The sequence below is a fragment of the Escherichia sp. 93.1518 genome (assembly GCF_013368915.2).
Lineage (GTDB): Bacteria > Pseudomonadota > Gammaproteobacteria > Enterobacterales > Enterobacteriaceae > Escherichia > Escherichia ruysiae.
In genome coordinates this window covers 1-57,671 of record NZ_JABWMT020000021.1, presented here as the reverse complement: position 1 = coordinate 57,671, position 57,671 = coordinate 1, and the positions used below count along the sequence as shown (strand labels likewise).

55 protein-coding genes, 1 tRNA gene and 6 pseudogenes (1 of these 62 running past the window's edge) are annotated in these 57,671 nt (G+C 50.4%); 45 read left to right on the top strand and 17 right to left on the bottom strand.

All coding sequences use genetic code 11. From position 1 onward, the window contains the following. From tssH to HEN21_RS15695, 20 genes and pseudogenes are all read left to right on the top strand, one after another. Positions 1-351 carry the 3' portion of a type VI secretion system ATPase TssH gene (tssH, locus tag HEN21_RS15785; protein WP_176252566.1) on the top strand. The gene continues 2,283 nt to the left of window position 1, outside the view, so the window shows 351 of its 2,634 coding nt (coding positions 2,284-2,634); the start codon falls outside the window, past its left edge; its stop codon occupies positions 349-351. A gap of 218 nt (positions 352-569) precedes the next feature. Continuing rightward, entirely contained in the window at positions 570-860 is a 291-nt protein-coding gene (locus tag HEN21_RS15780) for a hypothetical protein (protein WP_176241723.1), read from the top strand. A 60-nt stretch (positions 861-920) separates the two neighbouring features. Then, a complete protein-coding gene (tssB, locus tag HEN21_RS15775; protein ID WP_000996814.1) occupies positions 921-1,466 on the top strand; it encodes a type VI secretion system contractile sheath small subunit in 546 nt (181 codons plus the stop codon). A 24-nt stretch (positions 1,467-1,490) separates the two neighbouring features. Next, the gene (tssC, locus tag HEN21_RS15770; protein WP_021550244.1) at positions 1,491-3,005 is read left to right on the top strand and encodes a type VI secretion system contractile sheath large subunit; all 1,515 of its coding nucleotides are present in this window, start codon (positions 1,491-1,493) and stop codon (positions 3,003-3,005) included. A gap of 50 nt (positions 3,006-3,055) precedes the next feature. After that, positions 3,056-3,463, top strand: coding sequence for a BPSL0067 family protein (locus tag HEN21_RS15765; protein WP_000332237.1), 408 nt, complete (start codon positions 3,056-3,058; stop codon positions 3,461-3,463). 12 nt (positions 3,464-3,475) lie between these two features. Then, a complete protein-coding gene (locus HEN21_RS23310) occupies positions 3,476-3,928 on the top strand; it encodes an STY0301 family protein (RefSeq protein WP_309245439.1) in 453 nt (150 codons plus the stop codon). A 179-nt stretch (positions 3,929-4,107) separates the two neighbouring features. Then, positions 4,108-4,593, top strand: coding sequence for an Hcp family type VI secretion system effector (locus HEN21_RS15760; protein WP_000312804.1), 486 nt, complete (start codon positions 4,108-4,110; stop codon positions 4,591-4,593). 67 nt (positions 4,594-4,660) lie between these two features. Continuing rightward, on the top strand, positions 4,661-5,194 hold the full coding sequence (gene tssJ / locus HEN21_RS15755) for a type VI secretion system lipoprotein TssJ (protein WP_001045932.1): 534 nt from the start codon (positions 4,661-4,663) through the stop codon (positions 5,192-5,194). 3 nt (positions 5,195-5,197) lie between these two features. Beyond that, entirely contained in the window at positions 5,198-6,541 is a 1,344-nt protein-coding gene (gene tssK / locus HEN21_RS15750) for a type VI secretion system baseplate subunit TssK (RefSeq protein WP_016231583.1), read from the top strand. Beyond that, entirely contained in the window at positions 6,538-7,854 is a 1,317-nt protein-coding gene (gene tssL, locus HEN21_RS15745; RefSeq protein WP_176252567.1) for a type VI secretion system protein TssL, long form, read from the top strand. Before tssK ends, tssL begins: the two co-directional genes overlap by 4 nt. A gap of 7 nt (positions 7,855-7,861) precedes the next feature. Beyond that, positions 7,862-8,548: a hypothetical protein gene (locus HEN21_RS15740; RefSeq protein WP_176252568.1), complete on the top strand. Its 687-nt coding sequence runs from the start codon at positions 7,862-7,864 to the stop codon at positions 8,546-8,548. Continuing rightward, positions 8,545-8,832 (top strand): hypothetical protein, encoded by a 288-nt coding sequence (locus HEN21_RS15735; protein ID WP_000720310.1) that lies wholly within the window; start codon positions 8,545-8,547, stop codon positions 8,830-8,832. The genes HEN21_RS15740 and HEN21_RS15735 overlap by 4 nt, the downstream gene beginning before the upstream one ends. After that, positions 8,832-12,698, top strand: a pseudogene (gene tssM, locus HEN21_RS15730) (type VI secretion system membrane subunit TssM). Before HEN21_RS15735 ends, tssM begins: the two are co-directional and overlap by 1 nt. Beyond that, a complete protein-coding gene (locus HEN21_RS15725; protein ID WP_176252569.1) occupies positions 12,698-13,468 on the top strand; it encodes a TagF domain-containing protein in 771 nt (256 codons plus the stop codon). Before tssM ends, HEN21_RS15725 begins: the two are co-directional and overlap by 1 nt. 68 nt (positions 13,469-13,536) lie before the next feature. Further along, positions 13,537-14,238: a hypothetical protein gene (locus tag HEN21_RS15720; RefSeq protein WP_000163824.1), complete on the top strand. Its 702-nt coding sequence runs from the start codon at positions 13,537-13,539 to the stop codon at positions 14,236-14,238. Further along, positions 14,235-14,621 carry a hypothetical protein gene (locus HEN21_RS15715; RefSeq protein WP_010349160.1) on the top strand — a complete coding sequence of 129 codons (387 nt, stop codon included), beginning with the start codon at positions 14,235-14,237 and terminating at the stop codon, positions 14,619-14,621. Before HEN21_RS15720 ends, HEN21_RS15715 begins: the two co-directional genes overlap by 4 nt. Before the next feature lie 24 nt (positions 14,622-14,645). Beyond that, positions 14,646-16,859, top strand: a complete 2,214-nt coding sequence (locus HEN21_RS15710; RefSeq protein ID WP_176252570.1) for a type VI secretion system Vgr family protein — start codon at positions 14,646-14,648, stop codon at positions 16,857-16,859. Positions 16,860-16,883: 24 nt separating this feature from the next. Next, positions 16,884-17,327, top strand: coding sequence for a DcrB-related protein (locus HEN21_RS15705; RefSeq protein WP_176252571.1), 444 nt, complete (start codon positions 16,884-16,886; stop codon positions 17,325-17,327). A 20-nt stretch (positions 17,328-17,347) separates the two neighbouring features. Next, the gene (locus HEN21_RS15700) at positions 17,348-21,535 is read left to right on the top strand and encodes an RHS repeat-associated core domain-containing protein (protein ID WP_286192479.1); all 4,188 of its coding nucleotides are present in this window, start codon (positions 17,348-17,350) and stop codon (positions 21,533-21,535) included. Beyond that, a complete protein-coding gene (locus tag HEN21_RS15695) occupies positions 21,499-22,377 on the top strand; it encodes a hypothetical protein (protein WP_176252572.1) in 879 nt (292 codons plus the stop codon). Before HEN21_RS15700 ends, HEN21_RS15695 begins: the two co-directional genes overlap by 37 nt. A gap of 94 nt (positions 22,378-22,471) precedes the next feature. Here HEN21_RS15695 and HEN21_RS15690 read toward each other — a convergent pair whose 3' ends face one another. Continuing rightward, positions 22,472-22,936 carry a hypothetical protein gene (locus HEN21_RS15690; protein WP_176252573.1) on the bottom strand — a complete coding sequence of 155 codons (465 nt, stop codon included), beginning with the start codon at positions 22,934-22,936 and terminating at the stop codon, positions 22,472-22,474. 392 nt (positions 22,937-23,328) lie between these two features. Here HEN21_RS15690 and HEN21_RS23460 point away from each other — a divergent pair. The 3 genes and pseudogenes from HEN21_RS23460 to HEN21_RS15675 form a co-directional block, all read left to right on the top strand. After that, positions 23,329-23,472: pseudogene (locus HEN21_RS23460) on the top strand (hypothetical protein); the annotation flags it as partial. 221 nt (positions 23,473-23,693) lie between these two features. After that, on the top strand, positions 23,694-23,930 hold the full coding sequence (locus HEN21_RS23100; RefSeq protein ID WP_286192478.1) for a hypothetical protein: 237 nt from the start codon (positions 23,694-23,696) through the stop codon (positions 23,928-23,930). Between the two features lie 6 nt (positions 23,931-23,936). Continuing rightward, positions 23,937-24,281: a hypothetical protein gene (locus HEN21_RS15675; protein ID WP_183082919.1), complete on the top strand. Its 345-nt coding sequence runs from the start codon at positions 23,937-23,939 to the stop codon at positions 24,279-24,281. A gap of 67 nt (positions 24,282-24,348) precedes the next feature. On the opposite strand, the pseudogene HEN21_RS15670 reads toward HEN21_RS15675, so the two are convergent. Further along, positions 24,349-24,679: pseudogene (locus HEN21_RS15670) on the bottom strand (SymE family type I addiction module toxin). A 199-nt stretch (positions 24,680-24,878) separates the two neighbouring features. On the opposite strand from HEN21_RS15670, the pseudogene HEN21_RS15665 reads away from it, so the two are divergent. Then, positions 24,879-25,127, top strand: a pseudogene (locus tag HEN21_RS15665) (transposase family protein); the annotation flags it as partial. A 46-nt stretch (positions 25,128-25,173) separates the two neighbouring features. Here the strand turns inward: HEN21_RS15665 and HEN21_RS15660 are convergent. Beyond that, complete coding sequence (locus tag HEN21_RS15660; RefSeq protein WP_176252044.1) at positions 25,174-25,944, bottom strand: amidohydrolase; 771 nt, start codon at positions 25,942-25,944, stop codon at positions 25,174-25,176. Positions 25,945-26,124: 180 nt separating this feature from the next. Between HEN21_RS15660 and ivy the strand changes: the two genes are divergently transcribed. Continuing rightward, complete coding sequence (gene ivy / locus HEN21_RS15655) at positions 26,125-26,571, top strand: Ivy family C-type lysozyme inhibitor (RefSeq protein ID WP_016159303.1); 447 nt, start codon at positions 26,125-26,127, stop codon at positions 26,569-26,571. A gap of 42 nt (positions 26,572-26,613) precedes the next feature. Here ivy and fadE read toward each other — a convergent pair whose 3' ends face one another. Continuing rightward, on the bottom strand, positions 26,614-29,058 hold the full coding sequence (fadE, locus tag HEN21_RS15650; protein WP_176241947.1) for an acyl-CoA dehydrogenase FadE: 2,445 nt from the start codon (positions 29,056-29,058) through the stop codon (positions 26,614-26,616). A gap of 239 nt (positions 29,059-29,297) precedes the next feature. Here fadE and lpcA point away from each other — a divergent pair, with 239 nt between their 5' ends. Beyond that, on the top strand, positions 29,298-29,876 hold the full coding sequence (lpcA, locus tag HEN21_RS15645; protein ID WP_016159301.1) for a D-sedoheptulose 7-phosphate isomerase: 579 nt from the start codon (positions 29,298-29,300) through the stop codon (positions 29,874-29,876). 119 nt (positions 29,877-29,995) lie between these two features. Then, positions 29,996-30,763 carry a class II glutamine amidotransferase gene (locus HEN21_RS15640; protein ID WP_010346050.1) on the top strand — a complete coding sequence of 256 codons (768 nt, stop codon included), beginning with the start codon at positions 29,996-29,998 and terminating at the stop codon, positions 30,761-30,763. On the opposite strand, the gene dpaA is transcribed toward HEN21_RS15640, so the two are convergent. The 3 genes from dpaA to dinJ all read right to left on the bottom strand — a co-directional run bounded on the left by dpaA (position 30,734) and on the right by dinJ (position 32,171). Beyond that, on the bottom strand, positions 30,734-31,474 hold the full coding sequence (gene dpaA, locus HEN21_RS15635) for a peptidoglycan meso-diaminopimelic acid protein amidase (RefSeq protein WP_001225687.1): 741 nt from the start codon (positions 31,472-31,474) through the stop codon (positions 30,734-30,736). The genes HEN21_RS15640 and dpaA overlap by 30 nt on opposite strands. A 155-nt stretch (positions 31,475-31,629) precedes the next feature. Beyond that, on the bottom strand, positions 31,630-31,908 hold the full coding sequence (gene yafQ / locus HEN21_RS15630) for a type II toxin-antitoxin system mRNA interferase toxin YafQ (RefSeq protein WP_000615979.1): 279 nt from the start codon (positions 31,906-31,908) through the stop codon (positions 31,630-31,632). Between the two features lie 2 nt (positions 31,909-31,910). Continuing rightward, a complete protein-coding gene (dinJ, locus tag HEN21_RS15625; protein WP_000729710.1) occupies positions 31,911-32,171 on the bottom strand; it encodes a type II toxin-antitoxin system antitoxin DinJ in 261 nt (86 codons plus the stop codon). A gap of 209 nt (positions 32,172-32,380) precedes the next feature. Between dinJ and HEN21_RS15620 the strand changes: the two genes are divergently transcribed. After that, positions 32,381-33,130, top strand: coding sequence for a C40 family peptidase (locus HEN21_RS15620; protein ID WP_309487109.1), 750 nt, complete (start codon positions 32,381-32,383; stop codon positions 33,128-33,130). 56 nt (positions 33,131-33,186) lie between these two features. Here the strand turns inward: HEN21_RS15620 and HEN21_RS15615 are convergent, their stop codons facing one another. Both HEN21_RS15615 and HEN21_RS15610 read right to left on the bottom strand, forming a co-directional pair. Next, on the bottom strand, positions 33,187-33,543 hold the full coding sequence (locus HEN21_RS15615; RefSeq protein ID WP_024192207.1) for a type II toxin-antitoxin system HicB family antitoxin: 357 nt from the start codon (positions 33,541-33,543) through the stop codon (positions 33,187-33,189). 78 nt (positions 33,544-33,621) lie between these two features. Continuing rightward, a pseudogene (locus tag HEN21_RS15610) lies at positions 33,622-35,340 on the bottom strand (flagellar biosynthesis protein FlhA); the annotation flags it as partial. Here HEN21_RS15610 and lafU point away from each other — a divergent pair. From lafU to HEN21_RS15580, 6 genes are all read left to right on the top strand, one after another. After that, positions 35,306-36,073, top strand: coding sequence for a putative lateral flagellar export/assembly protein LafU (gene lafU, locus HEN21_RS15605; protein WP_000207592.1), 768 nt, complete (start codon positions 35,306-35,308; stop codon positions 36,071-36,073). The pseudogene HEN21_RS15610 and the gene lafU overlap by 35 nt on opposite strands. 128 nt (positions 36,074-36,201) lie before the next feature. Further along, entirely contained in the window at positions 36,202-37,257 is a 1,056-nt protein-coding gene (gene dinB, locus HEN21_RS15600) for a DNA polymerase IV (protein WP_021550271.1), read from the top strand. After that, positions 37,254-37,706, top strand: coding sequence for a GNAT family N-acetyltransferase (locus tag HEN21_RS15595; RefSeq protein WP_105285962.1), 453 nt, complete (start codon positions 37,254-37,256; stop codon positions 37,704-37,706). The genes dinB and HEN21_RS15595 overlap by 4 nt, the downstream gene beginning before the upstream one ends. Positions 37,707-37,899: 193 nt before the next feature. Further along, positions 37,900-39,039, top strand: a complete 1,140-nt coding sequence (locus HEN21_RS15590) for an RNA ligase RtcB family protein (RefSeq protein ID WP_183082918.1) — start codon at positions 37,900-37,902, stop codon at positions 39,037-39,039. After that, on the top strand, positions 39,036-39,650 hold the full coding sequence (gene prfH, locus HEN21_RS15585; protein ID WP_176252040.1) for a peptide chain release factor H: 615 nt from the start codon (positions 39,036-39,038) through the stop codon (positions 39,648-39,650). Before HEN21_RS15590 ends, prfH begins: the two co-directional genes overlap by 4 nt. Positions 39,651-39,712: 62 nt before the next feature. Then, entirely contained in the window at positions 39,713-40,222 is a 510-nt protein-coding gene (locus HEN21_RS15580) for a metal-dependent hydrolase (RefSeq protein ID WP_000469795.1), read from the top strand. Positions 40,223-40,238: 16 nt separating this feature from the next. Here the strand turns inward: HEN21_RS15580 and HEN21_RS23305 are convergent, their stop codons facing one another. Further along, a complete protein-coding gene (locus HEN21_RS23305) occupies positions 40,239-40,481 on the bottom strand; it encodes a hypothetical protein (RefSeq protein WP_032147818.1) in 243 nt (80 codons plus the stop codon). A gap of 47 nt (positions 40,482-40,528) precedes the next feature. Further along, a complete protein-coding gene (gene pepD / locus HEN21_RS15575) occupies positions 40,529-41,986 on the bottom strand; it encodes a cytosol nonspecific dipeptidase (RefSeq protein ID WP_001292989.1) in 1,458 nt (485 codons plus the stop codon). A gap of 260 nt (positions 41,987-42,246) precedes the next feature. On the opposite strand from pepD, the gene gpt reads away from it, so the two are divergent. From gpt to crl, 3 genes are all read left to right on the top strand, one after another. After that, positions 42,247-42,705: a xanthine phosphoribosyltransferase gene (gpt, locus tag HEN21_RS15570; RefSeq protein WP_001291989.1), complete on the top strand. Its 459-nt coding sequence runs from the start codon at positions 42,247-42,249 to the stop codon at positions 42,703-42,705. Positions 42,706-42,797: 92 nt separating this feature from the next. Next, on the top strand, positions 42,798-44,042 hold the full coding sequence (gene frsA / locus HEN21_RS15565) for an esterase FrsA (protein WP_000189561.1): 1,245 nt from the start codon (positions 42,798-42,800) through the stop codon (positions 44,040-44,042). 57 nt (positions 44,043-44,099) lie between these two features. Continuing rightward, positions 44,100-44,501 (top strand): sigma factor-binding protein Crl, encoded by a 402-nt coding sequence (crl, locus tag HEN21_RS15560; RefSeq protein WP_000174679.1) that lies wholly within the window; start codon positions 44,100-44,102, stop codon positions 44,499-44,501. Positions 44,502-44,600: 99 nt separating this feature from the next. Here the strand turns inward: crl and phoE are convergent, their stop codons facing one another. After that, positions 44,601-45,656, bottom strand: a complete 1,056-nt coding sequence (gene phoE, locus HEN21_RS15555) for a phosphoporin PhoE (protein ID WP_032358935.1) — start codon at positions 45,654-45,656, stop codon at positions 44,601-44,603. A 287-nt stretch (positions 45,657-45,943) separates the two neighbouring features. Between phoE and proB the strand changes: the two genes are divergently transcribed. The 3 genes from proB (at position 45,944) to HEN21_RS15540 (ending at position 48,502) form a co-directional block, all read left to right on the top strand. Further along, a complete protein-coding gene (gene proB, locus HEN21_RS15550; RefSeq protein ID WP_001285269.1) occupies positions 45,944-47,047 on the top strand; it encodes a glutamate 5-kinase in 1,104 nt (367 codons plus the stop codon). Positions 47,048-47,058: 11 nt separating this feature from the next. Then, on the top strand, positions 47,059-48,312 hold the full coding sequence (proA, locus tag HEN21_RS15545; protein WP_000893311.1) for a glutamate-5-semialdehyde dehydrogenase: 1,254 nt from the start codon (positions 47,059-47,061) through the stop codon (positions 48,310-48,312). A gap of 114 nt (positions 48,313-48,426) precedes the next feature. After that, positions 48,427-48,502: transfer RNA gene (locus HEN21_RS15540), tRNA-Thr, on the top strand. A gap of 362 nt (positions 48,503-48,864) precedes the next feature. Here HEN21_RS15540 and HEN21_RS15535 read toward each other — a convergent pair. After that, complete coding sequence (locus tag HEN21_RS15535; RefSeq protein ID WP_000687186.1) at positions 48,865-49,764, bottom strand: LysR family transcriptional regulator; 900 nt, start codon at positions 49,762-49,764, stop codon at positions 48,865-48,867. Between the two features lie 98 nt (positions 49,765-49,862). On the opposite strand from HEN21_RS15535, the pseudogene HEN21_RS15530 reads away from it, so the two are divergent. Further along, positions 49,863-50,585 (top strand): annotated as a pseudogene (locus HEN21_RS15530) (SDR family oxidoreductase). A gap of 193 nt (positions 50,586-50,778) precedes the next feature. Beyond that, positions 50,779-51,036, top strand: coding sequence for a hypothetical protein (locus HEN21_RS15525; RefSeq protein WP_105285938.1), 258 nt, complete (start codon positions 50,779-50,781; stop codon positions 51,034-51,036). A 417-nt stretch (positions 51,037-51,453) separates the two neighbouring features. Here HEN21_RS15525 and ykgR read toward each other — a convergent pair whose 3' ends face one another. Further along, entirely contained in the window at positions 51,454-51,555 is a 102-nt protein-coding gene (gene ykgR, locus HEN21_RS15520) for a small membrane protein YkgR (RefSeq protein ID WP_000662260.1), read from the bottom strand. Positions 51,556-51,868: 313 nt separating this feature from the next. On the opposite strand from ykgR, the gene HEN21_RS15515 reads away from it, so the two are divergent. Continuing rightward, positions 51,869-52,762, top strand: coding sequence for a LysR family transcriptional regulator (locus tag HEN21_RS15515; protein WP_010344526.1), 894 nt, complete (start codon positions 51,869-51,871; stop codon positions 52,760-52,762). Positions 52,763-52,796: 34 nt separating this feature from the next. Here HEN21_RS15515 and HEN21_RS15510 read toward each other — a convergent pair whose 3' ends face one another. Beyond that, positions 52,797-53,786, bottom strand: coding sequence for an aldo/keto reductase (locus tag HEN21_RS15510; protein ID WP_176252039.1), 990 nt, complete (start codon positions 53,784-53,786; stop codon positions 52,797-52,799). A gap of 26 nt (positions 53,787-53,812) precedes the next feature. Continuing rightward, the gene (locus HEN21_RS15505) at positions 53,813-54,664 is read right to left on the bottom strand and encodes an aldo/keto reductase (protein ID WP_176252038.1); all 852 of its coding nucleotides are present in this window, start codon (positions 54,662-54,664) and stop codon (positions 53,813-53,815) included. 249 nt (positions 54,665-54,913) lie between these two features. Here HEN21_RS15505 and HEN21_RS15500 point away from each other — a divergent pair, with 249 nt between their 5' ends. Together HEN21_RS15500 and HEN21_RS15495 are read left to right on the top strand one after the other, a co-directional pair. Continuing rightward, complete coding sequence (locus tag HEN21_RS15500) at positions 54,914-55,783, top strand: aldo/keto reductase (RefSeq protein ID WP_176252045.1); 870 nt, start codon at positions 54,914-54,916, stop codon at positions 55,781-55,783. Positions 55,784-55,945: 162 nt separating this feature from the next. Then, the gene (locus HEN21_RS15495; RefSeq protein WP_176252037.1) at positions 55,946-56,995 is read left to right on the top strand and encodes an NAD(P)-dependent alcohol dehydrogenase; all 1,050 of its coding nucleotides are present in this window, start codon (positions 55,946-55,948) and stop codon (positions 56,993-56,995) included. 174 nt (positions 56,996-57,169) lie between these two features. Here HEN21_RS15495 and HEN21_RS15490 read toward each other — a convergent pair whose 3' ends face one another. Then, positions 57,170-57,643 (bottom strand): LysR substrate-binding domain-containing protein, encoded by a 474-nt coding sequence (locus tag HEN21_RS15490; protein WP_404864663.1) that lies wholly within the window; start codon positions 57,641-57,643, stop codon positions 57,170-57,172. Positions 57,644-57,671 lie beyond the last annotated feature (28 nt).

The window sequence follows — 57,671 nt, the reverse complement described above, 5'->3', positions numbered from 1 at the left end:
CGCAAACATTTCCCAGCGGCTTTCCTGGGGCGGGTGACGGTTATCCCTTATTTGCCGTTGGATGAGAAGGCGCGTGGTGTTATTGCCCGTCTACATCTTGGCAGACTGATGGATCGTATGGCAGAGCAGCATAGCGTTTCACTCATCTATGGCGACGAACTCATTACGCACATTGTGGCGCACTGCCCGATGCACGAAACAGGGGCACGCTTGCTGATTGGTTATATCGAGCAGCATATTCTGCCGCAACTGTCCCGTTACTGGTTGCAGGCGATGGCAGAGAAAACAGCTATCACGCAAATCTGCATCCGTGTTGATGAGGATGAACAGATTATTTTTGAAACGGATTAATGGAACATCCTTATTGCAAAAGAATTAAGTGGTGCGTTGTGGGTTAGCCGCTTTCCTGGAGGTTCTTCCACCAATGATTTGCAGGGGGCTTTTTGTGCATCGGTAGATAAATTTTTGCGCACGCCTGGTAATGCGCGTGCAAAGGGCTGTATTTCTGCAACATATCGCCCTCCCGCCAGAGCATATCTCATGCGCTGGTCAATTGACGGACATTAAGTATGACATTTCGTTATCCGATGTTGTTGACATTCCTGTTAATGATGTTCGCTTTCTGTGTTCAGGGGGAACCGCCTTTACCACAGGATGTGCAGCATTTTCTGAGTAATGCGGAAATGTGCCAGCATCTTGCTGGTGAATGGGACAGTTCTTTACCAGAGAAGGATAAAAGAGACATCGAAAAAGGGGTTGATACCTGGTGTCCTCCGGCGAAGAAATCACTCCCTGTGTTGCGGAAAAAATACAAAGAAAACAAAGAGATTATAAAAATACTCTCTGCGTATGATTTTTAAACTGTACCGTCGGACCACTCCCCTGGTGTCGTCGGCTGACTGATAAGGAAATGAAGGATTATGGCTATCAACAATAGCGCGCAGAAGTTTATTGCCCGCAACCGCGCGCCCCGTGTACAGATTGAGTATGACGTTGAGATTTACGGCTCCGAGAAAAAAATCGAACTGCCGTTTGTCATGGCGGTACTGGCCGATCTGGCCGGTAAACCACGCGAAGAACTGCCACCGGTCACCGATCGTAAATTCCTTGATATTGATATCGATAACTTCAACGAGCGGATGAAAGCCATTGCGCCGCGCGTGGCATTTGCTGTCCCCAATACGCTGACGGGCGAAGGGCAGTTAATGGTCGATATCACGTTAGAGAATATGGACGATTTTTCGCCTGCGCAGATTGCCCGTAAGGTGGATGCCCTGAACCAGTTGCTGGAAGCACGTACTCAGCTTGCCAACCTGCAAACCTATATGGATGGTAAAGCGGGAGCAGAAAATCTGATCAACAAACTATTACAAGACCCAACGTTACTGAAAGCTCTGGCCAGCGCGCCAAAACCTGTCGCTCAACAGGAAAGTGTCTTATCAGGTGAAACGGGAACAGCAGACTAACTGCGATTTTATTAAGGAACTTTCATGGTAAACGATACTCTTCTGGCGACTGGCGACCTCTCTACTGCGCAAACCACTGCCTATCAGGAAACGGAGTTTGATTCGCTGCTGGATAAAGCCTTCCGTCCCAAGACACCTCAAGCAGCAAAGGCTGTTGAGGCTGCAGTTCAGACACTGGCCCAACAGGCGCTGGCAAACTCTGTCACCGTCAGTGACGATGCTTATAAAAGTATTGCTACGATTATTGAGCAGATCGATTTCAAATTAACGGAACAGATCAAGCTAATCCTGAGTCATCCGGAATTTCAGAAACTGGAGTCCTCCTGGCGTGGGATGGAACATTTGGTTTACAACACTGAAACCGATGAAAAATTAAAAATCCGCTTTATGAACCTTTCGAAGGATGAATTGCGGAAAAATATGAAACGTTACAAAGGGATCGCGTGGGATCAAAGCCCCATGTTCAAAAAGCTGTATGAAGCCGAATATGGGCAGTTAGGCGGAGAACCCTACGGTTGTATCATTGCGGATTATTATTTTGATCACACCCCACCGGATGTGGATCTGCTCGGCTCCATTGCCAAAGTGGCAGCCTCAGCTCATGCGCCGTTTATTGCCGGAGCCTCTCCATCAGTGTTGCAGATGGATTCCTGGCAGGAACTGGCCAACCCGCGTGACCTGACCAAAATTGTCACCCAGAACCTCGAATATGCACCGTGGAACTCGCTGCGTAAAAGCGAGGATTCTCGTTACATTGGCCTGACGATGCCGCGTTTTCTCTCCCGTTTACCTTATGGTGCGAAAACAAACCCTGTCGATGAGTTTGATTTTGAAGAAGATGCGGATGGCGCAGATCACAGCAAATATGTCTGGAGCAATGCCGCCTATGCAATGGGTGTAAATATCAACCGTTCTTTCAAACATTACGGTTGGTGTACGTTGATCCGTGGTGTGGAATCCGGTGGGGCGGTGGAAAATCTGCCCTGTCATACCTTCCCGACCGATGACGGCGGCGTGGATATGAAATGCCCGACGGAAATCGCCATCTCTGACCGTCGAGAAGCAGAACTGGCAAAAAATGGCTTTATCCCACTTATCCATCGCAAAAACTCTGATTACGCCGCCTTTATTGGCGCACAATCGCTACAGAAGCCGCAGGAATATTACGATCCAGATGCCACGGCTAACGCCAATCTCTCAGCCCGGTTGCCATATCTGTTCGCCTGTTCGCGGTTTGCGCACTTTCTCAAATGTATCGTGCGCGACAAGATCGGTTCGTTCAAAGAGCGTGAAGATATGCAACGCTGGCTCAATGAATGGATCATGAACTACGTTGATGCCGATCCGGTGAACTCCTCACAGGAAACCAAAGCTCGTCGGCCGCTGGCAGCTGCTGAAGTGGTGGTGGAAGAAGTGGAGGGTAATCCGGGTTATTACGATGCCAAATTTTTCCTGCGCCCGCATTTCCAGCTTGAAGGATTAACGGGGTCGCTGCGTCTGGTCACAAAACTGCCGTCAGTAAAACAGGGTAATGCCTGAGTTTTATGAATATTTTAATGAATGATGTCAGATAATACTCAGGGGGAGATATGGCATATGTTTATGGCCTGGTAGATTCATTGCAGGGCACTGAAATGGTGGGAATGGCGGGAGCAGGAGACAGAAAGGAATGTGTGTTCTTAGTTCAGGTATATGCACATGTAGGGCATACCGGAACGTGGAAGCAGGGGCGGAAAGTTTTCGGAGATAAATCGATCCGCAGAGGAACAGCAATCGCGACTTTTGTGAATGGGAAATATCCACCGAGGGAAGATGCTCATAAACATGCTGCTTTCTATCTCGAACAAGATGATTCGTATATTTATGTTATGGACCAGTGGACAGGTAAAGCCTCGAATGTATCGGCGCGCAAAATCTCCAGAAAAGGTGGAATGCGCAGCGATGGATCCTATCCTGATGCCAGTAATAATGCGGAAGCTTTTTATGTTATTGAGTAGAGAATAGATGCTATGGAGACGCGTTTTATTTTTTCTCTGTTATTGGGTTATATGTTGTTTTATTCACAATCTGTTGCAGCGTGGGAAGTCAGTTGCCCCGTATTTATCAATATAAAATCCTCAACGACAGTACTGGAGTCGGATGTACCTACATCGTGGCAGGAATCTTCCCGCTATGAACCCCGTCTGTGGTTGGACGGTGTAGGGATGTCGCAGGGAAAACCTGAAAACCGGGTGGATCTAAAACCAGAGACAGAGAAAATAAAGGGTGAAAACAGGCAAATATGGGATACCACAACGAACAGTAATCAGGATAGTGAACGTTACTGGGTTTCCTGTATTTATAACCACGGACAGGTTTGGTTATCACAACCGGTACCTGCATCGGCGACACAGTGTCAGGCATCTTCTCTGCCGGGTCAGCGGGAACAAAGAGAGTCATCAGTATCTGTGATATGTAAATAGATATAATACATTCAGTTTATGAATTAATTATATGCCGGTATCTCATTACCGGAAATTATACAGCCTTCTGTTCTTCTGAAATAAGGAGAGGGGGGGCTGTACGGCAATGATTTACCTGTATCCAGATGTACAGATAAATCAGAGATTATTTTTAAGTAATTCTTAATAAGGAAATAAAAATGGCTTATGACATTTTTCTGAAAATTGACGGCATTGACGGCGAGTCAATGGATGACAAACATAAAAATGAAATTGAGGTACTGAGCTGGCGCTGGAATATCCATCAGGAGTCCACCATGCACGCAGGCAGCGGTCTGGGATCCGGTAAAGTCTCCGTGACTAACCTGGAGTTTGAACATTACATCGATCGCGCCAGCCCGAATCTGTTCAAATACTGCGCCTCCGGTAAGCATATTCCGAAGTCTATCCTTGTCATGCGTAAAGCAGGCGGCAATCCACTGGAATACCTCAAGTATACCTTTACTGATCTGATTGTGGCTGTGGTTTCCCCCAGTGGTAGCAAGGAGGGCGAGATCGCCTCCCGCGAGAGAGTCGAACTCTCTTTCAGCACCGTGAAACAGGAATACGTGGTGCAGAACCAGCAGGGCGGCAGTGGCGGCACTATCACCGCAGGCTACGACTTCAAGGCCAATAAAGAAATTTAAGCGGTACTTTTCCGGCCAGGTAAATAGCCTGGCTGGTTTTTATTATTTGATTTTAAAGGAAATTACAGTGAATAAATGGCGTAACCCCGGTGGGTGGTTATGTGCGGTAGCTTTGTCTTTTGTCTGCCTGCTTTCCGGGTGCAGTATTGACAGCGACGACGTGCCGGACCTGATGTCACAAAGACTCGATCTGGTGATTAAGGCTTCCGATAAGGTGAATCCTGACAATCAGAAAAAAGCCGCGCCCATAGAGATACGCGTTTATGAACTGAAAAATGATGCAGCTTTCACGGCGGCGGACTGGTGGTCACTTCAGGAGAATGACAAGGCTGTTCTTGCCGATGATTTACTGCACCGCGATAGCTTTATCCTGCGTCCGGGCGAGGAGAAAAAATTGCGCCGCTCCCTCAATAAGGAAACTACCACGCTGGGGATCCTCGCCGGATACCGCAATCTGGGAAAATCGGTCTGGCGGGCTACATATAAAATTCCTGATCCACCGGAAAAAAGTTGGTACAGCCGCTTTATGCCGAAGAAAAAAGTCGAACTGGATGCTGGCATAGAGCAAAGCGCCATCGTGATTAAAGAACGGGATGAGTAAATTATGAGTTGGAATAACCGGGTGGTCTGGAGTGAAGGACAATTTTTGCTGCCACAGATGTTTCAGCAGCAGGAACGCTATCTGGAACACGTTATTCACTACCGCAGTCTGCCGCTTTCCCCCTTTTTCTGGGGCTTTAGTGAATACAGCATTGACAGTGAGGCGCTGAACATCGGCAAACTGGTGCTGAAGGAGGCTGCCGGGGTGTTTGCTGACGGTACGCCGTTTAATGCGCCGGGCCATACGCCGCTGCCGCCGCCGTTGACCATTCTGCCGGAGCATCTTAACCAGCAGATTTGCCTGGCGGTGCCGGTACGAACGCCGAACAGCGAGGAAACCAGCTTCGACAATAACCCGGAATCGCTGGCGCGCTTTTCGGTGCATGAAAATGAAATTCGCGATGCCAACTCGTTGGGGCGTGGCGCACAATTGTTGCAGCTCAGCCACCTGCGTCTGCGGCTACTGCCGGAAAAGGCAGTGACGGATGCGTGGATCGGTCTGCCGCTGACACGCATTACGGCCCAGCATCCTGATGGACGGATCGAGCTTGACAAAGATTTGATCCCGCCAGTGGTGAACTACCAGGCAAGTTCACTGATATGCACCTGGCTGTCGTGGATCAACGATCTGATAAAAATGCGCGCAGATTCACTGGCGGAACGGTTGACGGGCAGTGATAAACACGGCCATGAGGCGGCGGAAGTGTCGGATTACCTGCTGTTACAAATTCTCAATCGTTTTGGCCCATTACTTATCCATCTGGCGAAAACGCCGCTGTCGCCGGAAGTGCTCTATCGTAATCTGTCCGAACTGGCCGGTGAACTCTCGACCTATGTGCGACCACAAACTCGCCGCCCGGAAGAATATAAAGAATATAAACACCTGACGCCTTATGCTGGGCTGAAATCGGTAGTGGACGAGGTACAGTACCTGCTGAATGCCGTGCTGATCCGGGGGGCGCAGCGGATTCCGCTGGAAGAGGGGGCTTATGGCATCCTCAATGCGGTGGTTGAACCTTCCGAACTATCGGGTTTCAGCGCGCTGGTGCTGACGGTGAAGGCGCAGATGTCTGCCGACGCCCTGCTGCAATATTTTTCCGCCCAGACCAAAATCGGGCCGTCCGAACGCCTGCCGGAACTGATCCGCTCGCACCTGCCGGGGCTGACTTTGCAGGTGCTGCCGGTTCCCCCGCGTCAGATTCCGTTCCAGTCCGGGTACATCTATTACGACATTCGCCGCGATGGAGTGCTTTGGGAACATATTGCCCGCTATGGAGGTATGGCCATGCACACTGCCGGAGAGTTTCCGGGGCTGGAGATGGCTCTGTGGGGAGTGCGTGATAAATGACCAACGATATCCTGACGCCGCAGGCGGCGAATACCCTGCCATTTCAGCCATCAACCGGGGGGGGAAAGGCACCCGACAATGACGGTTACGGCGCGGGCATAAAGGACAGTCTTCGCAAGGAGGAGAGCAAGGTGGTAGTTGAGGACGGCCCGGATATGAAACTCCGGCTGGCTGAAATCACTGCTGCCGCTAATCCTCTGCTGGCGGCGGCAAGTCCTCTGTTATGCGCACTGGCGCAGATGCCCCGCGAACTCGCCCCTGGTTTTATCGAACATTACCGAGCCCTGCTAGAGCGGGAGGTTCGCCGATATCAGACGCTGTGCGACCAGGCAAACCTGCGCCGCGAGCATGTGCTGGCGGTTCGCTATTGCTTGTGTACGGCGCTGGATGAAGCCGCCAACAATACAAGCTGGGGGCGACGTGGGGTTTGGGCTGGAAAAAGCCTGCTGATCACCTTTCATGGCGAAAGTGAAGGTGGCATCAAGCTGTTTCAGATAATTGGTCGTCTGGCCTCCAGCTTCCAGGAGCACAGCGATGTGCTGGAAATCATTTACCACATACTGGGGCTGGGCTTTGAGGGGCGTTACAGCGTGCGCCCTGACGGGCGTAAACAACTGGATGATATCCGCCAGCAACTGCTGACTCAACTGATCCAGCGCCGCGATCCGGTAACACCAACACTTTCGCCTGGTTTCACCGGTGCCGTCGGCGGTCGGATTCGGCGGATGCAGCGGGTGCCGGTCTGGCTGAGTGGCGGAATAGCCCTGCTGGTGATGTTGACCTTATTTGGTTTTTACAACCACCGGATGAGTCTCGCCACAGAAGCCGTACAGCAGCGTATCGATGCCATTGGTAAAAATCTGCCGCCACCCCCCGTTCCCGTGCATAAGCTGCGACTGAAAATCTTGCTGGCGAACGAGATCACCCGTGGTCTGCTGACGGTGGAGGAAGATGAGCATCACAGTCGGGTGGTCTTCCGGGGCGACACGATGTTTGTACCGGGGCAGAAAACCGTGAATGACGCGCTCCGCCCGGTGATTGATAAGGCCGCGCGCGAGATTGCGCGAGTGGGGGGCGCAGTGACGGTGACCGGCCACACCGACAGCCAGCCGATCCATTCTGTGGAATTCCCATCTAACCAGGAGCTATCGGAAAAAAGGGCGACGGAAGTGGCTATGCTGTTGAAGTCCGGTGGCGTTTCTGCCAGTCGAATCCGGGTTGTCGGGAAGGGGGATACCGTGCCGGTGGCTGATAACCGCACTAAAACCGGACGAGCGCAGAATCGCCGGGTAGAAATTCTGGTGGTGGAGTAAATTAATAATGGAAAAGCTGGAGTGTAATGCGTCTAACCATTCGCCAGTGTGGGGAGTAACAGAATTTATATTCTGGAAACTGGCGCCTAAAAAATGGGGGGGAGGAGTAGCATTTGGGCGTTATTTTAAAGATGGTTGGGTGAAGCATAACAGCCTTTTGATCAATGCAGCTGCAAATGCCTGGCATTTACCTGCTCCCTTGCTTGCTGGAGTTTGTTGGATTGAAGTAGGGGGAGACCCTCAGATTATAGACACGTTGGCATTTGAATTTCGTGCTATGAGTTGGAGTGGGCCTGAGTGGGTTGATGAACATATCACAATAGCTTCGAAACCAGAAAAAACATCTTTTGGTGCGGTGAGTATGCAATTGCGAACTGCTGCCAAAACACTCGGGCTTGATGAGACTAAAATGGATAATTCTCAGTTGCGTGAGCTGGCAAATTGTCTCCAACATAATGTGTTTAATATACAATTAGCTGCAAGACATCTTTATCAATTGGCTGAAAAAGATGGCTTTCAGGTATCCTTACCTCACCTGACAGAAGAACAAATAAGAATTATTGGAGCTCGTTATAATCGAGGTATTTCTCTTAGTCTGGAAAAAATAAAGAAAGATACCAGCTATGGCGATTTTATTATCAACAACTGGTTACATTTCTCTGGTTTATTAATGACTGCCAGGGAGTCCTCATGAAAAAAATAATTAAGATAACAGGATGGTTATTATTCATTATGGGGTTGGTCACTATCATGCTTTTTTCCGGGAATGAGTATCAGTGGATGCAGGATATGGAGCCTTCAATAACAGCATTGCCTCAGGGAAATGGAAATAGAGAGGTAATCAGAAGATTAATTTATTCTATTTCAGCGGCTATTCAGATTGTTCTTTATTTTCTTTCAGTATCACGTACAGGAAAGGGGTTTTCAGTCCTGGGTATTTTGCTATTACTGATTATCGCATGGAGCTCTGAACAATAATGCAAAAATTTCTCAGTCTGCTGTTTTCCCGACGCGCACTGGCGATTGTCGGCGTGGTGATGCTGGCGCTGCTGGTCTGGTTTATCGGACCGCTGGTGGCGTTTGACACCCTGCATCCGCTGGCGTCTGTGGGCAATCGGGGGGTGACCATTGTTCTGTTATTGATGCTACTCATACTGTGGCTGGTGAACTGGTCAATGAGCATTATTGGCGTTACGGTTCTGTGCCTGATCATCGGTTTTGTGTCACCGTTGCTGGCCTTTGGCGACGTTCGCCCTTTTACGCCATTGTGGCTGCGTCTGGCGCTTATCGGTCTGATCCTGCTGACTTATGCACTATACGGCCTGTACCGCCTGTGGCGGGCGCTGCGCCTGGATGAACAATTGTTGCGCCGTTTCCTGCATCCTCGTGGGGAAGACGTGCCGGTGGCCGGGGAAATTAAAGCTGATTTGCGCACCGTTAGCAATATTGTCACCCGCGCCATCCGGCAACTGAAACAACTACGAGTAGATCAGCCATTTTGGCGTAAGATCCTGGAAGGAAAGCGTTTTCTGTACGAGTTACCGTGGTTTATGGTCATCGGCAGTCCAGGCGATGGTAAAACTACCGCGTTGCTCAACACTGGATTGCAGTTCCCACTAGCAGAACAGATGGAACAGACCGTACATATCCTGAATGTACCTGGTGGCGGCACGCTGCATTGCGACTGGTGGTTTACCAACGAAGCGGTACTTATCGATACCGCTGGGCGCTATGCCCGCCATGATGACGGCGGCGAAACGAACGCGACACAGCGTAACGCCGGAGAGTGGCAAGGGTTTTTGGGGTTGCTGCGAAAACACCGCCCCAACGCGCCGTTGAACGGCGTGCTTCTGACGCTGAACGTGGCAGATCTAACCGCGCAGTCATCGGCAGAACGCCTGGCTACTTGTGCAGCCCTGCGTGCACGGCTGGCAGAACTGAGAGAGACGCTAGGGATCCGTTTTCCTGTGTATCTTATTGTCACAAAAATGGATCTGTTGCCGGGCTTTACGGAGTATTTCCGTGGTCTTACCAGTCACCTTCGTACCCAGGTATGGGGCTTCACTTTGCCTTACAGCCGGAAACGGAATTCCGCAGATCTGCAGTCGCGACATGCGCTCTGTGGGCAGGAACTGGCAAATCTGACGCGGCGGCTGGATCAGGGGCTGGATACCCGGTTGCAGGAGGAGTACGACCTTAAAAGCCGCCAACGGCTCTACCGCTTCCCGCGTGAATTTGCCGCGCTGGGCGCGCCATTGCTGGAAGCCATTGAACAGATCTTCCTCGATTCAAAATTCGACGCCACCCAGCTTAACAACACCCTACGCGGCATCTTTTTCACCAGCGCCGCGCAGGCGCAGGCGGACGCCGTGGCAGACCATACGGGCATCTGGCAGCGTTTTGTGCGGGCAATAAAAGGGAAGGCGGATTCACCGTCTCATACCCTGCCGGACGGCAACCGCAGCTATTTTCTCCACGATCTACTGAAACAGTTAATCTTCCGTGAAGCGCACCTGGTGGAGCCGAATCTCCAGTGGGCATGGCGTTACCGGCTACTGCGTACCGGCGGGCATCTGTTGGTACTGGCGCTGGCTTTCTGGTTATGGCAGGGAATGCAGGGCAGCCAGCAGGGTAACAACGGGTATCTGAGCGAAATTGCTAACCGTACGACCCGACTGGATGCCGATGTCAAAGACTATACCGGAAGCCCCGCGATGCAGCCGGTTCCGGCATTATTGAACCAGGCACGGGCGTTGTCAGCCTGGCCTGGTCTGGATCCTGACTCACCACCGCTGGCCTGGCGTTATGGCCTTTACAGCGTTCCGCCGGTGACGGAGAGCGTGGCGTCCCTGTATGACCGCCTGCTGGAACGGTTGCTGCTGCCGCCGCTGGTAAAACGCATGGAATATGTGCTTTCGGATGCGATAGCGCGTCAGGACAGCAAAGCCGCCTATGACGCCCTGCATGTTTATCTGCTGCTGAACCTCGATAAAGACCACGAGGACAAATACAACGCGGCGGAAATTCACTCATGGGTACTGAATGACCTGGACAACCGAGATAGCATGGCGGAATTTGGTGGTCGCGCAGCCGTGCTGGAACATATCGACGCTCTGTTTGACGGTAGCCGCGTAGTGCATTCGCCCTACGAAAAAGATGAGAGGTTGATCCGCCAGGCGCGAACTTTCCTCGATGGACACACCAGCACTGAGCGTATCTATGCTCGTGCACTGGCTTCTATGGAGAGTGAAGCACCGCAGGAGTTTTCGCTGGTGCGCGCTGTAGGGGCAGATGCAGGAAGCGTCTTTGTTCGCACGGATGGCGCGCCGCTGGATCGGGGTGTACCGGGTATCTTCACCCGCGAAGGCTACCGGGGGTTATTTGACAAACGACTGCCTGAATTTGTTACCGCAGCGTCAGCGAATGATGCCTGGGTAATGGGGCGGGAAAATGCGCAAAAAAAACGACTGAGAATGTAATGAGCCAGCTACCGGGACAGGAACTCCCGGTTACCCGTGAAGTCCGTCGCCTGTACCTGGCTGAATATGCCCGCCGGTGGCAGGATTTTCTGGTCAGTATTCACAGCATCAACAGCGCCGGGGGGGGACGGTGGTCCGGGGCTGGCCTATGACCTTCAGGTGCTTCGTACCCTGGCCTCGCCGGATTCACCGCTGATGCGGCTGAGTAAAGCCGTGGTGGAGCAGACCACCCTGGTACCGCCGCTGGATGCACAGGCCAGACAAAAGCAGATGGCCCAGCGAGCGCAGGATCGGCTTTCCGGTAATGCGGGAAAAGCGGTACAGACGGCGAAGTTGTTCCAGGACATCCATCCAGAAGAACGTCTGGAGAAAACGCTGGTGGATGATCGTTTTGCCGCATTGCGGGAAGTTGTTTCCGGGCGTATGGACAGCGGACAAGGGGGCGGCGCGCCACAGCTTAATTCGTTGCTGACGATGCTCAATGAATATTACACCCAGCTCACCATTGCAGACAGTGCACTGGCGGCCAGCACATTACCGGGTCGCATTTCGGCGGCGGATAAACTGCAACTGGAGGCAGCAAAACTACCCGCGCCGCTGAAAAATATTCTGCTGGATTTAACACAGCAGGGGACACGCAAAATCAATGCCGGAACGGGTGAAGTGCTGAATGCGCAAATGGAGGCGGTGATCGGTGATGAGTGCCGTGATGCCATTGACGGACGTTATCCCTTTGCCGACAGTCCACAGGAAGTCAGCGCGGACGATTTTAACCGTATCTTTGCCAGCGGCGGCGTGCTGGATGCCTTCTGGACGAAACAACTGGCCCCGCTGGCGGATACCGCCAGCAATCCGTGGCGCTACAAACCGACCGAAGGCAATATGACCTTACAGGGGCCGGATCTGACGCCATTTCAGGAGGCGAAACAGATCCGAAGCGTTTTTTTTAACGGGGAAGGTGGGAAAAAGTTCTCCTGGGCGATGCAGGTTCGCGTCGTGGATATGGACCCTGCCATCACCGAACTGGTGATTGATATTGACGGTCAGGTGTTGCGCTACGCTCACGGCCCGGTCAGGCCGCTAAAAGTGAACTGGCCGGGGCCGCGCAACGGCTCAATGGCGGAAATCACCGCTAGCCCGCGCATCCGCCAGGACACCTCGACGCTACTGACTAACGGGCCGTGGGCGCTGTTTCACCTGCTGGACGCGGGTAACGCGCAGGATACAGCGGTACGGGGAACGCAGCAGGTGGAGTACAGTTTTGATGGGCGACGGGTAGTGCTGGAAATCACCGCCGGGAGAGACTTTGACCCGGTGAACCGGGGACTACTGCAACGCTTCGCCTGCCCGGAGAGGGCGCTCTAATGCGCCGTGCTACGGCAGTATCGACCCCGGCGATGTTCGGTAGGTTGCCGGACCAGCGTGATTATGTGCGCTGGCGGGTGAGCGCGAACGAAGGACAGGTGTGGCAGGCGTGGCTGAACCAGCAGACGTGGCTTGGGCAGGGGCGGCATATTGTACTGCCGGAAGGATCGAATACCGTGACGACGGGAGAGAATGACGGTTGGATGCACTTATCACCGCGTGAAACGTCGGTGCTGCCGGAGCACCATCCGCTGCCGTGGAGCTTCGTCCTGTCGCCGGGGTTTTTACCCATTGGCGGGCGTGATGAATGGCTGACAGGGGTACTGACCGCCTCACGTGACAGCACGGGCAGGCCGTGGCCGCTGGTGATTTACCAGCGTGTCGGACGGGAATGGCTGGAAGAGAGTCTGGATGAAACGCAAGGCTGGCTGTACTGGCTGGCAAGACTGGCGGCAGTACATGTCTCACCACAGACAGAACGCTGCGGGCGACTGGCGGAGCAGGCAGACCAGCTGTGGGCGATGTGGCGACCGGGGCCACGCTGGGCGCAGTGGTTGCGTGGTTTGCGGCGTGTACCGCAGCGCAGCCGGGAACTCACCGGCCTGCCGGACGCACCGGTTGTGGAACTGCCCGGCGTGCGGCACCTGCCGTGGCCGGGCTGGCCGGACAAAATGCTGACGCAGGCACAACAAGGGCAGGGCTGGTTCTGGCAGCAGAACAGCGAGGGGCGGTATGTGGATGCGCTGCGGCTGACGGGGCAATCCTCATAATATATAAAATCATATTTCCCCCCCAAAAATATTTCAGATGAAACCATATAATATTTAACGAGAATAAAATGACCAAGCTTAAATATGATGAAAACGGCCTGCTGGCAGAATACTATGCAAAAACAGATATTGACGGTGATGTCATCACTCACAAAGATGACAGAATGACGTATTTATTAAATAAAAATACTGGCTCTATTTCTGTAGTGATAAAGTGGAAGTATGAGTGGTATAAGGATAATACCGTTACAGATGACTGGACTGTATTGGAAAAAGCTATTTTCATGAGATCAGTATATTTATCTGTTCAACAGGCATGGAATGGCAAAATAACTTATTCTGTTTCCGGTGAGTCTGAGTTCGCTAAAAAATTCCAGGGGGAAGCTTTGCCTTTTGATGTGAGGATAATTCCTGTATCTCAGAATGAAGACTGGTTGGTAATTGCAACTAAAGTTTTGCCTGGTGCTGATTTAAGAACGTATGTTGATTTTAAGAACAGCACGGTTCATGTTGACTCAGCAGACCTGGAAAAAGTAGCAAAATGTTTTAACTGTAACAATACAGTGCAAATAAATATACCACATGAAGCCGGACATGTACTTGGTTACTTAGATGATGATTATGATTCTTCGTCTCCGTATGTTGGAGATGTTAGTGGGCTGATGAATATGGGAATGGAACTCCGGGAAAGATATCTTAAAAACTCAACTATAACGTTGAATGTAATAATGCCTGATACTAACTTCACTCTATTGAGTGTAACCAAATGAAATTAATCTGTATTATAGTGTTCTTTCTTTCAATAAATTACGTAATCACAGCAAATGTTTTCGAGCCTTCTGTAGTTTCTCAATCTACCAGGTATTATGAGGAAAATGATATACAGAATGGAAGTAACGATGCTTTTTTTGTGGAAAAATACGGTCCACCTGTTCATGAGTTCATGAAGCCACGATATAAGTTTGCCGGTGAATATTATATCGGCTTGAATCAGACTTATCGCATCACAAACCCTGAATTTAAAGATGTTCCTATTAAAGAAATGTTCTGGAACCTGCAAGAGGATTTAAATCTTACATGCTGGTTCCATTATAAAGACGGGCAGTGGCGGGTTATTTCTTATATTTTTTGGCCACCAGGGGCTAAATTTTAATCCGGTATTAAAGGAGTAAACACCATGAGTTTTGTATCTACGGGTAATAAACCAGCTGGAAGCGGTGGACCCGTCATCACCACACCACCAATAGCTCGCGAAAGTGGCGGTATGAGCACAGGTTCAGCCGCAACTGGTGTTGCTGATGCAGCCGAACAGATGGCAGAACAGGCAGTTGCAGATCTATTTGGTGCGCTTCCAGAACCGTCAGGACTGGTTAAAGCTGCAGTAGCTGCTGCGCAGGCTGCCGCCGCAGCGGCAGGGATCTCGGATATGGCTGGTGCAGTTCAGGATGCGGCGGCATCGCTTGCTGCCGCTGGTCCGGGGGCGCATAACGTCACAGTAAGTGGTAGTGCGGTGCCGGCGCAGATGCTGCTGTTTGCAGGTATGAATGGTTCGGAAGGGCTTGGGAATCTGTTTTCCTATACAGTACAGCTTAAAACGCCTGACACCCTGAACCTCGGATATGTCTCCCCTGCTGCCAATCTGCCGCTCAAACCGATGGTGGGCAAAGACCTGTGCGTCAATATTGAACTGGATGGCGGCGGCAAACGGCATATCAGCGGGCTGGTGACGGCTGCGAGGGTAGTCGGTCACGAGGGGCGCTCAGTCACGTATGAATTGCGCATTGAACCGTGGCTGAAGCTGCTGACCCACACCAGCGACTACAAAGCTTTCCAGAACAAAACCGTGGTGGAGATTCTGGATGAAGTCCTGGCTGAATATTCTTTTCCGGTGGAAAAACGGCTGGTGGAAAATTATCCGCCCCGCGCCTGGCAGGTGCAGTATGGTGAAACCGATTTTGATTTCATCCAGCGCCTGATGCAGGAATGGGGTATCTACTGGTGGTTTGAGCACAGCGAGAACAGCCACACACTGGTACTGGCTGATGCCATCAATGGTCATAAAGTGTGCCCGGACTCGCCGCTGGTAGAGTGGCACCAGGAAGGACTGAAGCTGGATAAGGAATTTATCCACACCATTACGGCCAGTGAGAGGCTGCGTACTGGAAAGTGGGTGCTGGACGATTTTGATTTTATGAAGCCGCGTTCGCTGCTGAAAAGTACTGTGGCTAATCCGCGTGATACCGGTCATGCTGAATATGAGCATTACGAATGGCCTGGTGATTACTTCACTATAGGGGAAGGTGAGATGCTGACGCGCATTCGTATGGAAGCGCAGCGCAGCCCTGGCAGCCGGGTTGGAGGGGCGGGGAATATCCGCACCCTCATGACTGGTTACACCTTTACGTTGATGAATCATCCGACGGCGGAGGTCAACCAGGAATATCTGCTGGTGCAGACCACGCTGTTTTTACGGGACAATGCGCAGTACAGCGGCCAGGACCAGCATTTTACCTATGTCACCACGTTCGAACTGCACCCTACCAGTGAAGTCTACCGTCCACAGCGAACCCTGAGCAAACCCCATACCAAAGGCCCGCAGAGCGCCATCGTCACCGGTCCGGCGGGGCAGGAAATCTGGACGGATAAATATGGCCGGGTGAAGGTGCAGTTTGGCTGGGATCGTTATGGTAACAATGACGAAAACAGCTCCTGCTGGATCCGCGTCAGCTACCCATGGGCGGGAAAAGGATTCGGGATGATCCAGATCCCGCGCATCGGCCAGGAAGTGCTGGTGGATTTCAAAAACGGCGACCCGGATTTACCCATCATTGTAGGGCGGACATACAACCAGGATACGATGCCGCCGTGGGGACTGCCGGGCATGGCGTCGCAGAGCGGGATATTCAGCCATTCGTTACAGGGGGGGCCGACCAACGGAAACATGCTGCGCTTCGATGACAAAACGGGCGCGGAAGAGGTGAAGTTCCATGCGGAAAAAGACCTCAATACCACAGTAAAAAACAATGAAACCCACACGGTCATGGTCGATCGCACAAAAACCATTGTCAAAAATGAAACCATCAGCGTGGGAGAAGACCGTAATGCCACCATCACAAAAAATGATGGGCTTTCCGTCAAACTAGCTCAAACCATCAATGTCGGGACGACATATCGTCTGGACGTTGGCGATCAATTTACCCTTCGCTGCGGCAATGCAGCGCTTGTATTACACAAGGATGGCTCGATTGAGTTTTGCGGAAAACAACTTTTACTGCACACCAGCGATGTTATGCAACTCATTGGCAGTGGCATTGATATGAATCCGGATGGCGGCACAGCCATGACTGCGGATGATATTGCCCCGTTACCTACCCCGGACGTTTCTGAATAAAAAAATATAAAAGGAATTTTTTCTATGACCAGCCTTTACCGTATTCAGGAGGGCAGCTTTGCCCTGCCTGAAACTTTTCTTGATCGCACCGTCAATATCTTCGTCCCGTCGGGCAATGAGAGGGCAACTCCCAGTCTGAATATTTCCCGCGACACGCTCAGGCCCGAGGAAAACCTGACCACCTACATTGACCGCCAGATAGCCTTGATGAAAAAAAACCTGGGTCAGCACCGGGTACTTTCGCAGGGAACGGCAGTGGCGGGAACTGGCGAAGCTGCCATGACAGGTGAACAGATTCTCGCAACTCATCGTTCTGGAAAAACAGAAGTGTACCAGCGTCAGGCCGGGTTTATCACCGGGCCAGGAAAGGTTCTGGTGTTAACCCTGACCAGTCAACGTCCTTTTGATGAGCATACTGACCAGCTATGGACTGCCTGGTTGACCAGTTTTCAGCCCGCTAAAAGTTAAAACAACATGGAGGTTTTGTCATGTATGAAGCCGCACGGGTGGATGACCCCATCTACCACACCAGCGCCCTTGCCGGGTTTCTTATCGGGGCTGTCATTGGCATCGCCATTATTGCCGTCGCCGCCTTTGCTTTCTTTACCTGTGGTTTTTTGGCCGGGCTGATTCTGGGTTTTCTGGCTGATCAGATAGCCTCCGGGGTATTACAACTGGGAGAGGCCATCGGGCGCTCGATACATTCCACTGCGGGAAAAATTCTGACCGGCTCTCCCAATGTCAGCACCAACAGCCGACCTGCTGCTCGGGCCGTACTGAGTACGGTGATATGCGAAGACCATTCCCCGGAAATCCGCATTGCTCAGGGATCCGGCAACATCTACATCAACAGCCAGCCCGCCGCCCGTAAGGATGACCACACTGAATGTGATGCAGTGATTGAGGACGGCTCTCCCAATGTCTTCCTCGGCGGCGGTACGCAGACGGTGCTGGAAATCAGCCCGGAAATCCCTGACTGGCTGCGTCAGGTGGTGGATGTACTGTTTGTGGTCGCCGGAATGCTTGGCGGGCTGGCTGGCGCCTGGCGTCAGGCGGCAAAGCTGGGCTCGAAATTTGGCACAAAATGCGCGGCCAAATTTATTGGTGGCGAAATTACCGGGATGGCCGTTTCCGAGGCCGCTATGGGGTTGTTCAGCAACCCGGTGGATGTCACGACCGGGCAAAAAATCCTGTTGCCGGAGACGGATTTCACCCTGCCGGGCCGTCTGCCTGTCACCTGCTCACGCTTTTATGCCAGCCACCTGGAAACAGAGGGAGTTCTGGGTAGAGGATGGCGGCTGAACTGGGAGATAAACCTGCGCGAAGATGAGGCATATATCACCTTCATCGGAGTACAGGGCCGGGAGCTGAGTTATCCGAAAGAAATGCTGACACCGGGCCATCAGATATTCGACCCCGAAGAGCAGTTTTACCTTAGCCGCCTGCATGACGGGCGCTATGTGCTGCATTACACCGACCGCAGCTATTACGTGTTTGATGAATTTGATGACCACGGCGTCGCGCCGTTACTTTTTATGGAGACGCCGCACCGGCAGCGAATTGCTTTTGGGCGTGAGAACGGCAGGCTGGTGCGGGTAGCCTCCAGCAGCGGACACCATTTGCTGTTGCACCGCGCGTTGACGCCGGCAGGAGAACGACTTTCGCATATTGAGCTGGTGAAGGGCGGGCGTCCCGGCAACCTGGTGGAATATCGTTACGATGATAACGGGCAACTGACCGGCGTGGTGAACCGGGCCGGTGTGACGGTGCGTCAGTTTGCCTATCAAAATGGCCTGATGACAGAGCACCGCAACGCGACGGGCTTCACCTGTACCTACCGCTGGGAAGAAGTTGAGGGTTTTCCCCGTGTGGTGGAGCACTCGACCAGCGACGGCGAGGATTACCGGTTCCACTATGATTTTGCTGGCGGGCAGACGGTGGTAACCGGCAGGTTAGAGCAGAAGTGGCAGTGGTGGTTTGATGAACAGACGTATGTGACCGCGCACCGGACGCCGGGCGGCGGGATGTACCGCTTCACCTACAACGAAAACCATTTTCCCGTCGCCGTGGAACTCCCCGGCGAACGCAGGGTAACGCTGGAATACGACACCCTGAGCCGGGTGGTGAAAGAGACGGACCCGGCGGGCAGGGTGACACAGACGCAGTGGAACGGCAGTTTTGCTGAAATCACGCGCCGGGCACTGGATGACGACCACGTATGGAAGGCGGGTTACAACGAACACGGCCAGGTGATACGGGAGACAGACCCGGAAGGGCGCGTCACGCGGTACGGGTATGATGAACAGGGGCTGGCGGTCAGCCGCACGGATGCGCGGGGCGGCGAGGTTGCACTGGTGCACGATGCGCGCGGCCAGCTGACGCGTTATACGGACTGCTCAGGGTGCGCCACGGGTTATGAATACGATGAAGACGGCAACCTGACGGCGGTGACGGACGCGGAAGGAAAAACGGTCCGCATCCGCTATAACCGTCTGGGGCTGCCGGAGACGGTCAGCCACCCCGGTAAACAGCAGGACCGTTACACCTGGAACGCGCTGGGATTACTGAGCAGCCACCGTCGCATCACGGGCAGCGTACAGTCCTGGCAGTATACGCCGCGCGGGCTGCCGGCAGTTCACACGGATGAAGAGAAACGGGAGACGCGCTGGCAGTACACACCGGAAGGTCTGGTTGCCAGCCTGACTAACGGCAACGGGGCACAGTACCGGTTCAGCCACGATGCGGACGGGCGGCTGACGGGAGAACAGCGCCCGGACGGTCTGATACGGATGTTTGTGCTGAACGCTAGCGGGTATCCGGTCATCATCCAGATGCAGGGCACAGAGGGCGGGGTGCGTGATGAGCGGCAGGTGCGTGACGCGCTGGGCCGTCTGATGCGCAGTGAGACGCTGCACAGTACGCGGACCTTCAGCTACAACCGTCTTGACCAGATAACGGAAGTGGTTCTCACCCCGACAGAAGAAGGCGAGCGGCAGCACCACATGCAGCCGGACACGGTACGCTTTTCGTATGACCGCAGCGGGTGGCTGACGGCGGAGCACAGCGTGCACGGCAGCATAACGTACCGGCGCGACGTGCTGGGTAATCCCACCGATATCACGTTGCCGGACGGGCAACATCTCAGCCATCTTTACTACGGCAGCGGGCATCTGTTGCAGACGGCGCTGGACGGTATCACGGTGAGTGAATATGAACGTGACAGCCTGCACCGCCAGGTGATGCGCACCCAGGGGGCGCTGACGACGTTCAGCGGGTACAACGCCGACAACCGGTTAAGCTGGCAGCGCAGCCTGATAACCGGCAGCCAGACTCCGCAGCAGGCCGGTACTCCCCCGGCGCAGAACGACAGCGTGACGGCGCGGGATTACATCTGGAACGCAGACGGTGAAGTCGGCGGCATTAACGACAAACTGCGCGGCTGCCTGGTGTTCAGCTATGACCGGAGCGGCTGGCTGACCGGGCGCACGGGTCAGATGTACGACCATGACCATTATTATTACGATAAAGCGGGAAACCTGCTGACGGATGAATATCAGGGCGCGGTGATGGATAACCGCCTGCCGGGCTACGGGCGTGACCGCTACCGCTATAACGAATGGGGCGAACTGACAGAGCGCAGGGACCAGCAGCTGGAGTGGAACGCGCAGAGCCAGTTAACGCGGGTTATCAGCAGCAACAGCGAGACGCGGTATCAGTACGATGCGCTGGGCAGGCGCATCAGCAAGGCGACCTGTGGCCGCCATACGGACCAGAGGGAACAGCGGCGGACAACGTTTGTGTGGGAAGGATTCCGGCTGTTGCAGGAGACAACGTGGCAGGGAAAGCGGACATACCTGTACGACGCGGAACAGCCGTACACGCCGGTGGCGGCCATCACGGGGCGCGGAGAAAGCCGGAAAATCTGGTATTACCACACGGATGTGACAGGCACGGTACAGGAGGTGACCGCGTCAGACGGGACGCTGGTGTGGGCGGGCTACCAGGCGGGGTTTGGAGAAAACCGGGGCGACATCAGCAACAGCGGGGCGTACTTTGAGCAGCCGCTGCGGCTGCCGGGGCAGTATTATGATGAAGAGACGGGGCTGCACTATAATCTGTTCAGGTATTATGCGCCGGAGTGCGGGAGATTCGTAAGCCAGGATCCGATTTCGATCCGGGGCGGGCTGAATCTTTACAGGTATGCGCCGAATCCACTGAGGTGGATCGATCCGCTTGGACTGGACTGGAACTATCATCTAACGAACAGTAATGGTGAAGTTTATTATCATGGACGTGCAAGCGATAATGCGTCGATGGAGGATGTTGCCAGACGCCACGGCAATACAATAGGATCTGATGGAGCCAGATTTGGAGAAACAGATACTATGACACGAATAACCGAGCCAGGTACGCCAAAATTAACAGCACAAGGAGTGGAAGGCATTGCCATAGGAGATGATACTATCGGGCGCAGGGCCGATAATGGAAACAAGGTTCGGGGTAATAATATTCGGGGTGTTAATCCTAAGTCTGAAAATGCAGCGGCAAAAACGACCGCAGCCGAAAAATATTTAAAAGGTCAAAAGCCAAGTGAGATGACAGGTAAAAAATTAACAGGTAAGGAGTTCTTTAACCCATCATGTTGGTATCAAATATCGTTGAAAAAAGAGCGTTGAAAATACTTTTGAGATATAATGCGCTTGCAGAGTGGTATATTTCAAGTGGATATCCATTAAGCGAAAAAAAGATGAGGTATGCAGAAGAACATTGTATTTCTATAGATGAGCGAGCATTTTTATTAGAAAAAGGTTTGGGCTTTGAAGCTCGATCGATGACTCATGATGAAGCGTTAAGGAAATCATTTTTTTATTTTAAGTCATGTAATAAAAACCATGTAATAGCACTATTCCTATCAGGTCTAAGTATAACCAGACTTGATTATCGGAGTGGTTTGCCAGCGTTTGCAATTATGCAAACAATGCCAGAACATAAATTTGAGTCAAATCAGGCATCTTTTTGTAGAATTTGCTCTGCCTCACAAGAGGACAATCACATTGATTTAACCGAGCTAAATCGTCAGCGTTTCTCTTCTGGAGGGTTGGCTGTGTATAAAACTCCTTATGAAATTTCTTTTTTTCTTGAGCAACAATTAAAATTGGAAGTTGTTCAGCCAAGCGAAAAAGATTTTTCTATCTTTAATGCGATTTTGAAAATAATTGTTGACGCACAATCTGGCGAAAAACTGACATCAATAATTAAAAAAATTAAAGCGATTGATGGATTCAAGATAACTACAGATCAGTGTCGATGTCTTCTGGAAACGCTGGGATTTTGTGGGATTCTGGAAACGAAGGAACATAAAGGGTATCTGACTTACTTTACTAATCCAGGACTGGCTCCGAGTAAATCTCATAGTTCTAACTGGGCCTATCCGGTTGATTTCTGGACCGGAGGGGATGGGATTAATCGGGATGCGTTAAAGTTCTGGTTTGGTGAATATAAAGAAATTGTTATCTGATTAATTATTTTATCGATTTTTAATCGAGGGACGGATGGAAATCAATGCCGGATCCCCACCAGTACTAACAGGCGAAAATCCGGGAGAACTGATCTTACGGTTGAATAAGATCCTCAATAAATGCCACGCCGTCAGCAGTACGCAACCAGCGTGGCGCTTTCAGTTTTGCCGCAAAGAACCAGACCAGTTCATACAGCAGCCCCGTCAGGGGTTGTTCCATTTTAGATCCTTGCGCCTGTTCCGTCAGGAGCTGGAGTAATACCTCGCAATATTCACACAATTGCTCAGAATCCGGCTCAAAGTGCGGAAATGAGGCAGACAGGTCGTCGAGTGTCAGGCTGTCTACCAGATGGGGTGGAATGGGAGCGTTCAGCGTGGGAGACAGAATGGCGATACAGGCGCGAAGTCGTCCGTACAACGCCATTTTCAGCGCCGGATCGTGACACTCTATAAGAGTTTCAGCGAAGCGATCGCAGTGATCGGCCAGGTCTGTGAAATCGGTGGCAGAACTGAAAGGAATGGACAGTAAATCATAATCAGGGGTGAGGATTGTAGCCATAAGGCAACCTCCGATAAGTAGGCGTAAAAACCACCACCGAAGAGACCAATCTTACGGGTGGTGGAACCGGGCGGAGTTGGTCTTACCGGCCTTATCGGATACCGGCGCATCTTTCGATGCCACCGCCCGGCCCACCATTGAGGTACAGCCGTGCGTGCAACACAAAAAAGACGCTGGCGCGTCATGTGTCGCCGATAAGACTTATTCAGGAGACCAATCCCGACGCCTGATTTTGCAGACGCGGCATAACGATACAACGATCGCGAAATGGCGACAAGCCCCTTTCCCGGAAGGCGGCTCGCAAAATCAGAAATATCACAGGGAAAGACAGAGCGCCGCAACGCGGCGGACTGTACCGCTTCACGTACAACGAAAACCATTTCCCCGTAGCGGTGGAACTCCCCGGTAAACAGAAGGACCGTTACACGTGGAATGCGCTGGGATTACTGAGCAGCCACCGTCGCATCACGGGCAGCGTACAGTCCTGGCAGTATACGCCGCGCGGCCTGCCGGCAGTTCACACGGATGAAGAGAAACTGCTTATGCGCCTAATCCGTTAAGTTATATAGATCCCTTAGGGCTAACTAATTTAAATAGTGCTCAACAACAAATCGATGCTGTTCTTAGAGAACATTTATCAGCAATACAAGCAATTGATCCTAATGCTACAATAGGTTACAGAGGTAGTGCAGCAAGTGGTATTAGTAAAGCGCACGATCCAAGTATCTCTAGACCTATAGATTTTAATAACTTTGATGTGGATGCTTATATAAAATCAGATTTTTTGGCTAATGATCCCGCCTTTACTAACAGGCGTCGTGATGCTGCAGAGATTTCAGGGATGAAAGAAATCGAGGCATCTATAGATCGTAAATTACGTGCGATTTTCCCTGGATTAAGAGCTGAACCTTTTGGTTTCAGAATTTTTAAAACCCATGAGTTAAGCGATTTGGCGCGGCATGGCGATACTCAGCACAATGTTGGCTGTAAGTAGGAGTTAATGAGTATTAATAAGAGATGGTTAACTTTTGTATTAAGCGATGATGGGTCCTTTGATGAACTTATCATCAAAATAGAACTGGCATTCAAGCATAAACTAATATGTATAGATGATGAGGGTCGTTATATTGCCAGTGCTGATCTTGATGAGTTCAGTATTAATGTTATAGACAAGGTTGACAGGCTTAGTAAATTGTTATGCGATGAAGATTATACACTTAAAATAACAATTTACTCAGAGGAATATTTTAATGATGAGTTTGAAGAATATATAAAAAAAATATTACATAAAAATGGAATTCAATGGAAACGATGTGTCTGGACCCCTGATAAATTAGCCTGCTAAATTATAATTGCTGTCTAAATATATAAAGTCGGAAAGAATATTAAATCTTCCCGGCTTTTTTTATTATTTAGCTCTCGTTCAGCACACTAAACATCCCGTCACGCATCCCCTTAACTGCCTGTTTAACCTGATAAAGCTCCTCCCGCAGTTCCTGCACCTTGTCACTGTCAGCGATGATGGTCAGGCACCCCTCCGAAATCTTCACCGTGACACCCCGCCCGGTATCAAATCCCGCCTCAGTCAGCCAGTCGCCTTTAAGGTGCACCTGGGGGGCCGTGAGTAATACGTGGTCATGCCGATTTTACGGTTCTCATGCCGGTCGCTGACATAGCCCACCTGTTAATGGCGCTGTTTTTTGGAAATGGTGACTTCCGGCGTAATGATTCGTGTTCAGCCATGATTAACTACCTTTATTAGTTGCTTGTGGTGAGCGGTGATTAAGGGGGGGCTGCCCTAGGGAAAGATCACATGACGTTGTTTTTTGCACTAAATAATTCGCACTATATATTCAATAATTGAGTAATTCCTTATTACTAAAAACTGTTTTTCACAGCTTATATATAATCAAATGCTCCTTACATAAATAAGGAGAACAAAATGGAACTTAAAAAATTGATGGAACATATTTCTATTATCCCCGATTACAGACAAGCCTGGAAAGTGGAACATAAATTGTCAGATATCCTGGCGCTGACAATCTGTGCCGTCATTTTCGGGGCTGAAGGATAGGAAGATATAGAGGATTTTGGGGAAACACATCTCGATTTTTTGAAGCAATATGGTTATTTTAAAAATGGCATTCCTGTTCACGATTCCATTGCCAGCGTTGTATCCTGTATCAGTCCTTGCGGAGGGCGTCTAACCCCGCCCCTTCCCTAAAAACAACGCCCACTCACAGCAACCTGAACCCATCCGCGTCCTGCCATGCCGGGAATTTTTCGCGATATTCGCGTAATGCCACCATCGAAAGTTCTGCATCTATGCGTGTGGCCTGATGTGGTTCGGCGGTAGCGAGAGTTTCGCCTTGCGGATTAATCACCCGACTATCACCGCGATAGTGGCAGCCATTGCCATCACTACCCACGCGATTACATCCCACCACATATGCCTGGTTTTCAATAGCGCGAGCCGTCAGCAAAGCCTGCCAGTGCAGAGAGCGCGGGGCAGGCCAGTTGGCGACGTAGATGGCGAGGTCATAATCATTGAGATTGCGCGACCACACCGGAAAACGCAGGTCGTAGCACACCTGCGGCAAAATACGCCAGCCGCGCCATTCCACAATCACTCGCTCATTGCCCGCTTTATAATGCAGATGCTCATCCGCCATGCGGAACAGATGACGCTTGTCATAAAAATGTACCGTGCCGCCCGGCTCAACCAGCAAAAAGCGATTAACCGAACCTGAGTCCGTTTGCAATGCAACACTGCCCGCAATCAACGCATTGCACTGTTGCGCTTTGGCGCTCATCCAGTCCACCACGTTCTCTTGCGATAGCGATGAAACCGCCGCTTCCATGGCAAAGCCGCTGGTGAACATCTCTGGTAGAACAATCACATCACGCCCGGTAATACTTTCCAGTTGTCGATCAAAGTGGCGCAGGTTGGCGGGACCATCCATCCACACCAACGGTTGCTGCAAAAGCGTAATCTTCAAACCAGGCACGGTGTACAACTCCTTTATGCGAAGGGATTTATAACTTTAACACCTTATCAGGCTATTACCTTACTGCGGAATAAATTGATAACAAATGCAGATATTGGAAATATCTGATTTGCAAAATATCGTGTTATCGCCAGGCTTTAGGGTGTTAATAACATGGGCAGGATAAGCTCGGGAGGAATGATGTTTAAGGCAATAACGACAGTCGCCGCTTTGGTCATCGCCACCAGTGCAATGGCGCAGGATGATTTAACAATTAGCAGCCTGGCAAAGGGCGAAGCTACCAAAGCTGCGTTTAATCAGATGGTGCAAGGGCATAAGCTACCAGTCTGGGTGATGAAAGGCGGTACTTATACCCCCGCACAAACCGTAACGTTGGGAGATGAGACTTATCAGGTGATGAGTGCGTGCAAACCGCATGATTGCGGCTCGCAACGTATTGCGGTGATGTGGTCCGAGAAATCTAATCAGATGACGGGTCTGTTCTCGACCATTGATGAGAAAACTTCGCAAGAGAAGCTCACCTGGCTGAATGTGAACGATGCGCTCTCGATTGATGGTAAAACGGTGCTGTTCGCGGCGTTGACTGGCAGCCTGGAAAACCATCCAGATGGATTTAATTTCAAATAATTAGCAGATAAAGAAACGGAGCCTTTCGGCTCCGTTATTCAATTACGCGGCTTCAACTTTCCGCACTTTCTCCGGCAACTTTACCGGCTTCGTCGCCAGCTCTTCCGGATCAAAGTCATCAACGTTAATACTGCGCAGACGGCTCTCTTCTGCTTTCACCAGAATGGCGGCTTCATCTTTATCAATCAGCCCCTTCGCCAGCGCGTTATGCGCCAGTTCATCCAGACGGGTAAATGGCAGATTTTTACCCAATTCTTTACAGATCCGCTGATGAATCGGATCGGCGGCAATCACATCCACCAGCGCCTCTTCCAGCAAGCCAACCGGATTATGCTCACTCGGCGTCAGGTACTGACCGCGACCAATGCGAGAACGGGTGGCGTTTGGCACTTGTAAAATCTTCGCCACCTTATGATCCAGCTTGTCAGACGGCGCCAGATAGTGACGACCGGTTGGGAAGATCACCACATTCAGCAGCCCGGCAACCACGCGGTTCGGGAAGTTTTGTAGCAAATCATCCATCGCCTGTTCAGCCTGATACAGCGCATCCTGAACGCCCCAGTGCACCAGCGGCAGGTCAGCTTCATTGCGGCCTTCGTCGTCATAACGTTTCAAAACGGCGGAGGCGAGGTAAAGCTGACTTAAAATATCCCCCAGACGTGCCGAGATACGCTCACGGCGTTTCAGGCTACCACCCAGCACCGCCATCGACACATCGGAAAGTAAGGCGAGGTTGGCGCTCAGGCGGTTCAGGTGCTGGTAATAACGTTTAGTCGCATCGCCGGTTGGTGTGCTACTGGTTAAACCGCGCGTCAAACCGAGCCAGAAGCTACGAACTTTGTTACTACCGACGTGACCGATATGTTTGAACAACAGTTTATCGAACGCGTTGACGTCATTGTTCTTCGCCGCTTCCATCTCTTCGAGCACGTACGGATGGCAACGAATCGCCCCCTGACCGAAGATCATCATACTACGGGTCAGAATATTCGCCCCTTCAACGGTGATGGCAATCGGTGCGCCCTGGTAAGCTCGCGCCAGGAAGTTGCTCTGACCGAGCATAATGCCTTTACCACCAGTGATATCCATCGCATCGATAATCGACTGCTGCCCACGGTGGGTACAGTGATACTTAACGATAGCCGACAGCACGGCCGGTTTTTCACCGAGCATAATGCCGTAGGTAATCAGCGACGCCGCAGCATCCATTACGTACGCATTACCGGCAATACGCGCCAGCGGCTCTTCAATCCCTTCCATCTTACCTATAGAGATTTTGAACTGACGACGAATGTGAGCATACGCCCCCGTTGCCAGCGCCACCGACTTCACGCCGCCGGTTGAGTTGGAAGGTAGGGTGATGCCACGACCCACCGAGAGACACTCCACCAGCATCCGCCAGCCTTGTCCGGCCATTTTGGGGCCGCCGATAATGTAATCGATCGGTACGAAGACATCTTTTCCGCGCGTCGGTCCGTTCTGGAACGGCACGTTCAGCGGGAAGTGGCGACGACCAATTTCCACGCCCGGCGTGGTGGTCGGGATCAGCGCACAGGTAATGCCTAAATCTTCTGCACCACCCAGCAGTTTGTCCGGGTCGGAGAGTTTAAACGCCAGCCCAAGCACGGTCGCAATGGGTGCCAGCGTAATATAGCGTTTGTTCCAGGTCAGACGCATTCCCAGCACCTGCTGGCCCTGCCACTCACCCATGCAAACAATCCCGGTGTCCGGAATAGCGCCCGCATCGGAACCCGCTTCCGGACTGGTCAGCGCAAAGCAAGGGATCTCCTGACCACGCGCCAGACGCGGCAGATAGTGATTTTTCTGCTCGTCAGTGCCGTAATGTTGCAGCAGTTCACCCGGACCTAATGAGTTTGGCACGCCGACGGTAATCGCCAGAATCCCGCTCACCCCAGAGAGTTTTTGCAGCACGCGAGACTGGGCATAAGCCGAGAACTCCAGCCCACCGTACTCTTTCTTGATGATCATCGCGAAGAAACGATGCTCTTTCAGATACGCCCACAGCTCCGGCGGTAGATCCGCCAGTTCATGGGTAATCTGGAAATCATTCGCCATTCGGCAGGCTTCTTCTACCGGGCCATCGAGAAACGCTTGCTCTTCAGCGGTCAGGCGCGGCTGCGGATAGTTATGCAGCTTTTTCCAGTCCGGTTTACCCTGGAATAGATCGCCTTCCCACCAGGTCGTTCCGGCGTCAATCGCTTCTTTCTCAGTGCGCGACATCGGCGGCATCACCTTACGGAAACCGCGAAACACTGGCGCTGAAATCATCGACTTACGCATTGGCGCAAAGTTAAACGGTACGAGGATAATGGCCAGAGGCACCAGTACCCACGCCGACCACAGACCAGCGACGCCGAGGGCGGCTGTCCAGGCGAGCAAAATCAGACTGCTGATAAATAAGCTCACGCGGTGATAAAACAACGCGCCGAGCAGGACAACCGTAGCGAGAATACTCAAAATCATCATAACGAAAAGCCCCTTACTTGTAGGAGGTCTGACCACTTGTGATGATATGGTTGTAGTGGATGTAAAAACATTTAGCAATGCGTTTACAATATAATTACAACAAAGCTCACATTGTTGCTGTTTTTATCCGCACTTCGGGTCAAAAAGTCCTGGTCATTCCGCCGCGCTGGTCTTCTCGCTTCTGGCGGTATCCGGTACACTGCATTTTGTCTATTTCATTTATGCTGAAGGATATCCTCATGTACCAGGATCTTATTCGTAACGAACTGAACGAAGCGGCGGAAACGCTGGCTAACTTTTTAAAAGATGACGCCAATATTCACGCCATTCAGCGCGCGGCGGTCCTGTTAGCAGACAGTTTTAAAGCCGGTGGCAAGGTGCTTTCCTGCGGCAACGGCGGCTCCCATTGCGACGCCATGCACTTTGCTGAAGAGTTGACGGGGCGCTACCGTGAAAACCGTCCGGGCTACCCGGCGATTGCCATTTCTGATGTCAGCCACATCACCTGTGTGGGTAATGATTTTGGGTTTAACGACATTTTCTCCCGTTACGTTGAAGCAGTAGGTCGCGAAGGTGATGTGCTGCTGGGGATCTCCACCTCCGGTAACTCAGCTAACGTAATCAAGGCGATTGCGGCGGCGCGTGAGAAGGGCATGAAAGTGATCACCCTGACCGGTAAAGACGGCGGCAAAATGGCTGGCACGGCGGATATCGAAATTCGCGTTCCTCACTTTGGCTATGCCGATCGCATTCAGGAGATCCACATTAAAGTTATCCATATCCTGATCCAGTTAATTGAAAAAGAGATGGTTAAGTAAGAGCACTTCCCCCTCTCCCTTTCAGGGAGAGGGCCGGGGTGAGGGTAACAGCACTCACCTTTTTACTTTTTAATCAATCTTCGCCGGGGGCATTTCCCCCGCTGTTGTGGAGGTTACCCATGTGCGAACTGCTCGGGATGAGCGCCAACGTCCCAACCGATATCTGCTTTAGTTTCACCGGGCTTGTACAGCGCGGTGGTGGAACCGGGCCACATAAAGATGGCTGGGGTATCACCTTTTACGAAGGTAAAGGTTGTCGCACATTTAAAGATCCACAACCCAGCTTTAATTCCCCCATCGCCAAACTTGTCCAGGACTACCCGATAAAATCCTGCTCGGTAATCGCTCATATTCGCCAGGCCAATCGGGGCGAGGTGGCGCTGGAAAATACTCACCCGTTTACCCGTGAGCTATGGGGACGCAACTGGACTTATGCGCATAACGGGCAACTGACGGGCTATAAATCACTGGAAACCGGCAACTTCCGCCCGGTAGGCGAAACAGACAGCGAAAAAGCCTTTTGCTGGTTGTTGTATAAACTGACGCAGCGTTACCCGCGTACGCCGGGCAATATGGCGGCAGTGTTTAAATATATCGCCTCACTGGCGGATGAACTGCGGCAGAAGGGCGTTTTCAACATGCTGCTTTCTGACGGGCGCTATGTGATGGCGTATTGCTCGACTAATTTACACTGGATCACCCGCCGCGCGCCGTTTGGCGTGGCAACGTTGCTGGATCAGGATGTGGAAATCGACTTCAGCTCACAGACCACACCGAATGATGTGGTCACGGTGATTGCGACTCAGCCGCTGACGGGCAATGAAACCTGGCAAAAGATTATGCCAGGCGAATGGCGCTTATTTTGCCTCGGGGAGCGTGTAGTTTGATGCCAGTTGTGGCTGCACCACTTCGTGGCTCAACGGCTTGCTGACCACGTAACGGCCATTGACTACAGAAACGGTCGGTGGCTTACGAGTCTGTTCAAAGTAGTCGTAGCCCGGCTTCAGTTGCTCCCAGAAGTCCTTAAAGTTGGAATACTTATGGCGCTTCATATTGGCGTCGGTCATGCGGAACGGGTAAATACTCACCTGCACGCTCGGCTGACCAAACACCAGCGCACCAGTAACGAACTGGAAGATCTCATCAATACCCTGATTGGTCATCGCGTAGCAGCCGATGGAAACACAATCGCCGTGGATCATCAGGTATTTCCCTTCATAACCATGCGCACGGTCATAGGCATTGGGGAATCCAATATTAATCGCTTTGTAGTAACGGCTGTCTGGTTTTAACTGATTACGCTGGACGCTATAAAACCCTTCCGGGCTTTTGAAATCGCCCTGACGCTGTTTTGGTCCTAACCCGCCGGAATATTTACAGATTTTATAACTGTCGAGCAGTTGATATTGCTCGCCCATTTTGACGTAGAGATCGAGCGTGCGCTCTTCCTTGAAGATTTGGATGTAGACAGGAGATCCCATCAACTGCTGCTTATACTCTTTGCTCACTGGCGTGGTGGAACTACCGCTGCCCAGCAAACTGGCAAACGAAACGCACGGGATCAACAACATCGCAAGAATTAATGCGATTTTACGCATACTGCTTATTCCTTGATAAAACGGTTACACACGCCAGGGCGGCAAAATAGATCCCAAATCGGAATAGTCTGGATTTGGAAGGCTCACATTATCACCAAAAGAGTTTTACGCAAGCCTGTCGGCGCAGGGTTTACAAATTTCATCGGAAGCGGGCTTTACCCAAATAGCGCCGCGTGAGTTCCAGTTCTCTCAAATCGTAAAAGTTTATCGGTAAGTTTGTAAATCAGGATCCAGTCCGGTTCGACATGAGCATCGCGATAACCTTTCCATGAACCTTGCAGCGGGTGGTCTTTATAAACGGCTGGAAGCGGTAAAGTATTATTGATAAGAAGCGTCATAAGATATTTCAATTTATTCATATCCTTATGACGCTTTTGTGCAAGTTTTACATCCTTTGAAAATTGTCCCGAGTATTCAATATCCCTTTGAATCATATTTAAATTCCTAATTTATCAAATAAATCATCGGCGTCTTTGGCCTTATGAACATCAACGCCAGCTTCGCTGTTTTTGATTGATTGAATGGTTGATTGATTAGGCTCGCGTAAATCAAACGGCAATGCCTTTTCACGCGCGACTTTTGTGAGGGTTATGCGAACCAGGTCAGAGATGGTCAGCCCCATCCCGGCTAGTACGTCCGCCGCCTGATTCTTCAAATCCTCATCGATTCGGGCGCGAACAAACGCGTTAGCAGCCATTGGGGTATCTCCTGTGCTGTATATTTATTCAGCTTGAATTGTAGCTCAAATGAGCAACAGCGACAATCCATGAGTAATTTAATAAACGGATGTTTTTACATAATTAACTGAAATATATTTATTAATTTTATAATAATGGTTTATTAAGTTTGTTCAGGTACGGGCCGGGATACACTGCAACATCAATGCATGACCAGCCATTATTGAGAATGTCTTTGCCGTCGATTCCCTCTTTTGTGTTGTCGGGATTATTGTTGCTTTGCTTGCCGTTTTCTTCATTTGCCAGCGCCACCCCATCACACATCTCTTTCAGCTACGCCGCCCGCCAGCGGATGCAAAACCGTGCCAGACTGCTAAAACAGTACCAGGTACATCTGAAAAAACAGGCCAGCTACATTGTGGAAGGTAATGCCGAAAGCAGAAGGGCGCTGCGCCAGCATAACCGCGAACAGATAAAACAGCATCCTGAATGGTTTCCTGCGCCGCTCAAGGCGAGTGACAGACGCTGGCAGGCACTGGCAGAGAACAACCATTTCTTAAGCAGCGATCATCTGCACAATATCACCGAAGTGGCGATCCACCGCCTGGAGCAGCAGCTTGGCAAGCCTTACGTCTGGGGCGGCACGCGGCCCGATCAAGGCTTCGACTGTAGCGGGTTGGTTTTTTATGCCTACAACAAGATCCTCGAAGCGAAACTCCCGCGCACGGCCAATGAGATGTATCACTACCATCGGGCGACGATTGTGGCGAACAACGACCTGCGCCGGGGTGATTTGCTGTTTTTCCATATTCATAGCCGCGAAATTGCCGATCATATGGGCGTGTATCTGGGCGATGGACAGTTTATCGAGTCGCCGCGCACAGGGGAAACCATTCGGATAAGTCGGTTAGCCGAACCTTTCTGGCAGGATCACTTTTTGGGCGCGCGGCGGATTTTGACGGAAGAGACGATTTTGTAAATGGGTAATATTGACGAACTGACAAAAGATCGGATGCCACGCGGCATCCGGCCTGTTTACATCTGGGCTGAAAACTCACGTTCTAATACATCAACAATGAGCTGGTTTTTTGAAATGGAATGTTGTCTGGCGACGATGGTCAGCCGTGAATCGATGTGATGTGGCACACGAAGCGTCAGGCGTTTTTGCCCTTCTTCTTCACGAAAAGGAGCAATGCCATCCTCTTCACAATCCGCAATCCACTCATCCAGCGCGCTTTCACCTTCACGATATAATGCCTCAATACTTGTGGCTACAAAGTCACAATAACCGTTTACATTGAGGAACTTGCCGCGAAATGCGTTGATATCGGCTTCAAATGTCACTGCGGCTGGTTGACCTTTAATGGTGATAATGTTCGATGCTTGAGATATTAATGAACGCGTTTTCATCATCTTATCAATCCCTGACGTCATAAATTGATGTCATCGTATTGCGTTTCTTAAAAGGCATCAACTCAACGCCCCCATAATCTTCAATTCCAGCTCATCCGGCACTTCGTTATACGACAGCACATGCAGCCCTGGTGCAAACAACCTTGCGTAGCGCGCCAGCAAAGGGCGCAGCTGCGGCGGCACCAGCAGCACCGGGTCTTTTCCTGCCGCTTTCATCTGCTCCTTCACTTGCGGCATCGTACTCTGGAACTGGTTGAGCATATTCGGGTCGACCGGCACGCTGTCGAGCATCACTTTGCCGGCCTGCTGTGCCTGATTCACCACGTTGGTGAGCAGATTTTCCAGCTCATTATTCAGCGTATACACCGTCAGCTCCTGCTTGCGAACAAACGGATGGGTAATGCTGCGCCGCAATGCCAGGCGTACATCGGCCGCCAGCAGAATATGATCTTTGGTCACCGCACTACTGGCGACCAGCACGGTGGCGATGGTGACGATATCGCGCAGGGAAACGCCTTCGGTCAGCAGCGCGCGGTACACTTTCAGCAACTGGCTGTAATTCAGCGCCGCGCTTAAATCTTCCGCCAGCCGTGGTGCCATCGACGATAAACGGTTATGTAGCTGCGTAATATCATCATAATTAAACAAATCAGGGATATAGCTGCGCACAATCTTATTCACATGGGTAGCAATCACGCTGGCGCTGTCGATCACCTGATACCCCATATTCAGCGCCTTCGCTTTCTGCGCAGGCTGAATCCAGGTCACTGGCATCCCATACGCCGGGTCATTCCCCAGCAAGCCGTCAATCTCGCCGTAGGTTTCGCTGGAGGGCAGGGCCATCAGTTTATCCGCCGGAATATCCGCTTCATCAGCCTTAATGCCGTTGATGAAAATAGCGTACTGGCTGGGCTTGAGGCGGAAGTTTTCCCGAATACGGATTTCCGGCAGCAGCACGCCGTTGCCGTCGGAGATCACCTGCCGCACGCCGCGAATTCGCTGGGTGAGCGGGTTACCCTGCGCTTTATCGACCAGCGCCACCAGCTTGTAGCCGAGGCTTAAGCTGATGGGTTCGATCAGCGGAATGGTCTCCCAACTGACCTGTTGCTCGCTGGTTTCGGTGATAGTGCGGGTCAGCGTTTCGAGGCTTTTCTCTTCCGCCTCCGCCGCCTGCGGGCGTTTGCTCATCCGCCAGCCGGTATAGCCAAGCAGGGCGCTGAACATCAGGAACGGGAAGTGCGGCATTCCCGGCACCACCGCCAGCACGAACATGATCCCGGTGGCGGTGTAGAGCACTGACGGGCTTGCCAGCAACTGGTTACGCACGTCGTGGGCGATATCGCCGTTATCGCTGACGCGGGTGACAATAATCGCCGCCGCAGTGGAGAGGAGCAGGGAAGGGATCTGCGCCACCAGCCCGTCGCCGATGGTCATCAGCACATACTGCTGGAAGGCGGCATCGGCGCTCAGGTTGTATTTAAAGATCCCGATACAGACGCCGCCGATCAGGTTGATCGCCAGAATCATCATCCCGGCGATAGCATCCCCGCGTACAAACTTCGATGCCCCGTCCATCGCGCCGTAGAAATCGGCCTCGCTGGCAACATCTTTACGCCGGGTTTGCGCCTGCGCCTGGTTGATCAACCCGGCGTTAAGGTCGGCGTCAATCGCCATCTGCTTACCGGGCATCGCGTCCAGGGTAAAGCGGGCAGAAACCTCGGAAATACGCTCGGCCCCTTTGGTGACGACGATAAAGTTGATTGTGAACAGCGTCAGTAAATCCGAGCGTGAAAGCATTATGGCGGCGCTGCATGGGCAGTCGATCTTCAACGGTGGCGGGCTGTCGCCGTTAAATAAAATAAGCCCGACTCATCCGCCGAAACCGACTACCGTGGCGGTGCCGGAAGAAACTGAGAAAAAAGCACGTGATGTGAACGAGAAAACGGCGTTACTGAAGAAGAAATCCGCCACTGAACTGGGCGAGCTGGCGACCAATATCAATACCATCGCCCGTAATGCGCATATGGAAGCGAATCTGGAGATGGAGATTGTTCCGCAGGGATTACGCGTGCTGATTAAAGATGACCAGAACCGCAATATGTTTGAACGCGGCAGCGCGAAGATTATGCCGTTTTTTAAAACGCTGCTGGTGGAATTAGCGCCTGTTTTTGACTCACTCGATAACAAGATCATTATCACCGGGCATACCGATGCGATGGCCTATAAAAGCAATATCTATAACAACTGGAACCTTTCGGGTGACCGCGCGCTTTCGGCTCGTCGGGTGCTGGAAGATGCCGGAATGCCGGAAGATAAAGTGATGCAGGTAAGCGCGATGGCGGACCAGATGCTGCTGGACGCGAAGAATCCGCAAAGCGCAGGCAACCGGCGCATTGAGATTATGGTGCTGACCAAAAGCGCCTCGGACACGCTGTATCAATATTTTGGTCAGCATGGGGATAAAGTGGTGCAGCCGTTGGTGCAAAAGCTGGATAAGCTGCATGGGTAACAAAAACAGCCTCCTGTAGGCCGGACAAGCGCAGCGCATCCGGCGTTAAGGGGACTGATTGCAAAACCTTTACGCATTTCTCAAACCCTAAAATCACTGTATACTTTACCAGTATTGAGAGGTGAGCGATGCGTAAAATCATTCATGTGGATATGGACTGCTTTTTCGCAGCGGTGGAGATGCGTGATAATCCCGCCCTGCGCGATATCCCTGTTGCTATTGGCGGTAGCCGCGAACGTCGGGGGGTGATCAGCACCGCCAATTATCCCGCGCGTAAATTTGGTGTACGCAGCGCAATGCCGACCGGCATGGCGCTCAAATTATGCCCGCACCTCACCTTGCTTCCGGGGCGCTTTGACGCCTACAAAGAAGCCTCAAATCATATCCGCGAAATCTTCTCGCGTTACACTTCGCGCATTGAGCCGTTGTCGCTGGATGAAGCCTATCTCGATGTCACCGACAGCGTGCATTGCCACGGTTCTGCGACTCTCATCGCCCAAGAAATCCGTCAGACAATCTTTAACGAGTTGCACCTGACGGCTTCTGCGGGCGTGGCGCCGGTTAAATTTCTCGCCAAAATCGCCTCTGACATGAACAAACCCAACGGTCAGTTTGTGATTACACCTGCTGACGTTCCTGCATTTCTGCAAACGTTGCCGCTGGCGAAGATTCCTGGTGTCGGCAAAGTATCAGCGGCAAAACTAGAGGCGATGGGACTGCGCACCTGCGGTGATGTACAAAAGTGTGATCTGGTGACCTTGCTCAAACGCTTTGGCAAATTTGGCCGCATTTTGTGGGAGCGTAGCCAGGGTATCGACGAGCGCGATGTTAACAGTGAACGGCTGCGTAAATCCGTCGGAGTGGAACGCACGATGGCGGAAGATATCCATCACTGGTCTGAATGTGAAGCGATTATTGAGCGGCTTTATCCTGAACTGGAGCGCCGTCTGGCAAAGGTGAAGCCTGATTTACTGATCGCCCGCCAGGGAGTGAAATTAAAGTTCGATGATTTTCAGCAAACCACTCAGGAGCATGTCTGGCCGCGTTTGAATAAAGCTGACCTAATCGCCACTGCGCGTAAAACCTGGGATGAACGTCGCGGCGGACGCGGTGTACGGTTGGTGGGGTTGCATGTGACGTTGCTTGATCCGCAAATGGAAAGACAACTGGTGTTGGGATTATGAATAACATACAAATAAGAGACTATCAGCCTGGCGATTTTCAGCAACTATGCGCTATTTTCATTAGAGCGGTTACGATGACTGCCAGTCAGCATTATTCACCGCAACAAATTGCCGCCTGGGCGCAGATTGATGAATCTCGCTGGAGGGAGAAACTCGTGCAATCACAAGTGCGGGTTGCGGTCATTAATGCACAACTGGTCGGCTTTATTACCTGCATTGAACACTATATCGATATGCTATTTGTTGAGCCGGAATACACCCGCTGTGGTGTCGCTAGTACCTTGTTAAAACCTTTTATTAAGTCTGAATCCGAACTTACGGTTGATGCCAGCATAACCGCAAAACCCTTTTTTGAACGTTATGGTTTTCAGGTAGTTAAGCAGCAGCGCGTTGAATGCCGGGGAGAGTGGTTTACTAATTTTTATATGCGATATAAACAGCAACATTAAATCCAGCTTGCAATGAAAATAACGTCCGCCTAATATGTGCGCGTTTTCTTATTCCACAAACTGCAAGGAGGTAAATCATGACAAATCCTTTATCAATGACTCTTTGCAGACCTTTCCAGGATTAATTCTTTTTTTCTTGCCCTGGATTCGTCTGCCATTTCCTGATTTTTTATGTTTATAAATGGAATGGTACATGGGCAAATATATTCGTCCCTTATCCGATGCGGTATTTACCATCGCATCTGATGACCTGTGGATCGAGAGTTCAGCGATCCAACAATTACATACCACGGCAAATTTACCCAACATGCAACGCGTAGTAGGGATGCCTGATTTACACCCCGGACGCGGCTACCCGATTGGAGCAGCGTTCTTCTCCGTAGGTCGTTTTTACCCGGCACTGGTCGGTAATGATATCGGCTGCGGCATGGCGCTATGGCAAACAGATATCCTTACTCGCAAATACAACGCCGATAAGTTCGAAAAGCGATTGTCTGCGCTGGATGACGTTGCTGAAGAAAGCTGGCTGGAGGAAAACCTGCCATCAGCATTTGCACAGCACCCGTGGCGCAGCGCGCTTGGCTCCATCGGTGGCGGCAATCATTTTGCTGAACTGCAACAGATTGATCAAATCATCGACGCTGAACTGTTTGCACTGGCAGGCCTGGATGCGCAGCATCTGCAACTGCTGGTTCATAGCGGCTCGCGTGGTTTCGGGCAGTCTGTTTTACAAAAACATATTGCCTCATTTTCGCACCATGGTTTGCCGGAAGGCAGTGACGACGCGCTACGTTATATCTCGGAGCATGACGATGCGCTGGCGTTTGCTCACATGAATCGCCAGATGATCGCTCTGCGCATAATGCAGCAGGTGAAAGCCAGCGGAAGTCCGGTTCTGGATGTGGCGCATAACTTTATTACCGCGAGTCAAATTGGCGATCAACAAGGCTGGTTACACCGTAAAGGGGCTACGCCTGATGACCGTGGCCTGGTGATTATTCCCGGTTCTCGCGGTGATTACTCATGGCTTGTACTGCCTGTCAGTAGCGAAGAAACATTGCACTCGCTGGCTCATGGGGCAGGGCGCAAATGGGGGCGCACCGAGTGTAAAGGGCGGCTGGCAGCGAAATATACGACGACGCAACTCTCACGTACTGAACTTGGTAGCCGGGTAATTTGCCGCGATAAACAACTCATCTTCGAAGAAGCGCCACAAGCCTATAAATCGGCTGAAAGCGTGGTGCAATGTCTGGTGCAGGCCGGTTTAATTATTCCTGTCGCGCGGCTGCGTCCGGTACTGACGCTCAAAAACAGTGGAGGGAAAAAAGGATGATCTTGTTGCAACTCTCCTCTGCCCAGGGGCCGGAAGAATGCTGTCTCGCAGTGAAAAAGGCGCTGGACAGGCTAATTAAAGAAGCATCCCAACAGCGTGTTGCGGTAACAGTGCTGGAAACAGAAACGGGGCGCTATTCAGACACGCTGCGTTCGGCACTGGTTTCTCTGGATGGCGATAACGCACTGGCATTAAGTGAAAGCTGGTGCGGTACTATCCAGTGGATTTGCCCCAGCCCATACCGGCCTCATCACGGGCGTAAAAACTGGTTTCTTGGTATTGGACGTTTTACCGCTGATGAGCAGGAACAATCAGATGCGATCCGTTATGAGACGCTGCGTTCGTCGGGGCCGTGCGGTCAACATGTTAATAAGACCGACTCGGCGGTGCGCGCCACGCATCTGGCAACCGGGATTAGCGTGAAAGTACAGTCCGAGCGCAGCCAGCATGCTAACAAACGGCTGGCGCGATTGCTGATTGCCTGGAAGCTGGAACAACAGCAACAGGAAAATAGCGCAACGCTGAAATCGCAGCGGCGAATGTTCCATCACCAGATTGAACGTGGTAACCCGCGACGGACATTTACAGGGATGGCATTTATCGAAGGGTAATTGAGGAACGTCTCCCGCCGTTTTCTTCGTGAAAGCGGCGGACAAAAACGAAAGGAATCGTCATGTTTATTGGTCATCTTCCTGCTGGATATTTAATAACTTGTACTTTAGTGAAACGCTTGCCGCTGATTGCTCGTCATGCGCGGAGGACGATGATTATTGGCTTAATCGGAGCCGTCGCACCCGATTTTGATCTCTTCTGGTGCTATCTGATTGATAGCGGGCAACGACATCATCATCTGTACCCATCCCATTGGCCATTGTTATGGTTTGCTCTGCTGGTGGCGACGTTGCTCTGGGCAGGTGCCGCGAAGAATAAACTGCCGGCGTGGTTGGGCGTGGTGTTTTGCCTGAATAGTATCGTGCATTTATTACTCGATACGCTGGTCGGTGATATCTGGTGGTTGATGCCTTTCGTTAACCAACCATTTGCACTTTTTCATATTACGGCGATACATCATCCGTGGTGGCTCAATTTTTTATTACACTGGTCGTTTTTACTGGAACTGGCATTAGTGGCTGCCGCCATTGCCATGTGGTGCAGACGTAATGCCAAAATGGTAAAAGCATGAAAAAATGATTCTGACTTTAAGCGGCGTAACATGTTTCCTGGGGAAATTCTCCAGTGGTTAAGTATGTTCTTCTGACTTTTCCCCAGGCTCTGAACATATAAAAATTCTGCTTTTCCCCCTTAAGTTCTTTCACGGATTCCAGCGCAAAATTTTCTTTAGTGATCAGAAATTCCCCCCATGAAATATGGTCGCAACTATATAAATATGCGACCTTTTCCTGGGTTTCATAATGTTTTGTTATTTCGATATAGATAGCCATTGACTTCAAACAGAAGTCCACGCCCGCAGGCGTGGACTTCATCGTTATTACTTCGCAGGAATTTCTTTCAGCAGTTCAGTCAGAAGCCGCCAGTAGTGACCAACGCTTTCGATATGAACTTGTTCATCCGGAGAGTGTGGACCGGTGATAGTCGGCCCGATAGAAACCATGTCCATTTCCGGATACGGTTTTTTGAACAGACCACATTCCAGACCCGCGTGGATAATCTGGATGTTCGGCGTCTTGTTGAACAGACGCTGATAGGTTTCACGTACCAGATGCATCACCGGAGAGTTAGCATCCGGCTGCCAGCCAGGATATGCGCCTTTCGCTTCGGTTTTCGCGCCTGCCAGTTTACCCAGCGAATCCAGCATACTGACCACGTAGTCTTTACCGCTGTCGATCAGAGAACGGATCAGGCAGTGAATTTCTACGTTGTTGTCGGTCATGGTCACCACACCCACGTTCAGTGAGGTTTCAACCACGCCTTTTGCCACGTCGGAGTTGCGGATCACACCGTTCGGGGTGGCGTTCAGCAGACGAATAAAGGTATCGCGAGATTTGGCGGTCAGCGCAGTTTTGTCGTTCGCTACTGAATCCAGCAGTAATGCCAGGTTTTTCTCTTTCTCTGCCAGTTCGTTTTTCAGGATCTCCTGATAGGTATTCACCAGCGATTTCAGTGCGTCGACTTTATCAGCTGCGACAGCAATGGTTGCAAAGGCTTCACGCGGGATGGCGTTACGCAGTGTGCCGCCGTTGAAATCGATAAGGCGCAGATCCAGTTCTTCCGCATGACCTGCCAGGAAGCGCACCAGCAGTTTGTTTGCATTACCCAGGCCAACGTGGATTTCGCCACCAGAGTGACCACCTTTCAGACCTTTTAAGGTTAATTTAAAGGTTTCAAAACCTGCCGGAACTGTTTCACGGTCTAAATGCAGGTTGGAGGTGAAGTCGATACCCCCCGCACAACCCATGTAGATTTCACCTTCTTCTTCGGAGTCGGTGTTAATCAGAATATCTGCCTGTAACCAGTTGCTCTGTAAGCCGAACGCACCGTCCATACCGGCTTCTTCGGTCATGGTCAGCAGCACTTCCAGCGGGCCGTGTACTACGTTGTCATCGGCAAGCACCGCCAGCGCAGAGGCCATGCCAATGCCGTTATCTGCACCGAGCGTGGTGCCGCGTGCTTTAACCCATTCGCCATCAATATAAGGCTGGATAGGATCTTTGGTGAAGTCGTGCACGGTGTCGTTGTTTTTCTGCGGCACCATATCGAGGTGAGCTTGTAAGACGACCGGTTTACGATTTTCCATACCTGCGGTGGCAGGTTTACGAATCAGGATATTCCCCACTTGATCGCGTTCGACATGGAAACCTTTTTCTTTTGCCCAACCTACAATGTATTCAGCAAGCTGCTCTTCGTGGTAGGACGGGTGAGGAATAGAACAGATTTTGGCAAAAATATCCCACAGCGGCTGTGGAGATAATTGAGACAGTTCAGACACGTTAAGTCTCCTTGTCGATCACCCGCAAAACAGTATTGCAGGTCACAGGGTTAGCAGAAAATGTTGTCAGCACAAGTCAGGCTTGCGAGATATGTTTGAGAATACCACTTTATCCAGCGACAGGTAGTAGCAGTGCGCAAAAAGACGCGGACTTATGTGAAATACTGGTTTTTAGTGCGTCAGATCTCTATAATCTCGCGCAACCTATTTTCCCCTCGAACACTTTTTAAGCCGTAGATAAACAGGCTGGGACACTTCACATGAGCGAAAAATACATCGTCACCTGGGACATGTTGCAGATCCATGCACGTAAACTCGCAAGCCGACTGATGCCTTCTGAACAATGGAAAGGCATTATTGCCGTTAGCCGTGGCGGTCTGGTACCGGGTGCGTTACTGGCGCGTGAACTGGGTATTCGTCATGTCGATACCGTTTGTATTTCCAGCTACGATCACGATAACCAGCGCGAACTGAAAGTGCTGAAACGTGCAGAAGGCGACGGTGAAGGTTTCATCGTCATTGATGATCTGGTGGATACCGGTGGTACTGCGGTTGCGATTCGTGAAATGTATCCTAAAGCGCACTTTGTCACCATCTTCGCTAAACCGGCTGGTCGTCCACTGGTTGATGATTATGTTATTGATATCCCACAAGATACCTGGATTGAGCAACCGTGGGATATGGGTGTGGTATTCGTTCCGCCTATCTCTGGTCGCTAATCTTTTCAACGCCTGGCTTTGCCGGGCGTTGTTCTTTTTAACTGCAGGCGAGTTACAATAGCTTCCAGTAAGTATTCCTGGAGGTTGCATCCATGACACAGGCAAACCTGAGCGAAACCCTGTTCAAACCCCGCTTTAAACACCCTGAAACCTCGACGCTTGTCCGCCGTTTTAATCACGGTGCACAACCGCCTGTGCAGTCGGCTCTTGATGGCAAAACTATTCCCCACTGGTATCGCATGATTAACCGCCTGATGTGGATCTGGCGCGGCGTTGATCCGCGTGAAATCCTCGACGTCCAGGCGCGTATTGTGATGAGCGATGCCGAACGCACCGACAATGATTTGTACGATACGGTGATTGGTTACCGTGGCGGTAACTGGATTTATGAGTGGGCCACCCAGGCGATGTTGTGGCAACAGAAAGCGTGCGCGGAAGAAAATCCACAAGTCAGCGGTCGTTACTGGCTGCACGCAGCGACGTTGTACAATATTGCTGCCTATCCACACTTGAAGGGGGATGATCTGGCAGAACAGGCGCAGACGTTATCAAACCGCGCTTATGAAGAAGCGGCGCAACGTCTGCCAGGAACGATGCGGCAAATGGAATTCACTGTGCCGGGGGGAGCACCCATCACCGGGTTTCTCCATATGCCAAAAGGCGATGGTCCGTTCCCGACAGTATTAATGTGTGGTGGTCTGGATGCGATGCAAACGGACTATTACTCCCTTTATGAGCGTTATTTTGCGCCGCGCGGCATTGCGATGTTGACTATCGATATGCCTTCGGTTGGTTTTTCTTCAAAATGGAAACTCACCCAAGATTCCAGCCTTCTGCATCAGCATGTGTTAAAGGCTCTGCCTAACGTGCCGTGGGTAGATCACACACGCGTTGCGGCCTTTGGTTTCCGTTTTGGTGCTAACGTCGCTGTACGCCTGGCTTACCTTGAATCGCCGCGTCTGAAAGCTGTGGCCTGTTTAGGTCCAGTGGTTCACACCTTGCTGAGTGATTTTAATTGCCAGCAACAGGTGCCGGAAATGTATCTTGACGTTCTGGCGAGTCGTTTAGGGATGCACGATGCTTCCGATGAAGCGTTACGTGTAGAGCTGAATCGCTATTCATTGAAAGTGCAAGGATTGCTGGGACGTCGTTGCCCAACGCCAATGTTATCAGGCTTCTGGAAGAACGATCCGTTCAGCCCGGAAGAGGATTCACGATTAATCACTTCGTCATCTGCTGACGGTAAATTGTTAGAAATTCCATTTAATCCTGTGTATCGGAATTTTGACAAAGCACTCCAGGAAATTACCAACTGGCTCGAAAAGCGATTGTGTTAAAAATTTGCTAAATTTTGTCAATTTGGTAAAACAGTTGCTTCACAACAGGAGATCGCAATGACGTTACCGAGTGGACACCCGAAAAGCAGATTGATCAAAAAATTTACCGCACTAGGCCCGTATATTCGTGAAGGTAAGTGCGAAGATAATCGATTCTTTTTCGATTGTCTGGCTGTATGCGTCAATGTGAAGCCGGCACCGGAAGTGCGTGAGTTCTGGGGCTGGTGGATGGAACTGGAAGCGCAGGAATCCCGTTTTACCTACAGTTACCAGTTTGGTCTGTTCGATAAAGCAGGCGACTGGACGCATGTTCAGGTAAAAGATGCGGAAGTGGTTGAGCGGCTGGAGCACACTCTGCGCGAGTTTCATGAAAAGCTGCGTGAACTGCTGGCGACGCTGAATCTGAAGCTGGAACCGGCGGATGATTTTCGTGATGAGCCGGTGAAGTTAACGGCGTGAGTGAAAAGTGCCGGATGCGATGTTTGAGCATCTCTTCCGGCCTGAAATAGTGGTTTTCGTAGGCCGGATAAGGCGTTCACGCCGCATCCGGCAATATTATTAAAACTGATATGTCATTCCTATCGCGACAATATCATCATTATTAATATTCAACTTATTATCGCTATCCAGCTGGTTGATTTTATAATCGACAAATGCTGACATGTTTTTGTTGAAATAATACGTGGCACCGACATCAATATAATTGACCAGATCCTCATCACCGATACCTTCAATATCTTTTCCTTTCGATAGCACATAACCTAAAGATGGACGCAGACCAAAGTCGAATTGGTATTGAGCGACAGCTTCAAAATTCTGTGTCTTATTAGCAAAGCCGCCAGAAATTGGCGTCATTTTACGCGTTTCAGAATAGAAGGTTGCCAGGTAAATATTATTGGCATCGTATTTAAGACCCGTTGCCCACGCTTCGGCACGTTTGCCCGTACCACGGCTTTGCAGGTTCTGCTCGTTGGTGCGATCAGAGTTGGTATAGGCCCCACTGATAGCGAAATCGCTGCCGCCAAAGTCATACGTCAGTGAAGTACCAAACCCATCGCCGTTCTGCTTTTTAACATCGCGGTTTTCGTTTTTCCCTTGATATTGCAGGGTTAAGTTCAGGCCATCAATAACGCCGAAGAAGTCGGTGTTCCGATACGTCGCCAGCCCGCTGGCGCGTTTGGTCATAAAGTTGTCGGTCTGCGCCGAGGAGTCGCCACCAAATTCCGGGAACATATCGGTCCAGGCTTCGACGTCATACAGCGCGCCCAGGTTACGTCCATAGTCGAAAGAACCTAAATCCTTATATTTCAACCCGGCAAAAGCGAGACGTGTTTTTTGCTGTGCGGTATCACTCTCCGCTTTATTTCCGGCAAACTCCGCTTCCCACCGACCATAACCGGTCAGTTGATCATTAATTTGTGTTTCACCTTTAAAACCAAAACGGATATAACTCTGGTCGCCATCTTTACTGTCATTATCACTCATATAATGCATGGCTTTAACTTTGCCATAGACATCCAGTTTATTACCGTCTTTGTTATATATTTCTGCGGCCTGTACGGATGCAGATGCCACAATACCCATCACCACTAATGCCAGAGTGCTCTTTTTCATTTTCATTCCTGATTTTAATTAACGCGCGAATATTCAGCGGGAGAGACCCGTTCAAAACAGGAAAGTTTTTAACCTGAGATTGTTAAAGATATATTACAGATTAATAATATTCTTAAAATGTGGTAATTTATTAAATCTGTAATAAAAACGTAAACAACTGCCGCTACGCTTGCTGATCCCGCGCAACAAAACGCTATGCTTTGCTCGCAGATGGTTGGCAACCGGCGACAGTCCTGCTAAAACGTTCGTTTGATATCATTTTTCCTAAAATTGAATGGCAGAGAATCATGAGTGACAGCCAGACGCTGGTGGTAAAACTCGGCACCAGTGTGCTAACAGGCGGATCGCGCCGTCTGAACCGTGCCCATATCGTAGAACTTGTTCGCCAGTGCGCGCAGTTACATGCCGCCGGGCATCGGATAGTCATTGTGACGTCGGGCGCGATTGCCGCCGGACGTGAGCACCTGGGTTACCCGGAACTGCCGGCGACTATCGCCTCGAAGCAACTATTGGCGGCGGTAGGGCAGAGTCGACTGATTCAACTGTGGGAACAACTCTTTGCAATTTACGGCATTCACGTCGGGCAGATGCTGCTGACCCGTGCCGATATGGAAGACCGTGAACGCTTCCTGAACGCCCGCGATACGCTGCGTGCGCTGCTCGATAACAACATTGTTCCGGTAATTAATGAGAATGATGCTGTTGCTACGGCGGAGATTAAAGTCGGCGATAACGACAACCTTTCTGCGCTGGCGGCGATTCTGGCGGGTGCCGATAAACTGTTGCTGCTGACCGATCAAAAAGGTTTGTATACCGCTGACCCGCGCAACAATCCGCAGGCAGAACTGATTAAAGATGTTTACGGCATTGATGACGCACTGCGGGCGATTGCCGGTGACAGCGTTTCAGGTCTCGGAACCGGCGGTATGGGCACCAAATTGCAGGCCGCTGACGTGGCTTGCCGTGCGGGGATCGACACTATTATTGCCGCAGGTAACAAGCCGGGCGTCATTGGTGATGCGATGGAAGGTATTTCTGTCGGTACGCTGTTCCATGCCCAGGCAACGCCTTTAGAAAATCGTAAACGCTGGATTTTCGGCGCGCCACCGGCGGGTGAAATTACTGTAGATGAAGGGGCGACCGCCGCCATTCTTGAACGCGGCAGCTCCCTGTTGCCGAAAGGTATTAAAAGCGTGAGCGGCAACTTCTCGCGTGGTGAAGTCATTCGTATTTGCAACCTCGAAGGTCGCGATATTGCTCATGGCGTCAGCCGTTACAACAGCGATGCATTGCGTCGCATTGCCGGACACCACTCGCAAGAAATTGATGCAATACTGGGATATGAATATGGCCCGGTTGCCGTTCACCGTGATGACATGATTACCCGTTAAGGAGCAGGCCGATGCTGGAACAAATGGGCATTGCCGCGAAGCAAGCCTCGTATAAATTAGCGCAACTCTCCAGCCGCGAAAAAAATCGCGTGCTGGAAAAGATCGCCGATGAACTGGAAGCACAAAGCGAAAGCATCCTCAACGCTAATGCCCAGGATGTTGCTGACGCGCGTGCCAATGGCCTTAGCGAAGCGATGCTTGACCGTCTGGCACTGACGCCCGCACGGCTGAAAGGCATTGCCGATGATGTGCGTCAGGTGTGTAATCTCGCCGATCCGGTGGGGCAGGTGATTGATGGTGGTGTGCTGGATAGCGGTTTGCGTCTGGAGCGTCGTCGCGTGCCGTTGGGGGTGATTGGCGTAATTTATGAAGCGCGCCCGAACGTGACGGTTGATGTCGCTTCCCTGTGCCTGAAAACCGGTAACGCGGTGATCCTGCGCGGTGGCAAAGAAACCTGTCGCACCAACGCTGCAACGGTGGCGGTGATTCAGGACGCCCTGCAATCCTGCGGTTTACCGGCAGGTGCTGTACAGGCGATTGATAATCCGGATCGCGCGTTGGTCAGTGAAATGCTACGCATGGATAAATACATCGACATGCTGATCCCGCGTGGTGGCGCTGGTTTGCATAAACTGTGCCGCGAACAGTCGACGATACCGGTGATCACGGGAGGTATTGGCGTCTGCCATATTTACGTTGATGAAAGTGCAGAGATCGCTGAAGCCCTGAAAGTAATCGTCAACGCGAAAACCCAGCGCCCGAGTACGTGTAATACGGTAGAAACGTTGCTGGTGAATAAAAACATCGCTGATAGCTTCCTGCCCGCATTAAGCAAGCAAATGGCGGAAAGCGGCGTGACATTACACGCAGATGCTGCTGCACTGGCGAAGTTGCAGGCAGGCCCCGCGAAGGTGGTGGCTGTTAAAGCCGAAGAGTACGACGATGAGTTTCTGTCATTAGATTTGAACGTCAAAATCGTCAGCGATCTGGACGATGCCATCGCGCATATTCGTGAACACGGCACGCAACACTCCGATGCGATCCTGACGCGTGATATGCGCAACGCCCAGCGTTTTGTTAACGAAGTGGATTCCTCCGCTGTTTACGTTAACGCTTCAACCCGTTTTACCGACGGCGGCCAGTTTGGTCTGGGGGCGGAAGTCGCGGTAAGCACACAAAAACTCCACGCGCGCGGCCCAATGGGGCTGGAAGCACTGACCACTTACAAGTGGATCGGCATTGGTGATTACACCGTTCGTGCGTAAATAAAACCGGGTGATGCAAAAGTAGCCGTTTGATTCACAAGGCCATTGACGCATCGCCCGGTTAGTTTTAACCTTGTCCACCGTGATTCACGTTCGTGAACATGTCCTTTCAGGGCCGATATAGCTCAGTTGGTAGAGCAGCGCATTCGTAATGCGAAGGTCGTAGGTTCGACTCCTATTATCGGCACCATTTAAATCAATAAGTTACCTCACATTTACGTAAACCACGTTCTCCTCTTGTGCCGTATTTGGGACATTGCGACTCATAATTACGTCCAATAGCGCAGTTTGATTTACGATCTTCCGGGTTTATTCATGCTACCCGCGCTGCATATCTATTTGTTGTCATTCAAGGTTGATGATGTTCGTGCTGTCTGTAGACGAAAGCGGCAGGTGAGTAAAATGTCTTTATTTATCATCCGTAACCCATGACGCCTGGTCATTGGGGCACTGTTCGGGACAGCAACATGATGAGACGCGGGCGTATCAAATTGCAACTCACACAATTTATCAAAATACTGCTCTAACATGAGGCAGTACAGGTGCAGATATTTAAGCCAATTGTTGTCGCCATTCCTTGACGTGGTCAATCAGAGCGCGGAGCTTTGGTGCAATATTGCGACGCTGAGGGAAATACAGATAGAAGCCAGGAAATTGTGGAAGAAAGTCATCGAGCAGAGATACGAGCTTACCACTTTCAATATACGGCCTGAAAGTTTCCTGAGTGGCAATTGTTATGCCTCCGCCGGCAAGAGCCAGCTTTAACATCAGACGCAGATCATTCGTTGTAATCTGCGGTTCAATCGCAAGGTCGAAAGCTCTCCCGTTTTCTTCAAATGGCCAGCGATAGGGCGCAACATCCGGGGATTGACGCCAGCCGATACACTTATGATTCACAAGTTCACGCGGATGAACAGGTATGCTGTTGGCTGCGAGATAGGAGGGAGAGGCAACCACCATTTCACGTTGCCTGGCGGTAAGGGGAACAGCAATCATATCTTTTTCAATGACTTCTCCGAGCCTTACGCCAGCATCGTAACCTGCGGCTACGATATCGAATTCCTCATCCGTGACAACAATATCAAGCGTAACGGCTGGATTGGCGGCTGCAAACGAAGCGAGTAGCGGACCTGAAAGAAATTCTTCAGCTATCGACGTCACCGCGATTCTGAGAAGTCCACGTGGCATATGGTCAGAAACCATTTCTTCGAACGCCGCCTCAATACCGGATAAAGGTAATGACAGTGATTTGTGCAGCCGTTCTCCTGCTTCCGTCAAATTAACTGAGCGCGTGGTCCGCATTACAAGCATGGTCCCGAAAGTATCCTCAAGCCGTCTTATTCCCTGACTGACCGCTGAACGGGTAACGCCCAGCCGTGCGGCGGCTTTACTGAAATTACTCTCTTCTGCTACCGCGATAAAAATGGGTAAAAGATTAAGATCGATTTTCATTGTTTAATGCCGCTAACCACTGAGTACATTGAAAGCAGGATACTGGAACCAATCATAAAGTTCTATTATCTCTCCGAACACATTTGAAGGAGAACGTAATGGATAAGGTCATATTAATCACCTGTGCATCAAGTGGTATTGGGGAAGGTATTGCCAGAGAGTTGGGAACGACAGGTGCGAAGGTTTTACTGGGAGCACGCAGACTTGAGCGGATCGAAGCCATTGCAGCAGAAATCTGTCGCGCAGGCGGTATTGCTAAAGCGCGGGAGTTGGATGTCACAGACCGACAGTCCATGAGCGGCTTTGTGCAAGCTGCGCTGGATAGCTGGGGCCGGGTTGATGTCCTTATTAATAATGCGGGTGTTATGCCGCTTTCACCGCTTGCAGCAGGAAAACAGGATGAATGGGAGCTCACTATTGACGTGAATATCAAGGGCGTGCTTTAGGGAATTGGCGCCGTACTTCCGGTGATGGAAGCACAGGGTTCCGGTCAGATCATCAATCTTGGTTCTATTGGTGCTCTTTCTGTCGTGCCCACTGGGGCAGTCTATTGTGCAACTAAGTTTGCTGTGCGGGCTATTTCTGATGGTTTACGGCAGGAAAGTTCGAAAATACGCGTGACCTGCGTAAATCCTGGCGTTGTAGAAAGCGAACTGGCGTCAACCATTACCCATGTGGAAACCATGAAGGCAATGGACGCTTACCGTTCTGTTGCTCTTCAACCCGCAGATATAGCCCGCGCAGTAAGGCATATTATTGAATCTCCTGAAAGCGTTGATACAACTGAAATTACCATCAGACCCACTGCGTCTGCAAACTGAAGGATAACGTTAATGTTTACATTCCCGTTTTATTAAATATATCGGGAGGAAAGTTTATATACCCCTGTCTTGCATAGAAAGATACATTAAATTATGCATTCTCACCCCGAGGGAGATAGAGGTTTAATTGCAGTAAATGATTTTATCAGGGAATAAACTGAAACTTGTTTAATTCCTTTGCATATAAAAACTCATGCTCTCAGTTATCAGGATAATAACCATGAATACTACATATTCTTTAATTGTCATTGCCGCTCTGTCTTTATTGTCCTTCAGTAGCGTCGCCAAAACTATTACTGCCGTCGGTTCAACCATTGGCAGTGCTGAGAAAGAGATTTCTCTACAGGCAGAAAAACAAGGGAAATCATATGAAATTCTGGGGGTGCTTTTTAAGAACAGAGTTTATATGATAGCAAAGTTAACACCTGTCAGTAAAAATAACGCCTCATAAAGCAAATGGTATAATTTGTAAAATATTACCAGGATGCATGTATATTGATTCAAAATTGTCATTGTTATGGCAATGGAATGCCTGACAAATGACTCTATTCAAACCTGCTGCGCCAGTTGTTTTGCTAATTTTACCGATGCTTCGGTTTGCAGTGCTAAAATAATATTGGTCACTGTTTTATTTACTCTCTCTTACGCGGTCTGCAAATGAGCAGAAATAATACATCCTTAAGAGGTTAATGCTGGCGTAATCAATAGACCAGCATTAATCACAGATGATTATGTTGCCAGTCAGACAGATATTGTTAAACCGTCGAATTCATAATCAACACTTTTTCTTACGCCTCTGAACAGCTTGAAAAGCAGGGAGAGGAAGCATATTTTAAATATCACGTAAGTGAATTGTTTTATGACGTTATTAGTAGAAATGGAGGAATAAATAGGCATATTCTACAACTGCAACAAAAACAACAATATTAATCAGTTTATGGCTTATTTGCTGTACTTTATTCTCTTTCATTGGTACTTCCTCGCTTTAAAAAAGAGCGCACCTCATAAGCGCCTCTTATATAGATAACGAGTTTGGTCAACCAATTTTTTGAGGTGTATCACAAATTAGAAAATATGTATTACATCAGCCATCACTCATGACAGCAAAGTCATCGATATACGTCACCTGAAAATCAGATCCGGAGATGCGTCTGCTCTCATGAGTGACCAATTCTGGCGTTGATTGGCGCAGGGGAAGCATATAATACGGCTAAAATGATTGTATCTATGAACACCCTTCATAAGTACGTTTTGAAGGGAATGCTTCTATAAGGAAATCGCTAATGCTCAAAGAAAACTTCAACGAACTGCAAATCTTTCTTGTGGTGGCAAGGGAGCGAAGTTTTACCAAAGCAGCGGGCAAACTCGGTGTTTCTCAGTCAGCTCTCAGCCATGCGATTAAGGCTCTGGAGGAAAGGTTAAATATCCGCCTCTTAACCCGAACGACTCGCAGCGTGGCTCCCACAGAAGCGGGGGAGAGAATAATCGCCTGTCTTGAACCTCGTATTGACGAACTTGAACAGGAACTGGAATCACTGATTCAACGGGACGGCACGCCCTCCGGGAATATTCGGTTATCTGCCGGGGAACATGCCGCGCGCAGTCTGATCTGGCCGAAGCTAAAACCCTTTCTCAGAGAGTATCCCGAAATCAATGTCGAACTGGTGGTGGATAACGGTTTTGTCGATATTGTCGAAGGTCGCTTTGATGCGGGAGTACGGCTGGGCGAAAGTATAGATAAGGATATGATTGCCGTGAGGATTGGACCAGATATGCGAATGGCTGTGGTGGGGGCACCGTCTTATTTCGCTACAAACCCTGCGCCTGGAACGCCTCACGAGCTACAAAATCATCGCTGCATCAATATGCGTCTGCCAACTGCCGGTGGACTTTATCACTGGGAGTTTGAGCGAGAAGGGAAACCGTTACGGGTCAGAGTTGATGGGCAACTGACGTTCAATTTGCTGCCAGAAAGAATTGATGCAGCATTATCAGGATTTGGTATCGCCTGTGTTCCCGAAAACGCGGTTCAGGATCATATAAAGTCAGGCGAGCTTATTCAGGTTTTACAGGAGTGGTGTCCAACTTTTCCCGGATATTACCTTTACTATCCAAGCCGTAAGCAGCACCCACCTGCTTTTGCGCTGATGATCGATGCACTTCGCTACGCAGAATAACGGAGCCGCATTTTACTGTGGCTCCGTTTGAGCATTAACGGCCTACGCGAGCCTGATGCTCAGGCGAGTAACGTTCACCGACGATTTTAATCGTTTCCAGTGCCTGGGTTATCTGCTGAGTATCATTCTGCGAAAGAACGATGTTGACAGCGGCCAGGTTTTCCTCCAGCCGGTGCAGTTTAGTGGTGCCAGGGATGGGTACAATCCACGGCTTTTGTGCTAACAGCCATGCCAGTGCGATTTGTGCAGAGGTTACCCCTTTCTCCGCAGCCAGTTCACCTAACAAAGTGACCAGTTTTTCATTGGCTTCAATGGCTTGTGCTGCGAAACGCGGTACGGTGCTGCGGTAATCATCTTTGCCGAAAGTGGTTCCCGGCTTAATCGCCCCTGTCAGGAAACCTTTACCTAGTGGGCTGAATGGTACAAAACCAATCCCCAGTTCCTCCAGCAACGGCAGGATTTCCTGTTCAGGTTCACGCCACCACATGGAATATTCGCTTTGCAGGGCGGTGACTGGTTGTACTGCATGGGCACGACGAATGGTTTGTGCCCCCGCTTCTGACAAGCCGAAATGTTTGACCTTACCTTCTGCGATTAGGTCTTTTACCGTTCCTGCAACATCTTCAATCGGGACATCTGGATCGACACGGTGTTGATACAGCAGGTCAATAACATCCGTCTTAAGGCGGCGTAATGATCCTTCAACGGCTTCACGGATATGTTCCGGGCGGCTGTTTAGAATCTGCTGCTTATTATCATCGCCGAAGGTAAAACCAAATTTAGTCGCAATCACCACGCGGTCACGAAACGGTTTTAAGGCTTCACCGACCACTTCTTCATTCAGATACGGACCATACACTTCGGCGGTATCGAAGAAGGTGACGCCGCGTTCAACCGCAGCACGAATGAGTTCGACAGCCTGACGGGTATCTGTCGCCGGGCCGTAGCCGTGGCTTAAGCCCATACAACCTAGCCCAAGAGCGGAGACTTCGAGCCCGGATTTACCCAGATAACGTTTTTGCATTGAATGAATACCTCTTTTATCGCGGCTTAAACATCAAGTTTGCGGCCAGTCAGCCATTCCACCATCGCCGGGTCGCGGTGAGAGAAGAACGCGCTGGTTGCGGTATCCAGGGCGGTAATTTGCAGTATATCTTCAGGACTGAGTTCAAAATCGAGAATGTTGATATTCTCTTCCATGCGTTCTTTGCGCACTGATTTTGCCAGTGAAACGATGCCTCGTTGGTAGATCCAGCGCAGAACAACCTGGCCCACGCTTTTGCCATACTTCTCGCCAATTGCCGTTAACACGGGATGCTGGAACAGACCATTTTTACCTTCCGCAAACGGCGCCCAGGCTTCTGGCTGAATGCCACGACTTTGCATCCACGGAACGGCCTGTAATTGCTGGTTGAAGGGGTTAACTTCAATCTGATTGACCGCCGGAACGACTTTATTAAAGGCGATAAGGTCAGCCAGTCGGTCAGGGTGGAAGTTACTGACGCCAATCGCGCGAATTTTACCGGCCTGGTGAAGCTCTTCCATGGCACGCCAGGCTCCGTGGACATCACCGTAAGGCTGATGAATCAAATACAGGTCAACGTAATCAAGTTGCAGCCGATTCAGAGAGCGTTCGAACTGGGCTTTGGCACCTTCGTAACTGGTATCCTGCAACCAGAGTTTCGTTGTGACAAAGAGTTCGTTACGCGCAATACCGCTTTGTTTCAGCGCATTCCCGACCTGAGTTTCATTCTGATATGAGGCGGCGGTGTCAATCAGTCGATAACCAGTATCAATAGCGTCAATGACCGCTCTTTCGCATTCGGTGGCATCGGTCATCTGAAATACACCAAAACCCAGCAAGGGCATTTCAATACCGTTGTTCAGTCTTACAGTTTGCATGGTGTTATCCTTCCGTTATTGTTTATGGAAAGCATACCGTAAAGAGAGTTATTAGATTAGACGGCGAGATTTGTCAGGGGCTATGAACAAAATTCATTAATCTGCCTTAATGCTGGTGAGTAGCACTGTTATCGTGCAGGTCTATTTTATTGATGAATTATTTGCATAAGTGAAATCGATATTTACATACTAATCGAGAGTCGCATTTTAACTTAGAATAATAAGTCATACGTGATGGAGGTGCTTACCGTGGTGTTTTCTGTATTAAGCAACAATCTTAAAATGCCGATGATCGGTTTTGGAGTTTTTCAGGTTACCGATAAAGAAGAGTGTAAACAGTCGGTGTTGAGTGCTATCCGAACAGGTTATCGTCTAATCGATACTGCTGCGGTATACGGTAATGAAGATGCTGTCGGTGATGCCGTTCGTGAAGCTATTTCGGAAGGATTCTGTACTCGTGAGGAGTTATTTATTACTTCAAAACTGTGGGTGCAGGATATGGTTAATCAGGATACGGCAAAAGCAGGAATTGAAGCATCGTTAAAAAAATCGGGACTTGAATATTTTGACCTCTATTTATTGCACCAGGCGATGCGTGATTATTTCAGTGCGTGGCGAGCCCTGGAAGCGGCTTATGACGAGGGCAAACTGAAAGCGATTGGTGTTTCCAATTTCTATCCTCATGTATTAACAAACTTTTGTGAGACAGTCAGAATAAAACCAATGGTGAACCAGGTTGAGCTGCATCCCTATTTTGCACAACCAGAGGCGCTGGCAACCATGAAGCACTATAATGTGCAACCTGAAGCCTGGGCTCCGTTAGGCGGCGGAAGACATAAGCCGTTTGAAAACAAAATGCTTCAGAGTATTGCTGATGCCCACCAAAAAACGATTTCTCAGGTGATATTGCGCTGGAATATTCAACGTGGCGTGGTCGTTATCCCGAAATCAACTCATCAACAGCGTATTGAAGAGAACTTCGCCATTTGGGATTTTTCACTGACAGAGGCAGAAATGGAGCAAATTAGCTCGCTTGATTTAGGCTATGTTGGTGAATCCGTAAAACATTTTAATCCAAAATTTGTTCGTGGTTGTCTTGGCGTAAAAATACATGACTGATTTTAGTATTTGTTGAGCTATATTATTTGGATGATGACGTTTTTATCTGATCTTACAGGCTTTGTTTTATAAAATAGCAAATTCAGACAATATGGGTTTTAACCAGCGATTTAAGAATATGATTCTTAAATTATCAATTAGTTCATAACGAAGAGGTACTTTATGAAAACTATCGGTTATGCCGCACTCTCTTCCGATGCAAAACTGGTTCCTTATCATTTTAAACGTCGTGAGTTACGTGACAATGATATTGCCATCGAAATTCTTTATTGTGGCGTTTGTCACTCAGATTTACATACAGTTAATGGTGACTGGGGGCCTCAGCCTTATCCGTTAATTCCGGGGCACGAAATTGTCGGTATCGTGAGAGCAGTGGGGCAGGGGGTTAAAAAATATCAAGTAGGCGATCATGTTGCCGTTGGCTGTATGGTCGATAGCTGTATGCATTGCGACCAGTGTGAACAAGGTGAAGAACAGTATTGCCGCCACGGGATGACGCCAACCTACGGTGCTAAGGATCGGATTAGCGGCGAAATTACTCAGGGAGGCTACTCCAAACATATTGTGGTACGTGAAGAATTTGTACTGCGGATCCCTGAAAATATGGATTTAGCCAAAACTGCGCCGATTCTCTGTGCCGGAATTACCACGTTCTCACCATTACGTACCTGGAATGTTGGTCCTGGCAGCCGTGTGGGCGTTATTGGGTTAGGCGGTTTAGGTCATATGGCTGTGAAACTGGCTGTCGCGATGGGGGCTGACGTTACTGTGATTAGCCGGACTAAAAGCAAAGAAGCAGACGCAAAATTGCTCGGTGCAAAAGGCATTCTGCCGTCTTCAGACCCAGAGGCATTACAGATGTCAGCCTGTGCATTCGATTTGATTATCGATACGGTTCCCGTTAAACACGACCTGAATATCTACACCCCATTGTTAGATATTGATGGTTCATTAGTTATTGTTGGACAGGTTGGGCCTGTGGAAGAACCGTCAACAATTCCTCTGATTATGGGGCGTCGCCGTGTTGCTGGCTCACTCATCGGCGGTATTGCAGAAACACAGGAAGTGCTGGATTTCTGCGCGAAGCATAATATTTATCCCGAATGTGAAATGATCAATATTGATCAGATAAACGATGCATTTGCTCGCCTTGCAAAAGGGGATATGGCACATCGTTTTGTTATTGACATGGCTTCACTGAATGCTGAGTAACGGAATAATTCAGCGCAGAGCTGCTGTATATTTTCCAGCAACTCACAAGAAAGGTATTCAATAATGGAACCAAAAATGTGTTTGAGAGCAGGAATTTGCGCTGAGCACTAACAGACATTTTTATATTAAAAAGCCAGAGTCTTGCAATAGCCCTGGCTTTTGTTTGCCTGATGTTCAGTTTTTTTTATGATGGCGTAGCGCATCAACAACCAGCTGGAATGCTTTTGAGTGATTTCTGTTTTCCGGGTAATAAATATAATAACCATCCCAATAAGGACACCAGTCTTCAAGTACACTGATCAGTTCGCCGCTGGCGATGTATTTTTCCGCAATATCGCGTGGAACATGCGCCAGGCCGTAGCCCTCTAACGCCGCCTGCAAATTTTGATAGATACGGCTAAACACCAGTTGACCGCTGACTTTGACATTCAGGCTTTTTCCTTCTTTTTCAAACTCCCACGCATACAGATTGCCATGCGTTGGAAAACGAAGATTAATGCAGTTATGACTAATAAGGTCATCTGGATGCTTTGGCAAAGGGTGCTGAGAAAAATATGCTGGCGAACCGACAACAGCAAAGCGCACGTCGGGACCAATACGTACAGAGATCATACCGCTGGATGGATTTGCCCCTATATTTCCAGACACCTGTTATCACTTAACCCATTACTGGTCC

Excerpts from the sequence above, each read along its gene's own strand:
- proB (WP_001285269.1), top strand. The coding sequence starts at position 45,944 with ATGAGTGACAGCCAGACGCTGGTGGTAAAACTCGGCACCAGTGTGCTA.
- frsA (WP_000189561.1), top strand. The coding sequence starts at position 42,798 with ATGACACAGGCAAACCTGAGCGAAACCCTGTTCAAACCCCGCTTTAAA.
- HEN21_RS15675 (WP_183082919.1), top strand. The coding sequence starts at position 23,937 with ATGAGTATTAATAAGAGATGGTTAACTTTTGTATTAAGCGATGATGGG.
- HEN21_RS15735 (WP_000720310.1), top strand. The coding sequence starts at position 8,545 with ATGAAAAAAATAATTAAGATAACAGGATGGTTATTATTCATTATGGGG.
- gpt (WP_001291989.1), top strand. The coding sequence starts at position 42,247 with ATGAGCGAAAAATACATCGTCACCTGGGACATGTTGCAGATCCATGCA.
- phoE (WP_032358935.1), bottom strand. The coding sequence starts at position 45,656 with ATGAAAAAGAGCACTCTGGCATTAGTGGTGATGGGTATTGTGGCATCT.
- dinB (WP_021550271.1), top strand. The coding sequence starts at position 36,202 with ATGCGTAAAATCATTCATGTGGATATGGACTGCTTTTTCGCAGCGGTG.
- HEN21_RS23310 (WP_309245439.1), top strand. The coding sequence starts at position 3,476 with ATGGAGACGCGTTTTATTTTTTCTCTGTTATTGGGTTATATGTTGTTT.
- HEN21_RS23305 (WP_032147818.1), bottom strand. The coding sequence starts at position 40,481 with ATGGCTATCTATATCGAAATAACAAAACATTATGAAACCCAGGAAAAG.
- HEN21_RS15710 (WP_176252570.1), top strand. The coding sequence starts at position 14,646 with ATGAGTTTTGTATCTACGGGTAATAAACCAGCTGGAAGCGGTGGACCC.
- proA (WP_000893311.1), top strand. The coding sequence starts at position 47,059 with ATGCTGGAACAAATGGGCATTGCCGCGAAGCAAGCCTCGTATAAATTA.
- ykgR (WP_000662260.1), bottom strand. The coding sequence starts at position 51,555 with ATGAAAGAGAATAAAGTACAGCAAATAAGCCATAAACTGATTAATATT.
- prfH (WP_176252040.1), top strand. The coding sequence starts at position 39,036 with ATGATCTTGTTGCAACTCTCCTCTGCCCAGGGGCCGGAAGAATGCTGT.
- HEN21_RS15725 (WP_176252569.1), top strand. The coding sequence starts at position 12,698 with ATGCGCCGTGCTACGGCAGTATCGACCCCGGCGATGTTCGGTAGGTTG.
- lpcA (WP_016159301.1), top strand. The coding sequence starts at position 29,298 with ATGTACCAGGATCTTATTCGTAACGAACTGAACGAAGCGGCGGAAACG.
- HEN21_RS15715 (WP_010349160.1), top strand. The coding sequence starts at position 14,235 with ATGAAATTAATCTGTATTATAGTGTTCTTTCTTTCAATAAATTACGTA.
- HEN21_RS15720 (WP_000163824.1), top strand. The coding sequence starts at position 13,537 with ATGACCAAGCTTAAATATGATGAAAACGGCCTGCTGGCAGAATACTAT.
- HEN21_RS15640 (WP_010346050.1), top strand. The coding sequence starts at position 29,996 with ATGTGCGAACTGCTCGGGATGAGCGCCAACGTCCCAACCGATATCTGC.
- HEN21_RS15495 (WP_176252037.1), top strand. The coding sequence starts at position 55,946 with ATGAAAACTATCGGTTATGCCGCACTCTCTTCCGATGCAAAACTGGTT.
- tssK (WP_016231583.1), top strand. The coding sequence starts at position 5,198 with ATGAGTTGGAATAACCGGGTGGTCTGGAGTGAAGGACAATTTTTGCTG.
- HEN21_RS15690 (WP_176252573.1), bottom strand. The coding sequence starts at position 22,936 with ATGGCTACAATCCTCACCCCTGATTATGATTTACTGTCCATTCCTTTC.
- HEN21_RS15760 (WP_000312804.1), top strand. The coding sequence starts at position 4,108 with ATGGCTTATGACATTTTTCTGAAAATTGACGGCATTGACGGCGAGTCA.
- crl (WP_000174679.1), top strand. The coding sequence starts at position 44,100 with ATGACGTTACCGAGTGGACACCCGAAAAGCAGATTGATCAAAAAATTT.
- HEN21_RS15780 (WP_176241723.1), top strand. The coding sequence starts at position 570 with ATGACATTTCGTTATCCGATGTTGTTGACATTCCTGTTAATGATGTTC.
- HEN21_RS15765 (WP_000332237.1), top strand. The coding sequence starts at position 3,056 with ATGGCATATGTTTATGGCCTGGTAGATTCATTGCAGGGCACTGAAATG.
- tssL (WP_176252567.1), top strand. The coding sequence starts at position 6,538 with ATGACCAACGATATCCTGACGCCGCAGGCGGCGAATACCCTGCCATTT.
- HEN21_RS15535 (WP_000687186.1), bottom strand. The coding sequence starts at position 49,764 with ATGAAAATCGATCTTAATCTTTTACCCATTTTTATCGCGGTAGCAGAA.
- fadE (WP_176241947.1), bottom strand. The coding sequence starts at position 29,058 with ATGATGATTTTGAGTATTCTCGCTACGGTTGTCCTGCTCGGCGCGTTG.
- tssB (WP_000996814.1), top strand. The coding sequence starts at position 921 with ATGGCTATCAACAATAGCGCGCAGAAGTTTATTGCCCGCAACCGCGCG.
- HEN21_RS15525 (WP_105285938.1), top strand. The coding sequence starts at position 50,779 with ATGCTCTCAGTTATCAGGATAATAACCATGAATACTACATATTCTTTA.
- HEN21_RS15705 (WP_176252571.1), top strand. The coding sequence starts at position 16,884 with ATGACCAGCCTTTACCGTATTCAGGAGGGCAGCTTTGCCCTGCCTGAA.
- HEN21_RS15740 (WP_176252568.1), top strand. The coding sequence starts at position 7,862 with ATGGAAAAGCTGGAGTGTAATGCGTCTAACCATTCGCCAGTGTGGGGA.
- HEN21_RS15700 (WP_286192479.1), top strand. The coding sequence starts at position 17,348 with ATGTATGAAGCCGCACGGGTGGATGACCCCATCTACCACACCAGCGCC.
- HEN21_RS15510 (WP_176252039.1), bottom strand. The coding sequence starts at position 53,786 with ATGCAAAAACGTTATCTGGGTAAATCCGGGCTCGAAGTCTCCGCTCTT.
- HEN21_RS15620 (WP_309487109.1), top strand. The coding sequence starts at position 32,381 with ATGTCTTTGCCGTCGATTCCCTCTTTTGTGTTGTCGGGATTATTGTTG.
- HEN21_RS15590 (WP_183082918.1), top strand. The coding sequence starts at position 37,900 with ATGGGCAAATATATTCGTCCCTTATCCGATGCGGTATTTACCATCGCA.
- yafQ (WP_000615979.1), bottom strand. The coding sequence starts at position 31,908 with ATGATTCAAAGGGATATTGAATACTCGGGACAATTTTCAAAGGATGTA.
- ivy (WP_016159303.1), top strand. The coding sequence starts at position 26,125 with ATGTTTAAGGCAATAACGACAGTCGCCGCTTTGGTCATCGCCACCAGT.
- HEN21_RS15515 (WP_010344526.1), top strand. The coding sequence starts at position 51,869 with ATGCTCAAAGAAAACTTCAACGAACTGCAAATCTTTCTTGTGGTGGCA.
- HEN21_RS15695 (WP_176252572.1), top strand. The coding sequence starts at position 21,499 with ATGTTGGTATCAAATATCGTTGAAAAAAGAGCGTTGAAAATACTTTTG.
- HEN21_RS15580 (WP_000469795.1), top strand. The coding sequence starts at position 39,713 with ATGTTTATTGGTCATCTTCCTGCTGGATATTTAATAACTTGTACTTTA.
- HEN21_RS15505 (WP_176252038.1), bottom strand. The coding sequence starts at position 54,664 with ATGCAAACTGTAAGACTGAACAACGGTATTGAAATGCCCTTGCTGGGT.
- tssC (WP_021550244.1), top strand. The coding sequence starts at position 1,491 with ATGGTAAACGATACTCTTCTGGCGACTGGCGACCTCTCTACTGCGCAA.
- dpaA (WP_001225687.1), bottom strand. The coding sequence starts at position 31,474 with ATGCGTAAAATCGCATTAATTCTTGCGATGTTGTTGATCCCGTGCGTT.
- HEN21_RS15595 (WP_105285962.1), top strand. The coding sequence starts at position 37,254 with ATGAATAACATACAAATAAGAGACTATCAGCCTGGCGATTTTCAGCAA.
- dinJ (WP_000729710.1), bottom strand. The coding sequence starts at position 32,171 with ATGGCTGCTAACGCGTTTGTTCGCGCCCGAATCGATGAGGATTTGAAG.